Genomic DNA, 56,926 nt, shown 5'->3' with positions numbered 1-56,926 from the left:
AGATACCGAGTTCTTCATCAGAATGGTCACTATAAAAGGAGGTATGAAATTCACCATTCCCAGTTGGTTCATCTACATAATTCACAGGGAAGATCTATGCTGTATCCCTACTTATTTAGCTTGTGTTGGATACTAACTAATTCTGTGAATCTTCCGTTGCTTTTTCTAAAAGACTAAAAAAAGCGTGATCTTTTATCAGTTCAAAGCTTTCATTTGTGTTAAGGAGAACCAATATTTTATTTTTAGAATCAATGAACATCGGGTAGCTTGTATTGAGTGAAATTGTCATTCGGTAATCGTAATCAATAGTTTTTATGGCTGTTTTTTTGAATGTTGCCTGTTGAAAAGACTGTATCAATTCTTGCTGTGTTTCTTTTGATATTTTCATTTCAGAAAAGATATCTTCTGTATCTGTATCTATACGATGTAGCGTAACAGTGGAATTTTCCACATGAAAATTAGCATTTTCTAATAGATCAATAGCAGAATAGCTTTGATCTTTCCATGTAATGAGCATAACACTAATAATTACTGCTAAGAGTAAAGATAAGCCTATTTTAAATTTTTTCATATTACTCCTCTTTCTCAGTACCTAAAACTTGACAAAAAAATGTTTTTATGCTAAAATTTACATTTAAATAAATATTATATATAATAGGATTCTCCTGGCCAGGGGAATCCTATTTTTTGTTAAGGAGTGTTGGTATGAATCAACAGGAATCTAGTATCACTTCATTAGTTGCTGCCTTTAGTAGAGCCTACCATAGCCAATTTGATACGCCGAAAATTTTTGATGATTATATAGCCAAAGAATTGATTTCACAAGAAGAATATCAAAATATCCAAGCTAATTTGATACAAGGCATTGAATTTTTTAATAAAGATATCGCTACAAAATTTAAAGACGATTCAAAGGAATTAATAAAATGGATAACACAAGTTCAACTCTCACCGACTCCTTTGGCACGTGCTGCTTATTGTGAAAGGGTCTTGCATAGCGAAATACAGCTTGGTGTCGAGCAATATGTCATCTTAGGTGCTGGCTTTGATACTTTTCCCTATCGTCAGGAGCAAGGACAAACCATGCTGGAAATTTTTGAGGTGGATTATCCCACAACACAGGAATCAAAAATGAAAAGATTACAGGAAGCTTCTCTCCCCCTCTTGAATCATCTGCATTTTGTACCGATGGATTTTACAAAGCAATTTCAATCTCAATTATTTTCAGAGCAAGGCTTTCAATCTAAAAAAACATTTTTTAGTCTGTTAGGTGTGTCCTATTATTTAACAAAAGATGAATTAGCAAGTTTACTCAATCATCTATTTGCCTTAGTTCCATCAGGTAGTTCCATTGTTTTGGATTATGGTGATGAAACACTCTTCACGGAAAAAGGACTCTCCAATAGAGTAGAAAACATGGTCAAAATGGCCGCAGTTGGTGGTGAACCAATGAAATCATGCTATGCTTATGAGGACATGGAGAGGATGCTAGATCGATTAGGTTTGCTTATATATGAACATCTATCTCCTACAGCGATTCAAGAGCTGTATTTTCAAAATCGAACAGATTACTTATGTGCTTTTGAAACTATCCATTACATGCATATTGTTAAAAAATAGGTCCATCCCATTTGATTTTATAAAATTCTAAATTTTCTTTTTATTACCCAGGCAATTAACTATTTCAATATAGAGAATTAGTATACTATAGTAGTGTAAAGCTAATTAGCCTTACACCTCCTAGATTTGTTACTAGGGTCACTGTTAACGCAGTGACCCGCTTATAATGATTGACAAACACCTAAAGGATTCCCATCAGGGTCATAGAAGGTAAAAAATTTGGTGTCCCCTTCTCCTTCTAAAGCCTCGACTTGAACATGATGATCCACTAGAAATAAATAGGTCTCTTCAATATTTCGAGAGAGGAAGTTCACATATTTTCCCACACCAAAGTGATTGTCTGGAAAATGACATGGCTGATGCTCCTTAGCTTTTACTAAGCAAATGACCGTGGGGGATTGTTCAGTGATTTTCATAACTGCTGCGCCCTCTTCTATATATTGAAGCTTAAATCCGAGTATTTCCTCATACCATTTAGCCGATAATTTAGGATCTTTTATTGGAATAAAAATGGCCTCTACACCTTTAAATAAGGATTGTTTCATTTTTCTTACTTCCATTTCACAGTTTGTTTTCTTCATTTTATTCTCCTTCAAAAAGATTCATTGAGATTTTCATTATTGATTATTTTGCCTGTCTTTTGCTTATCCTTAATAGTATCCGAAATGTCTTCTTTTCCTGGAGGAGGTGTCCACCATTAAACACAAGGTATCATTCATCCTATTGCTGTCAGTACTTCTTTTACTAGGTGGATGCTGGAATAAGCGGGAGTTAAACGAACTAGCTATTGTTACGGCTGTTGGTGTGGATAAATCGGACGAGCAATTCGAAATTTCTGTTCAGATTGTTAATCCAAGTCAAGTGGCTTCGAACAAAGCATCTGGCATTCAAGTCCCTGTTTTTACCCACCATGCAAAAGGTAAATCATTATTTGATGCCATTCGAAAATTAACAGCGCTAACACCTAGAAAGCCTTATTATGCGCATGCCCAAATTATTATTATTGGTGAAGAAATGGCTGAGGAAGGTATGAATAGCATTTTAGATTTATTTCAAAGAGACCCAGAAGGACGAAGTGATTTTAATTTTATTGTTTCTCATGATTCGACTGCACAAGAAATATTAAGTGTTTTAACCCCTTTAGAGGATGTGCCTGCTAGCAAAATGTTTAAATCATTAAAGGTTTCTGAAGCAGTATTGGGCACAACAGAATCTGTTATTCTTGATGATTTAATTCAATCGTTAGGCAGTATTGATCATAGTGCCGTCTTACCCTCTATTCATATATACGGTGATGCAGATGCTGGAGATTTTAACTCGAATATAGAAAAAATTGATAGCCCTGCACAATTAAAATATGGTGGACTGGCTATTTTTAAAAATTATAAGCTCATCGGCTATTTATCAGAACAAGAAAGCAGAGACTATAATTTTTTAAATAATAATATAAAAAGTACATTTGAAATTATTGCTTGTCCTGAAGAAGGGAAAATCTCAACAGAAATTATTAATTCTTCTACTAAAATGACGGGTCATTTTCAAAATGATGTACCCTCAATTTCCATTAAACTTGATATTGAGCAAAACGTTGCAGAGGTAAGTTGTTCTTTGGATTTAACAAAATCAAAAACCATCGATGCTTTAAATAAAGAAACGAGCAGACTAATCAAGGAACGATTAGAACGTACACTGCAAACAATTCAACAAACCTATCAAGCCGATTTATTAAAATTTAGTAATGTATTACACCGAGAGGACTATCAAGCATGGAATCGAATTAAAAAGAACTGGCAAACCCTCTACCCTAATCTTGAAGTTCAAATTGAAGTCGATGTGCATACAAAAGGAGTAGGAACTGCAACAAAATTAAAGCTTGACTAATTCGTAAAAATGACCAGTACTCTTTTAAGGAATACTGGTCATTTTAATTAACGTACCGCTTCAAACGTTATGAGTGACGTTTCTTCAGTTGGTTGTTGAAGGAACTTATAATTCGCAGAACAAGTTATTGCAGAAAAGCCAATACTTTGTAATAGAAGCTTAAATTCTTCAATTCCATACCAGCGTAATAAAAACTTTTGTAGTTCTGTATCACTTAATGTGCCTTGTTGCCACTTCTCATATTTTAAAACCATCAGCGTATATTGCTCCACCCAATTCATGGCAATCGATTTTCTTTCAAGGGCAATTCCTTCATCTTGTGAAATTTGATGGTAAGATGTCGTAATTTCTCCTGTTTTCCAGTCTGTAGGAAGTAATAAATCTACTAGGAGTCTCCCACCAGGGACAAGGTGCTGATACATAGAGGTTAAAGCTGATAGTGCTTCTTGATGATTTTCAATTAAACAAAATGAGCCTGTAGGCATAACAATGGCTTCGTATTGTTGACCTAAGGTGAATTGGCAAACATTTCCTTCATACAGCACTGGCGTCAATCCTCGTTCTTGGCATCTTTTTCGACAGGATGCTAGCATTTCTGGGGAATGATCAATTCCCTCTATTTCAAAGCCTTTTTCCATAAAAGGAATATAGAAACGTCCAGAACCAACCCCTGCTTCTAGAATCTTCCCCTTTACACCTTGCAGTCGTTCTAGATAATATTCAATATCTCCATCAAGCGAGTATCCAACTGGTTTCGTAAAATCATAAAGTGCTGTGCTTAACGGTCCGTAATTTTTGTACATATATTCTCCTCCGATTGTTTGCGGAAGAAATCAACTAATCTATTTATTCTCCCGCACCTTAATTATATTCAATGGGAAAACAGAGCTGACTATCATCATCTATCACTCACTTTCTTGTAAATTTAGTTAAATTATACATTTAATTGTTGTTTTAATCAATGTTTCTATTGATTTCCTATACATTACAATTTAATGTACAAATTAGCACAAATTATCAAAAAACCCTTCCCATTAAACGGTACCATTGAGTTAAGAAAGGATGATGGTATGGATTATTTTGAAAGAATTCAAAACGCCATAGAGTTTATTGAGAAAAACCTACGTGAAAAGTTAACGATTACAGATATTTCTTCTCAGTCTTACTTTTCAGCATTTCATTTCCAACGACTTTTCCAAGCCATTACAGGTTTTTCTGTGCAGCAGTATATTCGCAACAGGAGGCTTTCTGAAGCAGCTTCCTTATTAGCAACAACAACGCAGAATATACTTGAGATTGCAATCAACTTTCAATATGGTTCTCAGGAGGCATTTACACGGGCATTTGTTCAGTATTTTGGTGTCACACCTGCTAAATACCGAAAAGGAGCCAACTCCATACCATTTCAAACCAAAATAAACTTTTTGGATTATAAACTGGAAGGAGAACTCCCTATGCAGCGACCGGAAATACTTCACTTATCTAAAAAACGTATTACAGGCTATGAATACAAAACGTCCTTACAAGACGAACAATACTATGCAGAAATCCCTGGCTTTTATTTGGATTTTGGTCAGCAGCAATATTATGAACGAATCTCCCATAAGGTAGCCCCTAATATGGCGTATGGCATTTCTACAAACTTTCAGGAGGATGGCCGGTTTTCTTTTATTGTAGGAGAGGAAGTCGAAATCTTTGAGGAGCAATTAGAGAAAGGCTTCACCCACCTTGAAATTCCTGCTGGTAAATATGCAGAATTTACATTGAATGGTACTGCGGAAGGAATTCAAAATACAAGACGTTTCATTTACGGAGTATGGTTGCCGAATTCTAATTATGAGCGCGATACAGGTCCTGATTTTGAAATAACGGATGTCATGCAATCGATCTATCCACAGGAGATGAAAATGAAAATCTACATTCCCATTAAAGAATAATAAAGGAGCAAGGTCGATGATTATTGAGAAAGTATTTAAGCAGTTCCCTACCCTACATTCAGCTAATTTACAATTTAAAAAAATTGAAGACTCACATATACAAGAGCTATTTGCTATTTATGATAATGACAAGGTATTTGAGTATTGTGGCATCATCCCAAAACATAACCTTCAAACTGTTCAAAAAATGATTGGCCATTTTGAACGTGATTATACGAAGAAAAGCAGGATTAAATGGGGGATCTTCGAAATATCACAGCGTGAAAAACTAGTAGGGATTATCGAAGCGATGGACTTTAATCAAAAAGTAGATATGGTAACAATCGGTTACTATTTAGCTGAAGCATCCTGGGGAAAAGGCATTGCATCAGAGGCAGTTGCAACAATCGTAAAATTTTTATTGGAAGAGGTAAATGTTAATCGAATACAGGCAGAAGTCATGCCTTTAAATGAACCCTCGAAAAAGGTTCTGTTAAAAAATGGATTTTTAAAAGAAGGTCTTCTGAGACAAGCTTCATTATGGTCTGGTAAGGGTGTTGTTGATTTAGAGATATATGGCTTATTGAAAGGCGATTACAACTTGAAAGACTAAACTCTACTAATGAGTTTAGTCTTTTCTTATATTGTACAGATAAATGGACATTTTACCATCTCCTAAAGGGCTTTTTAACATAGACTAGAAATAGATGACTCATGCTAGCATGACATTGTAATCATAAAGGAGCGTTTTAGAAATGGATGGAAACAGATATTTAACACGAATGAATTGGGAATTTAACAATTATCATAAATTTTCTAAATGCTATTGTGACTCAAAGAATGTTTACTTTGGTCACTCTCCCAGCGTAGATCATCCTATTATTGAGGAAGATTCTTATAAAATAAAATATTATAATAGTCCCCAATTTGAAAAAAAATATCAGAAACAAAATCAAATTGAAAAGCATTGTCAAAGCTGTATTTGTAGTCACTTAGAATGTTTTGAACCAGGGACTTTAGTAGATGTATACCTCTCAGATGGCAGCCAATTTCTAGGAATATACTTTATTTATCTTATTCCGCAAAGCTGCTGCGGGTACTTCCTTCAAATCGATGATATGGCACGGCCTGTCATTATGGACTGTCAAAACATTGATGCAATACGTAAAACTTGTTGAGGTAGTTGATACTTTGGCTTTTCTCTTTTTATTATTAAAATAGGCTGGTTAATTGCTATACAAGCATAACCAGCCATTCGACTACCTCTCGTTTATCCATTGAATTAGTTGTTCATTAAAAAATACAGGCTCTTCAAACATAGGATTATGACCACTTTTTTCAAAAATGACTTTCTTTACATAGGGAATATGATCTACTGCATCCCATAATGAAATAGGGGCTACTAAATAATCATACCTGCCTAGACCTAGAAAAATTGGCTTGTTAACTTGTAGCATTTGTTGTAAAAGGTTCTGCTCCGCAAAAGCTACTCCCCATAGATAATCAATAATTTCCATATTCGGATGAACGTTATCCCACATAGAGGTAGCATTGAACATAAAATCATAAAAACTATGCGCCCCCATACGAATACACATATGAACAAAGCGTCGTTCAGGCTCCTTCTTTAGATCCTGTTCCAATAAGGCTATTTCGTGCGCAAATTGATGTTTACGCTCCATACTTGCATGTGCCTCAAAATAAGACAAGCTTTGTTGCTGTCTTTCTTGACTATTCGATGTTGCTGTATTTAAGAGTACGAGTTTTTGAACATGCTGGGGATAGGCTTTGGCATACGCCATTGCCATAAATGCATGTCCTGAATGTCCTAAAACTATTAAATTATCTAGCTGTAGGATTTGTCTCGCACACTCCATATCCTTCACTATTTTGTTTAATGTGTAATCTTCTTGCGTAAATGCTTGAGCTGGCTTACCAAAACCTCGATGATCTAAAAAAATCACCTGGAAATGTTGATAAAAGTCTTCTGAGAACAGACGTGGATAATAAACACTACTCCCCACCACTAAAATTGGTTGGCCTTGCCCCTTTATACAATAGTTTAATTCAAATCCATCACACATAAGTTTTTGATATGTCATTTTCTTCATCCTCTTTTCTATTTTTGTATCATCACTCCCTTCCCTCTTGGTTTTCCCGTGTTTTTTTCATTGAACGCTCTAGCATTCTATCACCCCAGTAGATGTTATTATTTACAATAACAATATCATTTCCTCAGATTCCTAGCAATGAAGGATCGTGTATACTGAATAAAAGGAGAATGTCTATGAGGGAAGATCTAATAAAGCGTTTGCGGTTATTTTTATTTAATGAGAAGCATCAAACGTTAGTGGGTAAACCTGCAAGTCAAAGGGAAATCATAGAGGCACAGCAACAACTTCATGTACAATTTCACAGCGACTACGTAGCGTTCATTAAAACGTTTGGTGGGGCATATGCAGGTATAGCAATCCATGCTTTTTCTAACGGCTCAAGTCTAGGAAACGAAACCGTTGTCGATTTAACACTGGATTTCCGTCAACAATATAAAGAGTTCCTATCTCCAAATGTTTTAGAAACGAGCTATGTTATTTCAATGGATGGTGGGGGTAATCCCATTTTCATCGATCCATCAGGCCATGTTTTTATTTGCGATCATGGTTGTGGAGAAATTAAGCGAATAGCTGATTCATTTGAGTTGCTGATAGAAGATTGTTTTTATGAATGGTAAGTTACTTAAGTAAAGAAGAGGTTAAATATAATGGACAAACAATTAGAACACATACTTACATTAAGAAAAAACGGACAGCTTGAGGAAGCAAATCAATGTATGGTGGCACTGGTCAAGGAACAGCCTCAAAATGCTTATTATCACTTTCAATGTGCTTGGACATTTGATTCTTTAGGGCAGGAAAAAGAGGCTGTTCCGCACTACGAAGAAGCGATAAAGTTGGGGCTAGAACCAGAAGTTTTAGTGGATGCCTATCTTGGTTTAGGGAGCACCTATCGGACTATAGGACAATACGAGCAAGCAAAACGGATCTTTGAACAAGCCATTCAAGAGTTCCCCAAGGCTGAGCATATCAAGGTCTTCTATGCCATGACACTCTATAATCTTGGCGAACATGCAAAATCAATGGAAACATTATTGAACACGATATTACGCACAGCCAATCATCAAGGCATTCAAGATTATAAAAAAGCTATTCAGTACTACAGTGATAAGCTAGATCAAACATGGTTATAAAAAACAGGCCCTATTTAGAGCCTGTTTTTAGCATTATTATATGGAAGTTTGCTTTTTGAATGTAGAAGATAACGCCATAATCAAGAATGTAAGTATACCGCTAAAGAAAAATAAATAGCTCAATGGAATTAAAAAGAAGTTTTTCTCCACTATCGTACCATCTGCTAGTATCTCATCTCCTATAAGGCCTTTTATAAATAAACATACGATCCCCACGATCATCGGAATTGTGGCAAGTAAATATTTCCCCATTATTTCTTCCTCCATTTGTTAAATCCTTGTTGTAATTGATGATAGCGTTATTTTTATTGCAAGTCAATTATTTTTTATCGAAAAACAATAAATGGTTATTGATTAACACTCCTGCCTAAAAGAACAAACGTTCCCTCCTCTTTTAATTTCTTGTACGTGATTTATTATGTTTTTTGAGTAAATTTTGTGCGAGTTAGTATGAATAATTATATAAATTAATGTCGGATAATCTGTTATAATAGGCTTTAAAAAACAGCTACTTTATTAAAAGTAACCGTTTTTCCATAAAATCATATTGATTGAGAAGCTTGTTGTATGAGGGCAGCGACCATTTTATCCATCTGAGCAAAGCGATCATCCTGCGTTTGTCCTTGAACATAGCGATAATAGATTTGCTGACAAATAACGGCTAATTTAAAATAAGCAAATGTACAGTAATAATGAATAGCTGACACATCTCGCCCACTTTTCTCTGCATAACGATCAATAAATTGCTGTCGGGTATAAAAGCCTGGTAATACAGTTACTGGTGGTTCACCAAGTGCATATAATAGCATTTTCGGGTCATCCGCTTGCATCCAATAACTCATTGCTACACCAATATCAGCAAGTGGGTCCCCTACTGTTGCCATCTCCCAATCAAAAAGGCCAATCATTTCGGTATAGTCCTCAGAGAACATTGCATTATTCAATTTATAATCATAATGAATAATGGTTGCCTCATGATTGGACGGAAGATTGTTTTTTAACCACTCTGTTAACATCGCTACTTCTGCATGTTCTGCTGTTTTCGCATTTTCATAACGCTCAATCCAGCCATACACTTGTCTTTCAAGAAATCCGTCAGGCTTCACGATATCCTTTAACGGAGTGTCCTGATAAGGAATAGCATGTAATGCAACTAAAGAATCAACCATCAGTTCGGACAATTGACGTGCTAGCTCCTCTGTTGGTTCTTTGCCTTTTGGAAAATGTGTATCAAGGACGATTCCTTTTTTGCGCTCCATTAAAAAGAAATCACTACCGATAATGTCTCGATCCTCTACATAGACATATGGTTTTGGAACCGATGGTAAAAATGGATGCAGTGCCGATAAAATCGTAAATTCCCGCTTCATATCATGCGCTTTTTTGGCAACTGGTCCAAGCGGAGGACGACGTAGAACAGCTTCAAAATCAGCTATTTTTAAACAATACGTCAAATTGGAATGCCCTGCACTAAATTGTGCTATTTCAAGCTTCCCCTGTGGAAGCTCAGTGAAATAACTCTCTAAAAAGGCATGTAGTTTATCAACATCCAAACGTTCACTTGACCTTACTTGCATCGTATCCATTCTATTTCCCTCCTTAAATAATGGAGCTCATGCCCCCATCTACTACAATGACATCCCCTGTTACATAGTCCGAAGCTGGTGCTGCTAAAAATAAAGCTACGCCCTTCAAATCATTTTCGGAGCCTAAGCGTTTCAACGGTGTAACACCCATCAAATAGTCTTGTCCACGTTCGATTAAGACATTGGACATTTTCGTAGGGAAAAAACCTGGTGCAATAGCGTTGACATTGACTCCATGTGGCCCCCATTTGACGGCTAAATCCTTCGTTAAAGTAATGACAGCCCCTTTACTCGCGTTATAGGCAATCGTATCCATAAAGGCTGGTAGCGTCCCACCTAGTCCAGCAATAGAAGCAATATTAATGATTTTGCCGCTTTTCTGCTCTAGCATAATTTTGCCAACGGCTTGGCTGAATAAAAATGTCCCGTTGACATTGACATCAAATACTTTTTGCCAGGCTTCGTAGGGCATATCAATGGCAGGTGTTCCCCATGATGCGCCACTGTTATTGACTAAAATATCAATTCTACCAAATGTTGTAATCGTTTGGGCTACCACATTGGCAATATCCTCAGGCTTTGTGACATCACAGGCTAGAGCTAATGCTTGAACACCAAGCTTTTCGAGTCCTGCGGCAACCTCCTCACATGCCTCCACCTTTCGTGAGCATAAGACCACATTGGCTCCAGCCTCTGCAAATCCTTGAGCAATTTGCGCACCGAGTCCACGTCCTCCACCTGTCACAATCGCTGTTTTACCTTTTAAGCTAAATAACTCTAGGACCGTCATTTCACCAGCTCCTCTTGTTTGTTGGCATGCTTTTTCAATTCTAGTTTAGCAATGGTATTACGATGCACCTCATCTGGTCCATCCGCTAAACGTAATGTACGAGAATTTGCCCATTGTGCAGCAAGCGTAGTATCGGGACCTACCCCAGCAGCACCAAATGCTTGGATAGCTCGATCAATGACTCTGAGTGCCATATTTGGAGCAACTACCTTAATCATAGCAATTTCAGCTTTTGCCTCTTTGTTGCCTACTGTGTCCATCATATAAGCAGCCTTCAATGTTAAAAGTCTTGCTTGCTCAATATCCATCCGAGATTCTGCAATGCGCTCCCGCATTACCCCTTGATCTGCTAGTGGTCGATGAAATGCCTGCCGCGCTTGTACACGTACACACATTTCCTCTAATGCACGCTCTGCGGCACCAATAAGACGCATACAATGATGAATTCTACCTGGTCCTAGTCTGCCTTGCGCAATGGCAAAGCCTTTACCTTCACCCCATAAAATATTTTCCACCGGTACACGCACATTGGTAAATGTAACCTCACCATGTCCTTCTGGCGCATGGTCGTAGCCAAAAGCCGTTAGCATACGCTCCACTTTTACTCCTGGTGTATCCATCGGTACAAGAATCATAGACTGCTGCTCATGGATAGGAGCCGTTGTATCTTTATGCTTGCCCATAAAAATAGCCACCCTACAGCGAGGATCCCCAGCACCAGTTGTCCACCATTTATGGCCATTTAAAATGTATTCATCTCCATCGCGTTCAATGCTTGCCTCAATATTTGTAGCATCACTGGATGCAACGGCTGGCTCCGTCATCGCAAAGCAGGACCGTATTTCACCTCGTAATAACGGTTCTAGCCACTGTTTTTTTTGCTGTGCCGTTCCATAGCGTACAAGTACTTCCATATTGCCTGTGTCAGGTGCATTACAGTTAAACACTTCGGGGGCAAGAAGTGAGCGGCCCATGATTTCACATAAAGGTGCGTATTCTAAGTTGGTTAAGCCTGCCCCATATTCACTATCTGGTAAAAATAAATTCCACAAACCTGCCTGTTGTGCCTTCTGCTTCAGCTCCTCCATAATCGGTGGAATCGCTCCCCAACGATCCTCCATTGCCTCAACCTGTGCAGCATAAACGGCCTCATTTGGATAAATGTATTGCGCCATAAAATTCTTCAGCTTGTCCTGTAACTTCTCAACTTTTTCACTATAGGAAAAATTCATTAGAAGATACCCCCTTTGCTTGAACTTCGCAAAATGAATGAATGTTCATTTTCATTCTTACAATAAATGTTACCGCTATTTTTCTAGTAAAGCAATGTTCTATTTTTGAATTTTCTAATAAAAGCGAGAATTCATTACTATGGACTTACATCATTTATTTTCAAAAAACTGTACTATATCCTTCAGTAATTGTCGGATGGCTAATGGTAAATGACGGTTTTTTAAGTACACTAGATAGACATTGCGACTTAAATTCAGACCCTCTATTTCTTTTTTTACAATTGTTTTGGCAGTCGGTCCTTGCAAGTAATTTTCAGGTAATATGGTCACTCCTAAATGTTCTCGTACAAGCGATACAGCGGTTTCAAAACGCTCAATTTCAAATTGAATATTAATGTTTTTACCAGCCTGTTCAAATGACGTTAAGATATCTCGTCTTGTTTGAAAGCCCTCGGTACTAATAATAAATGGTTCTTCACAAATATCTGAGATGGTTAAAGTATCCTTTTGAGCTAACGGATGATGTAAAGGTAATACTGCGACCAACCGTTCTTCATATAAAGTTTGAACTTCCAACTCTGGATCATCCATTAGCTGATTGGTGATGATTAAATGAGTTTTATAGCTTTTCAAGGATTTTTTCACCCGCTTACTACCTAAAATATCGACTAAGTGAATTTTCATGTGAGGATAGTCTTTTTTATAGTTGGCGATTACCTTTGGCAGCCAATGCTTAATAGATTCCATGACACCAATGGTAATGTCCCTCGTGCCATGAACAATCACTTCATCCATTTCGATTTTTAGCACTTCCATATTTTTTACAATAACTTTTGCTCGTTCAAAAAGTAACTCTCCAGCTTCTGTTAATTGCAGATTTCTAGTATTTCTCTCTAATAAAGGGGAGCCAATCTCTTGTTCTAATTTTTTGATCGCATTACTTAAGGAAGGCTGCGAAATATGCAGTCTTTCTGCGGCTTTTGAGAAATTCATCTGTTCTGAAACAGCGATAAAATAGTGTAATTGTTTTATGTCCACCTATAGATACCTCCCAGATTTATAGTTAAAAGCTATAGATTAATATTAATTATATATTAGTAATTATAATTATGTGAATATATAATGAATTACAACAATACTTTTTCTACAATAATATTCACAATGGGGTTGATAAGTTTATGTACACAATGACAGATCAAAAACAATGGAAAGGCCGAATAGATTCAACGACAAATACAAGCAGCTTTCGTTTACATCAACAAGTAAAAAGAGTTGCGATTAATGATGTAAGCGCTTCAGATAAGAAAAGTGCTGCTCTCGTTGGCTTTATCTGCGATGAAGGGGTACGTCGAAATCAAGGCCGTGTAGGGGCAGCAAATGGTCCAAACGCCCTACGAGAAGGCTTAGCCAGCTTACCGTGGACATTTGAGGACGATCAGCAAATTATTGATGTTGGCAATATCGTTTGTCTAAACCATGCTTTAGAGGAGGCGCAACGTGAGCTTGGTGAAGTCGTAGCAACAGTACTACAAAAAAACATATCATGTGTGGTGCTAGGTGGCGGGCATGAAACGCTGTATGGCCATTATTTAGGCGTTCGTTCTGCTCTACCAAAGGAAGCTAAAATCGGCATCATCAATATAGATGCTCACTTTGATTTACGACCATATGATGAACAACCTTCGTCAGGTACGATGTTCCGTCAAATTTTAGAGCAGGATCCACACGCTGACTATTTTGTTGTTGGTATTCAACGCTACGGCAATACAAGAGAACTTTTCGAAAAAGCTGATGAATTAAACGTGAAGTATGTTTATGAGGATCAAATGACGGTAGCCTACCAACAACAATTAACGGATGCATTACAACATTTTATGGATAAGCATGATTATATTCTTTTAACATTATGTATGGATGTATTGAATGCAGCATTTGCTCCAGGTGTAAGTGCTCCATCACCGTTTGGGCTTGACCCATCGACTGTGCGCTCCATTTTGCAACAAGTCACTTCACACCCTCACACCCATTCATTTGATATTTGTGAGGTCAATCCGTTATTAGATGAAAATGGACGTACAGTGAAATTAGGTGCCTATTTTGTATATGAGGCACTGAACAACTTACTTAGGGGGCAAGGTTCATGATCGAAATTAATCAAATTACAACGGTATTCCTAGCTGTTGCACTCTTTGCATTAGGAAGCTTTCTTATCAATAAAATAGGCTTTTTAAAGCGTTTCTGTATCCCAGCACCAGTGGTTGGTGGTTTATTGTTCGCTGCTCTTGCCACTATCTTAAAAACAACGGGTATTTTAGAAATATCACTTGATACTTCTTTACAAAGCTTATTTATGATTACTTTCTTTACGACAATTGGCTTAGGTGCAAGCTTTAAACTTGTAAAGCTCGGTGGTAAATTACTGATTATCTACTGGCTAGCATGTGGCTTCCTAGCGTTAATGCAAAATGTCATTGGGGTATCTCTGGCCTCACTTATGGGGATCCATCCTTTAATCGGTATGATGGCGGGTGCCGTTTCTATGGAGGGTGGTCATGGCGCTGCAGCTGCATTTGGCCAAACCTTAGAAGATTTAGGGATTTCTTCAGCTATGACAATTGGTGCTGCTGCCGCAACATGTGGTCTAGTTGCTGGTGGCTTAATTGGTGGTCCAATTGTCAAATATTTAGTAGGTAAATATAATTTAACACCAGATGAACAAGAATCGGAAGAAGTCCAATATGAAAATAAACATGAGCAAATTACATCGGATTCGTTCTTTACACAAGTCTTATTAATTACTTTCTGTATGGCTGTTGGTACGTACGTCGGCACACTATTCTCAGAAGCAACAGGTTTCGTTCTACCTGGCTATGTAGGAGCAATGTTTGTGGCTGTATTAGTGCGCAATATTATGGATAAATTCAAACCTGAAGCCATTAATATGAAAAGCATCTCATTAATTGGAGATGTCACATTAGGTGTATTCCTTTCCATGGCTCTCATGAGTATTAAATTATGGGAAATTGCTGATTTGGCACTACCATTATTCATCATTGTTTTTGCGCAAGTATTCTTTATTGTTGTATTTAGTATTTTTGTGTTATTTAAATTACTTGGCAAAAACTACGATGCTGCTGTTATGGTAGCAGGTTTTGCAGGACATGGTCTAGGCGCAACACCAAATGCCATGGCCAATATGTCAGCCGTTGTGCAACGCTTCGGTCCTTCTAAAAAAGCCTTTCTTGTCGTACCGATTGTCGGCGCATTTTTAATTGACGTATTTGGGATTCCTATTATTATTACGACTATCAATTTATTTAAATAAAAAAGAGCTTTGCATTCGTTCTGAGTAGACGATTGCAAAGCTTTTCTATTATTGTAATATCTCACTTACTGTAACAAATTCATAGCCTTGTTTTTGTAAATAAAGAATAACATTTTCTAAACCATTGGCTGTCGTTTGATGGATATCGTGCATTAGAATAATACTCCCATCTTTTACAGAGGCTTTGACATACGCTAAAATTTTATCTGGATTGTGATGTTTCCAATCCAGTGTATCAATCGACCACAAAATCGAGGGTATTGTCATGACAGAACGTACTTGGTCATTGGTCGCCCCATAGGGTGGGCGGAAAACAGTTGGATACTGCCCGATGGCTGCATAAATAGCATTACTTGTGCCATTGACTTCTTGTTTAACGCCTGCTATTGATAAGGTCGTTAATTTTTTATGGCTCAAGGTATGGTTGCCGATTTCATGTCCTGCTTCATAGACTTGTTTAACGATTGCAGCATTTCTTGACACATTTTTACCTACCATAAAGAATGTAGCCTTGGCATCGTATTTCTTTAACGTTGCCAAAATTTGTGGTGTCACCTTAGCATCTGGCCCATCATCAAATGTTAAGGCTACCCGTTTTTTTGCGCCTTTCGCTACTGGCACACCTTTATTATAAACTTTATTATCTATTAACTGAATATCGGCTAGCTCAGAAGCTTTGACATACCCTTTTTGGTCGCCTGCTTCTACATAAGCCCAACCAGCAAGTGTTATGTAATACTGGACAGTTGTTTTATTGGGAAGTGTACCAAGAACTTCTCCGTTTGGACTAGCTGTTAATCGTAATTCAGCACCAGCAACAGCATTAATTTTTTTCTTCGTTGGAGCTGGTTTTTTTAATGCGTTTGTCGCTACATATCCTATCTCCTCGCCATATTGAACGAAAGACCAACCACCAGGTGCTGTGCCATATACATAAATTATTCGTCCTTCATAGAGCTGTCCTACATGCTGGGCATGTTGACTTGGGGCTGTAAATAATGTTGTACTGCCCTTTTGAATCACTAGGTATCCCTCAGACTTCAACTTGACTAAAGCATCAGATGTGACATAGCCCTCCTGCTCTGGCGTTTGAATATGTGTCCAACCTTTACTTACTTTTGTTACTGAAACAAAGCTACCTTTCGAAAGTTCCCCGATCTCCGCACTATTCGTAGAAGCTTCTTCAAAAATAACCGTATCTTTGACTACCTTGTGAATCACCACTGACCCTTCAGCATTTACTGAAAGTTGCCCTGCCAAGATGCACATCATAAACGTAAAAACGATGGCAAAGGGTAAAAATTTTTTCATTGTTCTACACCGCCCTTAGATGTCTTCCATGTCTGTTTGCTAAAAAATTGCTAAGATTTAACTTTTATTATAGAGTAAACAACCCTGCCATAAAATAGTAATAATCAACTAGATTCCCTTTTACGATGCTGCTAAAATTCATATTTTAGTAAATACTTATACATCCCTCCTTCCCTTTTTACTGAGAAACTATGCATAGGTTATGATAATTAAATGATGGTGGCTTATTTTGTAGATTTTGTGTTAGCTCCTTTATCTCATGCTGCTAAACGGCCTACGGACTTAAGTGAGTGACTTTCTCCTTACTGGGAGAGGGCTCTCACCTCTTTGAGAAGCAGCTCTCCCCGTATTTGATGGTTCCTATAAAAAGCTGGTTATCCACCACCAAACCTCAGCTATATAATTCCCCTTTCTATTAAGACGTTAAAAACCATGAAAAAGTTGAGGTTTTTTCATTATTTTTCCTGCTATAAAGCTTCGAAGGCCGTTAGGGCATCTTCAATATGTGGGGGTGGGTTCCATATATAGCTAGGAGCATTGGTTGTAATGAATAAAAAAGATTTCCCTTCTTTCTCGATTATGGTCGCCAGACACAGTCCTGCTTCTGGGGTATAGCCTGTTTTTCCACCTATTATCGGACTGTCTAGACCAGGTAATTTTGTAAATAATGAGTTTGTGATGATTAATTGATTGGGAACATAGGTTGTGTAGTTTTTTGAGGTAAATATTTGATAAAAGGTATGATTTTCTAATGCATATCGCAGAAGCTTGCTGATATCCCGCACGCTGGATACATGTGCCTCATCATGTAGGCCACTGGTATTAACAAAATGTGTGTCATGCATGCCTAATTCTTGCGCCTTGTTATTCATCAACGTGACAAATTTGTCCTCACTGCCAGCGACAGCATCTGCAAGTGTTCCTGTTGCATCGGCACCTGAGGCAAGGAGTGTACCATACAATAAATCCTCCATCGTGACAAAATCTCCTGCTTGAAAGCCTGCCATCGAAGCATTTTGTGCCGTATAGTTCGCAATCGTTTGGGGCTCTACAATGGTTTGTGTTTGTAAATTATCTGTCATCTCTATGGCAACGATGGCTGTCATGATCTTTGTTAAAGATGCAGGATAAATAATAGCATCCGCATTTTTTTCGTATAATACATCGCCCTGTTCATTGAGTAACAAAGCATTTTGACTATGTAATGATGGCAGTTCTAGATGCGTGAATTCATATGTTTTGCTTGTATAATAAAATAAGAAAACCATGATACAAATACAGCCTACTAACATCCATTTTTTCATAAAAAACGCCTCCTACACATTATAAGAGGCGGCATTTCTGAATATTCCTTGAGAAAAATGGGATGCGCTCAAATATTTTCACAGGTAAAAATCATCATCGAAATTTGAACTAATTCTTGTAATCTCTTTATTTTTCAATTTGAACATTACATCTTGAGAAACCTCTAACTTGAGCGTCTCTTCTTTGCTTAGACTTGCATAGACGCCGCGTAAAATACGACCAGTTAAGCCATGCGAGACAATAATCACTTTTGAAAGTGGTTGAATCGTTTCAAGCAAAGCAGTTAATCTGCTTACAACAGCTTCATAGGTTTCCCCATCTGGTGCACGAAAATACCAATTGAAGGCATCTGTGTTCGTTAACAAGGCAGGCCATTGTTGCTGTATTTCCGCCATGGTTAATCCAGCCCATTGTCCCACAGCAACCTCTGTTAAACGTGGATCCTGCCTCACCTTGTTGCTGTCATAGCCCAGTGTTTCACAAAGTATGGCTGTGCTTTGCATGGCTCTTCCCATTGGACTTGATAGGATGGTCCATTCATCTGCATCGCCAATGAGTGATTTCAGCATGCGCGCATTTTGCTGAACCTGCTCCCGACCACGCTCAGTGAGTGGTGAATCAAGCTGTCCTTGATATCTCCCTTGTGTATTATAATTTGTCTCACCATGGCGAAGTAAGTAGATCATTTGCTCCATTTTATATCCCCCATTCTGCTCCCCTTATTAAAGTAAAATTGGCTGTTAAACTAACACCAGCACATAAACAAAGCTAAGAAACAAGCATAAAGGACTATACCATTTTGAATCATTTTGAGCAAATGTGGAATGCTTAATCGTTTTAAAAATACCAACATACTTAAAATCACCAATTGCTCGTAGCAAAAATACTAGCGCACAAACGATACTTCCTACTTTTGAAAAAATAGAGGCTTGAAAAAATGGCATGAAGCCTCCTTGAACAAGGATGATACCACTTGCTAGCATCAACAGCATTGCAACAAAGAGCGTTCCCCATTTTCTAGGCGTAAAAACGGCTTGTTGGCTGCCTTCTTTCATAGGAATAACAGCTTCTGTACCCCATCGACCACCAAAGGCCCAATAAATATGTAGGATACTAATGAGCCCTAATAGTCCCACTGCGACAATTGATAAAATAAACATGTTCTACCTCCTCTTCATTTACATACGCTACCGTATGTTCTGGCGTTAAATATAGTCCCTCAAAGCCCATGTTAGCTCTGAGAGACCTTCTTACTGTATTAACAGCTTAATCATTTTTTCGAGATCGAAATGAGGATTGGCTTCAAATCGTGTCATCCAGCCTATATAGGTTAAATATGCTAATCTTGCACGATCAGTGGATTCGTCTATGCTGATACCACTTTTTTGATAGAGTGTCGCCACACAGGCTATTCGCTGCTCCTCTATTTGAACGATACGCTTTGCGACATCTGAATCATATTTGGCCCAAGCATAAATGCCTATCTCCATCTTTTTATTTTTGTGAAAACTTATCCGTAAAAGCTGCTCTAGATTAGCATCAACTTGCTCCATATTTTGAATAATGGCCTTTGTTGCGTGGTTTTCCCAATAGTCTAGCATGGCATCTAATAGTTGTTGACGATCACGAAAATAATGATAAAAGCTACCTTTACTAATGTTTAATGATCGAGCAAGTGCTTCAATACGTACTTTATGAATCCCCGCTTCTGCTAATTGCTCTAGACCCGCTCTAATCCAATCCTCTTTCGTTACTTGCATAATTGCCCTCCAAAAAATACGTTAGCGTATGTTTTGTCTTATATTACCACTTTATACATCACTCATCAACTTTTATCGTTTTTATGGCGTACATTAATATGATTATTCACTGTAACATGAACTGTTACTAGTCGTGGTAAAATACATGCACACACTAAAATAAACACTAATAGCTTTTTCATGCGTCTACTCCTTGTCTTAAAAAGTATTGTCAAACAACTTTTCTGCAATGCCCTGTAAAATATCCTGCTCCTCAAATGTCATGAGTTCTTCTCTCGAGATTGTTGCCTGTTGAATCAATCGGTTTGATTGGATTGTCACTAGTTTCTCAAACAAGTTTCGAATATAACGACCATTCGAGAAATTAGGGATGGTTTCAATCGGCATATGACGTAGCTGTGTTTTCATATGTTGGGCAAATGCTTCGCCAAATTGATAATCGTTCGTTTGACAAAGCATCGCAAAAATATCATAGAGTTCATCCGTGCTAAAATTATCAAATTGTACAAAATGATTAAAGCGAGATTTAAAGCCTGGATTAGATTGTAAAAAATCTTCTATTAGCTCTGTATAGCCCGCAACAATAATTACCAAGTCATCACGTAGATCCTCCATTGCCTTTAATAAACTATCAATAGCTTCCTTCCCAAATGCATCCTGTTTATCATTTATTAATGAATAGGCTTCATCAATAAAAAGTACCCCGCCCTTTGCTTTGTTAACGACTTCCTGAACCTTTAACGCTGTTTGTCCAACATAGCCAGCGACTAAACCTGCACGATCTGTTTCCACAAAATGCCCACTTGAAAGGACGCCAAGATGCTTGTAGATTTGGCCAATAATGCGTGCCACTGTTGTTTTACCTGTGCCTGGATTGCCCGAGAAGACAAGATGATACGTAATAGGAAAGCTTGTTAAACCATGATCCACACGCAGACTTTGAATTTTAATAAAGTTTATTAAATTATGTAATTCCTTCTTTGCATTCGGAAGACCTACAAGACTATCTAATTGTTTTTGTAGCTTGGCAATCTCTTGCTCGACTTCAGGTGTAATGCGTAACCGCTCATCGTTAATAAATTCACCACTATAGATAATTTTGCCTTCTTCATTATAATAATCGCCTCGTCCATGTTTTTTGCCTTGAACGAGGTCACCAATATAGGAAGCTTGCCCATTGGCATAATAGAGCGTTCCTTGCCCTGTCATCATATCCTCTTTAAATTGCCCTTCCGCTTCTAAAATTCCATCCCTAGAATATACTTTGCCTTTACCATGCTTTAGGTCCTCAAAGAAATGACCTTCATAGTGGAGATTAGTTACACCACGTGCAAGCTCCTCAGCTGTTGGTGATTCCGTAGGGTAATATAGCTTCCCTGCCCCTTGCATATGATGCCAAATAAAATCACCCTCATATTGTAAAAATCCATTTGGATAGTATTGCTTGCCTTTTCCCTTTTTCATGCCATGGACAAAGTCACCCTCATACTGCGGTTGATTTAAATGTGGATACTGTGCTCGTAGTGTTTGATAAGGGCTAATTACTTCTTCTTCATAATATAAAACACCATAGCCATCCATTAAATCATTGCGAAAATGACCTTCATAATGGATATGACCATCCTTATATAAAATGCCATGACCCTGTTTTTTATTTTGTATGAATTCACCCTGATAAATGAGTTGTCCTTTCAAATACATAATGCCATTGCCTTGCTTCATATGATTGACGAATTCACCCTCGAATAATAATTGTCCCTCTTGATCAAATAGCGAGCCTTTGCCGTCATAAATATCGTGACCGAAATCATTCTTCTTGACGCCACCTCGATACATGATGATTCCACTTGGGTAAAATAGTTCTTTTTCTTCATGATTATGTGTCATTTAATTGCCTTCCTTCATCATTTCAGTATATGCTCAATTATAGCGTGGAAAAGAATACATATGTGTGAATTTTTAGAATTTAAGGAGACAAGCATGAAAAAAAGATACAAACTACTTCTAGGCATTTTACTACCACTACTTATTCTGTATATCTCGACAATGCTGTTAACACGAGACACTGATTTTACAACAGAGGTAACAGAACGTCTCGAAATGGAGGAAATTCATGAGATTGAAATTATTCGTTCCTCAGATGAAAAAACAGTAACGATTACTGACGCAGCAGAAATCAATCAAATTATGCAGCCATTCAAGGACCTACCTTTAAAAAAGGTGTGGTTTTCGAATTCTGATGCTCATGAAGCATACTGGCTAACACTCTCAATTAATGACAACAGAGAAATTGGCTTGCGTTTAGATGATGACCAGCATTTATTCGTGTATTTATATGAGGAAAATTACATGAAAGATTATAAGCTCACTAAGGATATCGATACGACATTTATCAAACAATTGTTTCAGTAAGCGTAAAAACCCGTGCATGTACGCACGGGTTTTTATATGTAACGATAATTTTGCTGCATAGCTTGTAAGGTCTCAATGATCTCTTCTCTCAGTTCAATTGGCTCTAATACCTCCATATCGGCTCCTTGACTTAACAACCACTCTTTCACGCCATATTCTAACACTTCTGCCTCAAAAACATATTCATGATTGTTTTGTGAAACTAGGTGGGCTGTTGGGAAACGACTATAGACTATTTGAGGAGAACGGCCTTTATAGAGAAGACGGATATGAGTAAGGTCATTAGTGTCCTCTACTTGTAATGGATGTACAGATGGAAATTCAAAATGGATAGTCATTTCACGAAAATGCTGAATACGATCCATTCTGTAAACAGTTGGGGTTTCTTGATTATCTCCTATTAAATAAAAATAATGTGTTGAAAAGATAACAGCGAGCGGCTTTAAAATTTTTGTAGTTGGAATCGCTTCACCCTCCTGTAAATAATCAATTGTAATGACCTTTCTCTTTTGAATAGCTGTTGAAATTCCCCATATCAAGGACAATAATGACTTGTTTTGATGGATATCTTCATATACAATTTTTTCATTTAATAACAGTTGATCGTCTGCTACACGTGAGAGAAGTTGATTAACGATCTCACCGATATCCGATTTTACGAGAGCTTTTGAGGCAATCAGTATTTTAACGATGACTAGTACCTGTTCTTTAGATAAACGATTGTTTTTTTTATGCATTAATTTATACACTTTTTCTGTACGTACATATTGTAAATGGTAATCTAGCTTAGCCTTTTCCAGATACGTACGAATTTCATCGATATCCCGTTGTATGGTTTTTTCACCAACCTGATGTGTCAATGCTTCTTGCTTCTTGTTGATTCCTTGGCCATCCATCAATCGATCAAACATCGATAGTACGCGATAGCCTTTGCCTTGTTGTGAATCTACCATATATCCCACTCTTTCTTCTATCATGCCCAGCTTGCAGAATATTGGCCATAAATAGCCCTTCTACTGATTGCGTCCAGATTTTTTGCGAGTTGCTCAAAAAGCTCCTCTTCAAAATCTGTGACCTCCGCTTGGGCTTTTATCTTGATTCAGTTGGTGTTTTGACACCTACTCCATTTGTGCATTCATCTCATTATCTATAAACTGAATCAAGATAAAACTTCTACTTTATTGGTATAATTTGTACTATACGCATCCTATAATAAATCACCATTCAAGCAGCACAATAGACTGTATTTTTGACATAATTAACTAAAATTTTACAGCATTTTAGATGAATGTGTCACTTTTTAACCATTGAAAAAGGACTTCCATTGAATGAAAGTCCTTGTACTCTTTTATTTGAATTTTACAGCTGTTCCATATACCAATACTTCGGATGTACCATCCATGACAGATGAAGTAGCATAACGAACGCCTACAACTGCATCTGCACCTAATTGTTTGGCTTCCTCTACCATTGCCTCTGTGGCAATTTCACGAGAGCGCACAAGCATCTCCGCATACTCCTTCATTTCTCCACCGACAATATTGCGAAGACCTGCTATCATGTCACGACCAATATTTCTAGATTGAACAGAATTCCCTTTCACTAGCCCTAATGTTTCCATGATATCTTTTCCTGCCACCATGTCTGATGTAGCTAATAGCATCATGATGCCTCCCCGTTCTGTAGTTTTTGTATGGCTTTCACAGCCTCTTCAATAGAAGCTGTAATCACGCCATTGCGTTTAATTAACCCCACAACAAATAAATTACGATAAACAAACTGATTCTCTAGCCCATCTCGGATCAGTGCCTCTATTTTTTGCATATTGTCCCGCCCTTGCTGACGAACATCTGTTAGCACACCAATAATGGGACGATTCAGCATCGAAAACGCACCTATCTCTGCGGCAACGCCTGAATCAATTTCCACCCCATCTAATACAGCTATCAGAACATCGCTATCCTGTAGCATCTCTAAATCTGCTTGGGCAATCGCTAAGCTATCTGCATAGGCAGATTTATCATTGATGGCCTCATTCTCCTGAGGTACATATAATGCGATGCCTGGTGCTACCTCGCGAATAGCTGCTGCCAATTGTTCATTTACAAAACGATCGCCTAACGAAAATAACCCATTTGCTAAATATGCTTTCATGTATAAAACTCCTTAATCAATTGTTTTTTCAAATATAATTTTATGTCTGCCTTTTTCATCAATAAATGTTGATAATATATCGAAACCATGCTTGAGGTTGGTAATGAGCATGGCTTTGAATGTATTTCTTCCGTATGTACGAACTTTGTGAAAGCCTAAAGTCTTGATATGCTCATGCTGTTGTTTCATTAATTGACTTGCAATTCCCTGACCTCGATGTGCTACATGAACGCCACCCAACCAACTATAAAAAATATTATCTGGATGTGGGTAGCCTAGTTTAAAGCCGATCAATGTGTCACCTTCCACTGCCAATATGCAAAGAAGGCCTTCTTTCTTTTCTAGCTTTTCGAGTGGCAAATTTGCTCCATCAAAAACGTGAGCGTGGATTTCTTGTATTTGTTCAAGCCAAGCATAGGGTATGCCTTCAATCGTCACAATATGCATATTCATCACCTCTGTCTGTCATTATAGCAGTTCTATAGCCTGAAGAAAAAGGTAGACATCTGCTCCAAAAGCAATTATTATCACTGCATAAAAGTAACTATTTTCCATCTAAGCTATTTTCGACACCCACCAAATTCAGTATACTTGACCAAAATACAAAACAATAGCTAGGAGGAAATTCGATTGACACCATTTACTAGTTGGTTAACGAATTCATTGCGCCCCTATTTCGGCCTACATACTTTAGAAGCACATTGGGAAACGATTCCGATTCGAGAGGATTATTTTATTTGCCTTGAAGGCGATCTCATTAAAAAAAGAATTTTCGTGAATGAGCATAGCTACCAAGAAGCGGATGTCGACATTTTAACACGTAATCGTGAAGTCATTTTCCCTCAAACTGCGCGTGGAAAAGAAAAGAAATTGAATTATACCAATATCTCCGCTGTGAAAGCTGCAGGCGTTGTTTTTTCTGTTGGTCTAGGTAATGAAAACCATCCATCTAGCTATATCACAGCTCGTAACACTAAAACATATTACCAGCTACCATTAACAGGCTTTGAGCATTTAACGACTAAGTCGGCTCTCTTGAATTGGTTAGAGCAATTTCCCTCCCAGCTTCCTGCTGATTACTCAGACAAGCTAGAAAAGCTAACCAAGATGAAAAGTCTACGCTATAAGACTGTGCCAGGTGATATTTTTCGTGTAGAAATCGATTTATTTGTAGATGGCTATGTGCTTGTCATTGGCGATTTACGACAAATGCAAAAGGATCATCTATTTGGAGAAGATAGTATTTGGCATAATGTAATGACAATGCCATTGTTTGTACGGCCCTATTTGTTGACAACGACAGAGCGCCTGCCTTCTCTTGAGGAAATCATATCTGCTCCATTGGCCCCTCAAACCCATATTGTGATGGATGACCATTTTATGCGAGGATGCTATGAAAAGATAGGCCATAAAATGTTAACAGAATCCGATATTGTATTTCCAATGGGCTATGGCGTGACACTAAACTATGGGAAAGAGCCTCGATATCGTCTATCCTGGGGGACAGGAACAATTAGTAAACCTGCACCTTCCACCTCCTATCAAACAGCTAGCCGTTTTACCAATCATGGTGTCTATGCAGGCGTTGCCAGTGATTGGTTGAAGCAAGAGGAAGGAATTGTAACAGAGTCGCTAGATCATCCACACTTCCGCGAAGATCGTCAGCGGGCACTCGCTGAATTTAGTTTTCCAGATGATATCTCCTACGATGACTTTAATCGCCAAACGGGTGGATTGACCCGCACCCAATATATTCATTACCTCAATAAAACCTATCATCGTACACACAAAAAATAGAGGGAGCTTCTAGATGCTCCCCCTCCACTTTTTCATCGATGGTTGATTTCATCCAATAATTACTTATAATATAGAGATATCATTAACCAACTTCCATCACTAGAGGTGCATTTTGTATGTATTTTGGCATTATTCCACTGATTCTTTTCGTCGTTTTTCTTATTTCTTACTTCAAAGACCCAAGAAAAATGATCAACGGGCTATTATTTAATCTATTTGTCTGTTCATTTCTGCTATTCTGCGTCATTCTATCTTTAGCATCTGACCATTACTTTTTAAGGCTTATTGTCATTATTCCACTGATTGCTCTTTTCATTTTAATTCCTTTTGGTATTGTTGCTTTAATGTTTGGTTTATTTTTAAATGCGAGAGTATTAATGAAGCGAGAAGGTAGACGTTTAGCCAATTCCTTAACATTACTTGTGGCGATTGGCATTTTACTTTTTATCCTATTACCGATTATCAATCCAGCGAGTTTGTTTTCAGTCCACCTCCAGCCCATTTTTGGTGGAATTTCACTCATTACGTTTTATTTTTTTATCCATTTATCCAATTTTTTATCTGCTTATTTTCTCTACCAATTCAATCGCCCTCGATTGAATCAAGACTTTATTATTGTACTAGGCAGTGGATTAATTAATGATAAGGTGCCTCCACTTTTAGCTAGTAGAATTCAAAAGGCAATTGACTTCTATCATAAGCAAGCAGCAGTGACTACTCCACCTACCATTATTTTCTCTGGTGGACAAGGTCCTGATGAAAATCTACCCGAAGCTGAAGCGATGCAACGATATGCAATAGAAAAAGGCATTCCCATTGAGCATACACTCCAGGAGAACCGCTCTGTGAATACCTATCAAAATATGTTATTTTCTAAGCAGCTCATGGATGATCGGAAACAGGGTAAGGCCTATAACAGTATTTTCACCACGAATAATTTCCATCTTTTTCGTGCGGGTATTTATGCAAGACTTGCGGGCTTAGATAGTCAGGGCATTGGCTCTAAGACAGCCTTTTATTATTGGCCAAATGCGATGATTCGTGAATATGTAGCGATTGTTGTAATGGCACGAAAACGACATATGAAAATGATTGGACCTATTGTAATCATTTCGATTGCGCTATCTCTATTCAGCTTTTTCTTTGTATAGGTTCTAGGAAATGGATTCGTACACTTTTTATAGAAAGTGTTACGAATCCTTTTTGATGCTATCATACCCAAAATTTCTTCAGCTGTTGTTCATATAATGTCTCATAGTAAAGTTTTCGTGGATAGCGTTGTTCTTGTAATACCTGATAGAGAATGGATTGACCTTCCTCATAGCGAATCCCCTCGTCACAATTATCAAATAGTTTTCGTGTCAGCTGTCTTACTAGGTGAACATCTTTTGTGTTCACTCTCCAGCCAAATTGAATTAAATCCAGCTGATCGAGCGGATCTCGATAAGTATCAAGTACCACACAGACATGTGGTTGCTGCTTATTCGCAAATACTAAAACATGTCCTGTATGAATGGATTGACCAAAATAACGTTCGTAAATCTCTACTATCGGTACTTGGATTTCAAGCACATCCATGATCGTCTGTAAAGTTGGATGTGCTATATAGTCATCACTTGTCTCATCTGGATATTCAACCAACTCCATGATGGAAGCCATCATCCAAAAATCATAGGTCATTTCCAATCACTCCATTTATTTTTATTGTGGCAAACGGTTAATCGCTTGTTCCACCGTCTGAATAAGATAGGCTAAGTTGGACTGCCATTCTGGCCAACTCTTGGACTCTTGCCATAATTCTACAATCTCTCTACTACCATGTTGATCAGGTACTTCATCTCTAATGTCCTGTAAATACCGCAATATAAATGTCAAAGAGCTTTCATCTACTACCCATTGTATTTGTCTATCCTTACTTTCTTGACCATAAATGGTTCCCGTATTCAGATATTGACTATAAAGCTCTGCCAAAGCCAGGGCACTCATATCGTAGAAAAAATCTATATCCTCCAATGTTTTACCAAAAAAGCCTTGCTGTTTCATAGCCTGTACAATTTCCGATAATGTTAGCTGATTGGATTCCTTATGCTGTTCCATAAACTCCCGCAAAAACGCCACTACATCTAACCCTTCATCACTTTCCAATGCTTTGTATCCCCAAGCCCCCATCTCACTGCACCTCTCTTTTTTATTTTAGTAAAGCTCTGGTAAAGGTAAAATCTGCACGCATGACCATGATAGCTGTTCATTATAGTAGCCGCTCTTAAAATTCCTTCGCTATATCAATAATCCTCAGCATCCTTTGGTCAGTTTTGTGATCGAATACTGCTCCTTTTTATAGGTAGGAGCCAAAGTAAAACTTCATCTTTTCCTGTGAATAGCCATCCTGTCCTCTCCAAGTCGCCATCGACATAAAATCAGTTCCACGTCCACGCTCCTTGCGATAATCATCCTTTGATACGAGTAGTCCCGCATAACCCCAGATTTCCATGACCACATCTCGTTCATGTTGATTGGACTTGAAAACATCTTTCCAGCGCTTTTCAAGCTGTCTAGCTGCATCTGTGTCGTTACAGGATTCTATTGCTACTACCATCTGTTGTAAGATGGCTACGTCATCCTCACTTACATTCAATGCTTCTTGTTCTTTCACTAGGCATTCTAAGTCTAGTAAACAATAGATGAGCCAATTGAGGCGAACCCCTCCCCACTTGATGCGTTCAAAATTAAGCACATTTAAATCTTCATTGGCATACGTAGCATTGGACATGATTTTCCGCTCATTACAGTAGCCACAGCCACTATAGGAGACCAATGCCACAGGTTGTTCATCATACGTATGCATTGGTAAATCATGCGTAAGAGCCCAGCTCGATAAGGCACTGCGTAAATGTACTTTACGCGTCGATAAGCTATGCAAAAATGCCTTTACCACAAGCTCCTTTGTTAAGAATTTCTCATGAAGCTGTCGCAATCTTTGTACACATTCATCATGGGAAATCGTTAATTGATCAAACATCAAGCCCTTACTTTTAGCATATTGAAAATCTTCTTCTGTATAGGTATAACCACCTGAACGCCATCCACCAGATTGCCAATAGGTTTGCATTAATATTTTCCTTGCTTTTTGGTCCATTATTCTCTCCTCGCTAGCTAGCACTTTAATTTTTCTTGTAAGGTTAGTGCCATCTCTTTCCATGGTCGCTTCCAATCGGAACTCGCTATCTCTTCCTCTGTTAGTGCTAGCCAATATTCTCCTTCCATTAGCTCAAACATGTCTATCATGGTAATAGGGGCACAAACTGGATTAGCTAATGCTGCGAGCATGGGCTCGGGGCCATCATCCCAGTTATAGCTATTGACAATGGCATGTAAAATAACAGCTGATAATACCTTGCTTATGCGCTGGCACATTGTATTGAGAGAATCCTCGTATAAAATGGCATCAACTTGCTGTTGTTCTTGTGCATTCAAAGTTAGACGGATTGCACCTGGTGTATCTACCAATATATCAGCAATTCTTGCATGCTCCCTTGCCGCAAACCAAGCTGTAGCGGTAATCCCCTCTGGCTCAGATAAATTTACACCCTTTGCAAGTAGTAAAGAAATCACTTCTTTCTGCTTAAACTTTACCGCTTTTTTCAGTGCTGTATCACCAAGCTTATCTCGTGCCTCCAAGTCTATATGCTGTGCCAAAAGAAGCTTGATTCCTTCATGTGGCATTCGATTTGTTATAAAAAGCATCAATGGTGTTCTCCCTCGTGCATCTCGCTCATTTACATCTAATTTAGTAAGGGCCTCCCGAACGACCTCTAAATCCTTGGATTTACTCACTTCCGTCCATTCCATTCGTCTACCCCCTTCAGGAATCCATCCATTGCAGTAATTTCTCAAGTTCATCCCTTATTGGTGCTGATTCTTGCTTTAGTCGCTGAGCAAGCTTCTTGGAACTACCGAATATTCGATATAAAACAAATGGGCGCTGATAATCTGCTTTCTTTTCAAGTTCTTGTCCGAGTGCCACGAGCAAATCTAAATCCATGATGTCAATGTTCTTTATTGGCTTAGCTGATTCACTTGCACCAAGTAAAATAGCTACAAACACAGGCATCATCTCTACTGATAAGCCATGCGCTTCAAGAAAGGCTTCCGCATAAGCATCTTGCACGGATTGATGCTCTGTATCAACGAGTAACATATATCGTTGAACAAGTGGAAAATAATCCTTGCTATAAAGTCCTAATCCAAAAACCGCATAGGTGCTGGGCATAGCTGATTTTTCACTCGGCTCAACATCCTGATACCAAGCAAATTCCTCCATAGCAAGCTGGGCATAGTCCGCTAATAAAGGGAAAAGATTTGGATATTGTAGGCAATTGGCGAAAAATTGATGAAGCTTTGATTTAGCTAACTTTTTAATAGGAAGATAATTTTTCGCTTTACTCTTTAAAGTCAGCTTATAGCCCTTTGGAAAACCTTCTTGTAGCAGTTGAATGATATAGTAAAGGGCTTCACGATAAGCGTTTTCCTCTTCTACCATCACTCGTATATCAATCGTTTGTAAAATATCATTTGCCTGTCCTTCGAATACATCCCGCTTTCTTATACTTTCAAAACGACCGCTTCCTTTTTCCAAATAATTAGCTGCCTGCAGCGAGCCAAGCTGCTTCGCAAGTTCCAAGTATTCTAATCGAGTGGCTGGCTCTTTTTGACCAATCTTCAACGCGACATAAAGAAAGAAATCTAGTTTTTCCTGCTCTAGTTGTTGTACCGAGTCCTCTGTTTTCAATACCCACTCTTTCCTATAATCGCCTGCTTGTTCAAAATAGTGCGTTAAAAAATGCTCCTCTGCCCACTGCTTAAAGGCCATTGTATAATAATAAATCCATTTGTCTAAACGTTCTTTATTCGCCCGATGCTTTTCTTGAAGCCGATGAATAAGTGGTTCGACTTCCTCAGCTGTTTGATGGAAAAAATGTGGATTGACCAAATGCTTCGCAAGGAAAAATTCATCATTGTCACTTGGTCTTACTGGTAGCTCTGCCATCACCTTTGTTTCTATAAAGCTTGCCAGCACTTGTTTCGTTGACGCTAGTTTACGATTATTCAACAGCTCCTTTTGATAATGAAGCACCGTTTTATCATGTTCAAATTCCAGCACAACCTCAAAGCGGTAATCAAAAAATCGGGGACCGTATTGCTCAGATTGAAATACTTCCTCTGTTTTAGTACATAAAGCACTAAAAAGCTCTTCAATATGCTGGACATCTGTAAATTCTTGTATGTATGAACCCGCTTCCACCTTATAGGAGCTATCACTCCAACTAAATGGCTCATAAACATCTATAAAGATTGTGCCATTAGGACTTTTTCCTTTTTTCCAGGCAACTTTCAAATATTGAAGGATGCCTGCTTGTAACCTACTTTGCTCTTTCAGCCCTGTTATTCGTTTACTCTCTTCTTGATAAACAGCCGTGATTTGCTCCCACACAGCCGCTAGAAAATGCTCTACACACTGCTTCACTGTACATCCTCCCTTTCTATTGTTAGAGAAAAATCTCCCGCTAAAGCCTTAGCGAGAGATCCATCTTATCCGATTGTTTTCACAACCGCTCCTTCTTGATTTTTAATATGTGTCTTCAAAATTTGAAAACTTACACCAGCTAAAGAAGAAATAGTGAATTGACTTTCTTGCGGTATCAGCCTCTGACTTAATTCTCCTACCGCTGCCTTGTTCAATGTGATCGTAATCTCTTGACCATTCTCTGAATAACCTACCTGAGGGCCTGCTTTAAATATTATCGTTATTTGTTGACCGACTAAAGTAAGATCTTTATCTTTCAGAATACGTCCACGTAATAATTTACTAATGACAGCTGCTTGCTTTGCTCCAAGTTGAACAACATTAGACGGTTTGTTAAACCAGCTCTTTTTTTCTACTTCCCAAGCAAGTTGATCTACGAAAAGAAACCCCGTATTAGAGCCATCTTCCTCCATTCCTCGCACAACTGCCTCGGCAACTTCAGGATTTTGCAGGAGAGAAGTTCTTGTTAAATCCGTAGTATAGCTTGGTATTTGCTTCATGCCAGCCTGTAGTACACCAAGTGTATTCCATGTCTGCATCGCTTCTAACTCATCCTCTGAAATACCGACCATTTGGATAAACTCCATCTTGCCATTTGGTGTATCGATTTCAGCAAGCTCTGGATCATGTGTAAAGGCTAGTGCCGTTAATTGTGTGTCGGCATCGAGGCAAATCGGACCATTTGCATCCAAATAATCTCCCGCTCTAAATACATTACCACTATTAAACACATATCTGCCCATATTCTGTAGTAAATTCAATGCCCAAGCAGGTGGCTCGTCCTCATCTAGTTGACGTACTAGTCGAAATGTTAATTCAAATCCATATCCACTATAGTCCTTGTTTTCAAATTCCTTTTCATATAGTTCCGAGAAGCCATATGTAACAAAATGCCAATGCGGAATGGATGTTTCGCTTTTATAAACACTAATTCCATCTAAAGGATCTTGTCCTCCTAGTGAATAGGGAATCAAAGTTCCATAATGCTTTGGCTCCTGCTCACCATATACCTGTGCTAATGCCTGATCAATCGCATCCCAGCCAACTGCTGCTATTTCATCACTCATTTCCATATCCTCCTTGCTGATATCACTCGTAGAACGTACGTATCTATTATTTATGATAGCAATTTTATGGTGACTCTTTTAACAGGAATAGGACTCATTTTCCAGTTTCCAGCAACTAGGTTTATTGACATTCTATATGGGGTAAATATGACTAATATTGATGACGCCTTAGCGTAATTGCGTTCATTTTTTTCGAGCTTGCTCGAAAAGTATTGGGACACCATTGAAGCAAAAAGTACAATTTGTACATTTATCGCACCACCGATAAAGAGGTGTTTTTCGCTGAAAGATAAAAAGACAATCCTCTTACAAAATAGAAGATTGTCGCATGAGTGTCTATTTTACTATTTAAACGTCAGGTAGTGCATCTTAACCATATAGCATAGCTGGCTCACGAACCGTTTGTAAATAATCTGCCAATTTCCCTGCAAATACTTTCTCTAAATACGGTAATTGCGCTAGGCAATGAGGCGTCATTAATGCTGGGTTTTGATATATTTTTAGCCCTCCCACCTTTAGTAGCGTCGCTACAAACTGGGAACAAAAATAAGCACGCTCACGTCTCACTTCCTTTTGCATCACCACACCAAAAAGTCCGATAAAATTATATTTATAGCGATCTCGATTCCAGTACATATAACGGACAATTTTCATCATGTCTAAATATTGATAATGTGATATACGACAGCGATAAATAACACAATCCGCACACTCAAATAGCCCTCTTTCTGCATCCTCTCGTAAAAAGCCCCCACTTAACGGATTGTTCAATTGCCTTCGACCAAAGCTATACATTTCAAATAGCCCCTCATCAAAGGCTATGGATGCATGATTCATCTCCTTACCCGTATACATGCCGATCGCTTTTGATAATAACGTCCCTGTTTTGGTTAATACTATGTAAATCGTATGTGCCATATCTTCACCTACTTCAATATTCTCTCTCCTACTACCAATACGTTTTAAATCTTCAAATGGTTTCGTGAATTTCCTTTTTTTATAATTATACACAGCGAATCTTAAATATTTCCTAGTAGAACCTGAAGATTTTCTTAAGATTTGATAGGCTGAAAGTGTTTTTAGAATTGGATTATGACGATGAAAGGATGTTGATTTTTTTACTACCTTTATTTATATGAGCCTAATTGTAGTGTTATGTGTGAAGGGGTCGTGAAAATTTTTTCTAAGGCACGGAATCTATTTGTCCTTTTTATTAAAAGACGCTACTCAATATTGAGTAGCGTTCACTGAGTAATCATGCATTTAAATCCGTTATGGCTGGGACATTAATTTCTTTTACACAGGAGACTGCTGATAGATTAATTACACATTGCACAAGAGAGACAATATCTTGTACGGGGATTCGTGTACCTTCATATAAATGAATGGCTTTTTCCGCTCCTTCTTCATAGGGTACTTCTGCTGCCAGTTCACCAGGATTAATGCATGTGACAGAAATTTTATCTTTCCTTAAATGTTCACGCAGTGCATTTGTAATGCCCCTTACGCCGAATTTAGATGTGACAAATGAAACTTGTGCATTGTTTGTGTGATCTAAGCCTGCTGTAGATCCAATTAAAATAACCTTTCCCTGCTTCGCTTGTCTTAAGTTGGGTAAAAGTGCCTGAATATATGTAATAGTAGAAGTTAGATTGATATTGATTAATTTCGAAATATCCTCTACTTCATCCTTATCAAATGTATAATCATCTTCAAAACCACGCTTTTCCCATACACCCACATTATAAATTAATACATCGAGCGGAATGCCTTGTAACACTTCTTTTAAAGTGGAAATTTGTTGTTGACTAGACAGATCAATGGATAACCAGTGACGATTTACTCCATCATTTAGCTCTAAACTATTGGGTCTCGTTCGTGCTACCATCCATACTGTATCTCCTTTGACAGGTAACCCCTTAACAAATGCATCTCCCAATCCTTGGCTAGCTCCAAAGATAATAAAATTCCTACTCATATTACCATCCTTTCTCATGACAAAATGTAATGAAAACCTGTAGCTTGTTGCCGATCAATATATTCTTAAGTGAAAGGAATTTCTGCCTTTCAAAATTATCGCTACTAACTGAAAAGAATGAATAACTTTCACCTTATTTGATCTTAACGTATTTAATGCTATTAATCTCTTTTTATCACTTGAACTTGCCACTGCAAATTATTGTGAAGAGAACCTAAAGTAGTTGCAATTACACAGCCTTCTGCAAAATAAATCTAGTTAGCTCTGGGTCACTTTATATTTGTTATTCATTACCAATAGAATTTATCTGTTTAAACATGCTATCATTTTGTGGATATTGGTTAAAGCAGGTGAAAGATGAAAAGAAAGCTTATTTATACAATAATGTTCGTTTTATTCTGTTTCGTTTTTTTAATGAATCACATTTCTGTCTCTGCAAGTGGCTTTGATGATATAAAAAAACTGCCGAATCAAATGCAACAAGAAGTACAGGATCTAACAAAAAGAAATATTATTAAGGGAACAACACCGACAACTTTTTCCCCAAACACGACGATTACTCGTGGTCAAGTTGTCGTAATGATGGGACGATATATCGAACAGAACGGCATAGCGAAGGTTGATAAAAATTGGGAGGAAATGGATCGTTTTATGGATATGCCCCTTCGTGTGAAGGATCGTGAATTGCTAAAGTATTCAACTTTACTTTACGATAATGGCATCTTTAAAGGAGAAAATGGACGTCTAAATCCATATAATCACATGACACGAGAACAAATGGCACTAACGTTAAACCGACTTATGGTATTAGCCCGAAACTATTCATTGATTGACTATGCCTATGATTTGCAAAGTGATGTAGTGGATATACAGAAAGCAAATAAAGAAGCTAGACCCTATATAGAGGCACTTAATGCTTTAGGCATTTCCAATGTAGATACTTTCAATCCCAAAAACAGTGTGACACGTGTGCAGTTTGCTTCTTTTTTATCAAGAACAATCAAATTAATTGAGCGCAATCACCATGTTATTCATTTTGAAAAAACAGCTGAAGAGCTAGGATTTCAAAAAATTTCAAATGTAACAACGATCAATAAATCCCATTTACAAGTGTCCTTTTCTAATTCTCTTCTTCATATTTATGCACGCTATGATGGTAACTTTGCCATCGACGAAGAAGTGCTAATTGAAGGGACTAGCCTTTTTGGTCGCCCTCACGAATCACGATTACAGCTAAGAAATCAATTTATGCAATCAAATGCTTTCTCCATTGTAAAAAAATACATTCCAGGTCAACATGGATATATCAATATGAACCTTTTCTTAATGCATAGTTTTACAGATGCGCATTACAAATTATTAGATACAGGAAAAGAATATGGATCAGAAGCAGGATATTTAGATAAACAAGGTATATCTATGTATTTCATAAACAGTGATTCTGGCATAATAGAGCATACAATCAATGGAAATGTATTATCTATGAAAAATGAAGAAATTATAAGAACACCCAAGACGGTGCATTACCGATATTATTTCGACTATCAAGGTGTGATGGTATCTGATACAGATGCCATGAATCATATCGGTGATAAGCGTTACACAGTAACAAATAATGGAGATGTTCTATTGGAAGGAAAAGTACTAAAAGACCGTACATTTTATTATTTACCTATCATTCGGCCGGTACCTTTTCATACCTATAATGATGATTTCGGTGGATTTACGTATACCGATGATGTGACATTGCAACAAATTTTAGCATTCCACAAAACGGACGGACAAAAATCAAGTATTCCCAGACAATACATGCATCCAAAGGTGCTAGTGATTGATGGGAAGAAAAATATATATGGTACAATTAATCTACGGGATGCAACGTTCGGGACTTTCGAAGAGATTAAAAATTATTAATATTCTTATAAATAAAGAAGCCATCTGGTGTTGTTTTTTCAGCATCAGATGGCTTCTTCGTTTACAGTTTATTCATTGTCCCAAATCGGATAATATGACTCGTAGATTGGGTAGCTATAATAAGGTGGTCTTACGCCAATGGTTGGTGTTAACCAGGTGTCATTCAAATAATGGATCTCAAGTGTAGACGCTTCATTTTCTAATAATCGCGTAACTTTTGGGAAAAATTCAACCTCCATTTTCAGTCCTCCTGTTTCCTTCACGGCTTGTTTGGATGTTTAACACAAAAAGCTAAGCTTTCATAGTATATGTTGAAAAGGAGGGATTGGTTATTACTAATCCGAATGACAAGGACTATCGTGAATTATTAGCACAAATCCACTTTTATCAAAAGTGGTTTGAGGACAATAAAAAGGAAGATCCATACCCGCAATATCCTGTCTATGGGAAGATTACGCAATATAAAGAAGTGCCACTTACTCAACCTGAACAAAGACAATTACGCCAACCGGGATTGGAAAGCTTAATGGTTCCTAAGCCCATCATAGAAAATCCTCATTATAAAGGGAGTGGTAAATTAAAGGGAAAAGTTGCGCTTATTACTGGGGGTGATAGCGGGATGGGTGCAGCTGCTGCCATTGCCTTTGCGAAAGAAGAGGCCGATGTGGCCATTGCTTATCTAGATGAGCATGAAGATGCGCTAAGAACGAAAAAAAGAGTTGAAGAATTAGGACAAAAATGTCTGCTGCTTCCTGGAGATCTTCGCTTTAAAAAACAATGTGTAGACATTGTTTCCGAAACGATGAACACTTTTGGTCAATTGGATATTTTATGTAACCATGTTGGGATTCAATTTCAGCAAAATGAGCTGACAGACATCACGGATGAACAGTTTGATGAAACCTTTAAATTAAATGTATATGCTCACTTCTATACGACAAAAGCCGCTCTCCCTTATTTACGAGCAGGAAGCTCCATTATTGGCACTGCCTCCGTTGTGGCTTATGCTGGAGAACCTTTACTCATCGATTATTCTGCTACAAAGGCGGCTATCGTAGGCTGGACTCGTTCCCTAGCTAAAAGCGTTGCCAAAAAACAGATTCGTGTCAACGCGATAGCCCCTGGCCGTATTTGGACACCACTTATTCCTTCTAGCTTTTCCTCTGATGAAAACGCCTTACATGGAACTAATTTATTTAACCGAATGGCTCAGCCCTTTGAAGTCGCCCCTACTTTTGTCTATTTAGCATCAGATGATTCGAGGCATGTTACAGGGCAAGTCTTGCATGTAGATGGTGGCGAATCAACCAATTCATAATCGACATTATATTTAAAATATGTACTAAAAATTTTCTATTAAATGAAAATATAAATTCATCCATAGCAGACAAGGAAAAACCACCTTTTTTATCCATGATGCCTAGGATTATACCTATAATAAAAGCTTTACACCCTTATTTCAATTACTTTTCAATTTACTTACAGTGGTAATGTTTATAAGTTCTTTCACATACATTAATGTCGGGATAGCACCTTTAACATCGCCCCCAAGATGTTTTTGTACAATGCTATCCCTTTTTACATACTCTGTTTAGTTAGAGATTTCCCCAAGTTTTAATTCATTAAAAGCCGTTGCATTGTTCTTGGGAAGGTTCTCCTCATTCCAATCATCCTAATAGGACTGTGCGGCATTACATAAGCCACTGCGATTTAAAACCGTAGTGACTTATTGTTTGTTTTTTTGATTGAGAAAGTCCTATCATTATGCTGCATGTTTTACTAGTCCATGTTGTAATCAGTAAAAGTGCTCTTTAATTTTGTACTCTCACAAATAAGTGTCATAAAATAGTTATTGATAGTGTTCCAAGTATTTTCCTTCTTCGAAAATTTCTTGTGCACTTAAGGCTGTCCAATCCTCTGGTGTTTGTTCAGGATGCAAGTCAAGATAGTTTTTAACCATCTTATAGCCTTCACTGTAACCATAATTTTTCGGTAACCCTTTTCCACCATATAAGATGTCTGAGGTACGATTACTGTCGTACTTATGTAAATCAGGTTCTACTTTAGACCATAATTCCTTGTTGTAAGTTACATTCTTTGCTGTATAGCCGTAGTCAGGATAAACGTTTTTTTCAAACATGACCGCTTTTCCTTCAAAGACGATACTATCCAATACCGAAGCTCCGACATCTTTATTTAAATATTTTTCCGCCCAAACGCTGTGATGGTATTCGTGAGCAACAGTTGACTTTATACCATCATCCAAAACATTTAGATAAAGCGGGAGGATGATTTTGCCCGCTCCTACTGCGAAGGGTATTCTATTATTGGTTGCTGAAGGGAATACACAAACGGCTACATCGCTTTGAGAGGGTAAGAGGTCTGCGGATTTCAATAGCGATTCTTGAATGAGTTTATTGATTTCTGCTTTATGTGTTTCCATTTTTTCACTCACCATTTGTATTTCTGTTAGCCTGCTAGGAACCGTATTAAGCAGAGTTTCTGCCATATGATAATATTCCCCATTTTCAAAACAATCCTGGTAGATCGGTTGAATAACTTCCTTTTTATACAAATCCAGAGTTTCCGAGCTTGAAAGATTCGGATTCTCTTTGACCTTTTCCATATACGGATAAAACAGTTGATTGGCATGAATGATTTTGTATTTTTGTTTGGTTTGAGGGTGCTCAAATGAGAACACCATCTCTTCATCATCTGTTATTTGCTTTTTCTCATGAAGTTGGCTCTCACTTTTTTCTGTTGGTGTACAGGCAGCAAGCATAAGTAGTAAGAGACCTAGAATAAAGGTGATTCCCTTTTTAAATTTCATCCATTCTCCTCCCAATCGTTAATAACTAAAAATTCTTTATAACCCCATATATAACTTATATTACCATAAAAATAGTAATGAAAGAATGATTGATTTGTCAGTATTTAGTTAGCATCTCCACAAACAGAGTGTATGATTTTGTGAAGGTAAGAACCTCTAGCCACGCCTTTCATATATTATAGTGAAAGGAGTGGCTATTGTGCCTTGGCAACATAAAATTCCGTATTTAATCGGTCAGCCTGTTGGTGTTTCTTTTACAAATGGTCAAGGAACTTCTGGTGTCCTCTGTGGCGTATCAGGAGGAAAACTGCTTGTTCTTGAATATTTGTATCAAAGTCAATTTGCCTTAAAGCAATACGACCTTCATATGATTCATGATGTGAACGGCTTCCCCCCTTGTCATACGCAGCAGCCGTTATACTAAAAAAACATCCTAGAACGGATGTTTTTTTACATCGTGTTGAATACCAAAACAATTAGTAGTATTTGTTTCATTATTCTTGATGCTATACAGGCTAACAACTAACTCAAGCTACTATTCCATCATAATAATAAAGTAAAGCTTGCACCGCTTTATTCCCGAATGAAGGGACAACTCATTTTTTCTCTACTCGCTAATACCCCCCTTTTGTCCAATACATACTTTAAAAGAAAGAAAGGAGGTGTGTTTCATGAGTTACTGTAATTTCAATAATTACTGTGGCGGGGACAATGGAAACGGCAATAGCTCTACATTCGTGCTTATTGTTGTACTATTCATCCTTCTTATTATCGTTGGTGCTAGCTTCATGTGTTAATTGATCGTCTCAGGCTTTAGCCTCTGTTCCATTACAGAAGCTAAAGCCTTTTTACCATGAATCGCTACCACAGCTATTCAAATCTCCTCCCCTTTTCGTTTTTTTCTAGCTCATTTATTTTTACTCACAATTAAAAGTTAGTAATTTAGATAGATAACTATCTTAAACCGCTAGCTTCACATAATAATAGTAGTGTAAAGTTCTTGTAACTTTACTTTACACTCCTTTTGGTACTTGGGGTCACTTTCGTCCGAGTGACCCTGTTCTAGCAGCACACATTTAGTTTCTCCTTTTCCCTATCAAGCGGAATCATCGGAACATTCCTACAACAAATTCGTTTTTATAGGAAGGAGGAAAACAATGGGAATTAATTTAAATCTCTGGTCATTTATCTTATCTTTGGGCTGTATTCTATTATTTTTTCTATCAGGTTCAATGAAAGACTTCTTTGACACCTATCTTCATTTCCATCCATTACTGTTGACACTACTCTTGTCTATTGCCTGTTTCTACCTAAGCCTGGTCGGTATGAAAAATGTTAAAAATTTAACGACCTTGCTTCGAGGAATTTTAACAATGGTCATTACACTTATTGTGATGATTAGTATTTCTTTTATTTTACTTTTTGGTACCCTTTTAAGTTAAAATGACCTACCCCCACATTATTTTAATACAAGCCTCCTTGACGAACGTTTGTTCTATGTTTAAACTATTAGAAAAGGAGGCTTTTTTATGCAAGAAACAACGAATATTGAGTTAGTACATTTCTCTGAAAGCTATGTAGAGCAGTTAAATCGTTTTGAATTACCTGAAGAACAACACCAATTTACGGCACTTCCTCAAGAGATTTCAATCGAGAAGGTCGGACAGTATCCAATTGTGATTTTAAGTGGTGGCGTACCTGTCGGCTTTTTTGTGCTTCATGCAACGGACAGAGTCCAACAATATTCTAGTAATCCTCAGGCAATGTTACTAACTGCCCTGTCCATCGACCATCAGCAGCAAGGTAGGGGCTATGCTAAAAAGGCTATGTCTGCACTTGCTGATTTTGTGAAGCAGGAGTTTAAAGAATGTAATGAAGTAGTGTTAGTCGTCAATCATAAAAATATAGCTGCACAGAATTTATATGTCAAAGTGGGCTTTATGGATCATGGAGAAAGAAGAATGGGACCTATTGGTGAGCAAATCGTTATGAATTTGCCATTGTAAAGAAATCGTCACTCATTTGCTTTTCAAAATCGAGACGTACCTTACAAACAACGAAATTCTATTTTCCCCTACCATCTCTAAGAATTTCATTGTTACACCTCCACTCCCTGGCATATAAGCTTTTCCTTCACGAATTCAACTGCTATGGGGCATGTTTGTACAGTATAATAAAGTCAATTAGCTATAGAAAAGGTGGAACTAGACATTGAAAAAAGAGATGTGGCTATGGTTATTAGGAATTTCTCTACTAGCTGGATGTAGTGTTACTGTTCCAAACGAGACAGTAAACACCCCTGCTGAACAGGTCTCATCACAGTTGGAGATACAGCATGAGGCTCCATTGATCGCCGTTTCCGATGATGAGAAGGTGAGATTATTTGCACGAAATGAAGCACAAAATGAAATTACAGAGGTAACTTTAGATATTGATGGTAAGCGGAAAAATTTTGACTGGACAATCCCTGATACAGGAACTAAACCTCAGTTATTCTATACAGATCTGACAAATGATCATAAGGAAGAGGCTGCTATTATTATCCAAACTGGACGAGGGACAGGCCTCAATCACTATGAGATTCATGTGGTAAATGGAGAGGATTTATCGGAGATGAATGTCCAACATTATGAAGACATCGTTGCACATACTATTGAATCAACGATTACGAAAAAAGATGATGGCACATTAGCGATTACGATGAAAGCACAGGGAAAAGAATCTACATTTGATTATGACTTTGATCCAGCACCAGATATCAAGCAAGCGCAACTTGCTTTCGGTGGTGTGGTCATTTATACAGTAGAAAATCAAAAAATAATGTTAAACATCCCTGGATCGATTGGCATCTCACCTATTTATGTAGCCGATGTTCGTATTACCTATCAATTTAATCGTACTAACAATGAGTTTCTTGTTGAGCAAATTGATGTGAAACCTATCGAGAAATAAAGCCGCCAAAAGCTGACCACTCCTGTCATCAGCTTTTGGCTTTTTCGTCGTAGATGTAAGCCTAGGCATTGTGTAAATGTTTATTCATTAGCTCTTCGACTTGTGTTTTTAACGCTTGATTGGCATAGCGTAGTACCTCATCATTGCCTGCGGTAGCCACCTGCACATCACTAAAATAATCATCAATTCGATGCCAGCCAACTAATCGTATTTTTTGTTGGGCGAGCTGACGTTTTAATTGAAAATAATCTTTGTGTAGCTGCTTTAATAAAGCATCCATAGCAGGTAAAAATACACGCTTCATCTTAAAATGCTCCGCCACTGTTAGATCGTGCTGTAAGGATTTCACAGCTAAATCAAGCAGCAAATATTGATGTAATAATCGTCGTTGCTCTCCATTAATCACATCCATCATCTTCTATACGAGCAGCATAAATGTATCTTAACGGGATGTGCTTCGTTGTGGTAATGGTTTCTAGTAGCAGCTGGTCCTCGTTCATCGCTTGAATGGTACCTCCCCATTGCACATAGTTACCATGTTCCCATATAGTTAACATAATATAGTTATGCTGTGTGAATGCTTGTGTGATTATTTGCTGTAATTCTTCAAGCTCCCATTCAGCATGTTCCCGAGGCAACTCTGTCAACACCTCTTGTTTCCATGCCTTCAAAAGCATTAAATGCTCTGGTAGCATCATCGCTGTCCATTTCATCGTTCCTCTATCTCTTATCATTTTTTCCACTCCTTATGCTAAATGCCCGCCCACTAAGCGATTCCGTGAAATAGCTGTACCAGCGCTGGTATAGGAGGCTGCGCGTAATAAGGCCACCACTCCATATTTTCTACGAATCGCATCCATGACATGACCAATGACCTGTCGCTGGTCCTTACGCTCATCAAATAAATCAAGCTGAATGCTACGCTCTGCCTCTAAATTTGTCAGTCTAACAGATAATTGACGCGCTGGCTCACCCGCAAAATGCTCATCTAGTAAGTCCAGACAAGTCTGATACATAACAAGGGTCTCATTGGTTGGACTTTCGATGGTTCTTGAGCGATGGAACCCCTTCGTCATCGCATTGCGACTGTAAGAGAGCCCCAAGCTAACAGTCCGCCCGACATAGCCTGCTTCCCGTGTACGTCGCATCACATCCTCACACATTTCTAGGAGTACAACTGCAATATCCTTTCGTGTGTGATAATCCTTCCTGAGCATTTGACCCTTCCCAAAGCTTAATGCCGCATTGTTCACCAATGGCTCACCTAATGTGGATAGATCAATGCCCCATGCATGGTAATAGTATTGATTACCCATAATACCAAAGCGCTTTTCTAATTCGGCTAAATCGGCATGGGCTAATCCACCGACTGTTTGAATGCCCATCGCATTTAAATTGGCTGCCATCTGTTTCCCAATCCCCCACATATCAGATAAAGGACGCACTGGCCAAAGCTTTGTTGGGACATCGGCATAGGTCCATTTGGCAAAGCCTGTTTTTTTTGCCTCTAAATCTAATGCTAATTTAGCCATCAACATGTTTGGTCCCATGCCAATGGCGGACGGAATGCGAAACTTTTCATAGATGTCTTCCTGAATCAATTTGGCTACCTGCTCAGGCGAACCCCAAAGTTGCTCCGTGCCTGTTAGATCTATAAAGCTTTCATCCACACTATAAACATGGATCGCCTCTGGAGGGACATATTGTGCAATCAGACGCGTAATGGCCATGGACATCTCTAGAAAAAAGGACATTTTTGGTTCAAACAACTTAATATCTGGATGTTTGGGAATTTCATAACGCCGATTCCCTGTTTTAATGTTAAATTTTTCTTTCATCACTGGTGATGCAGCCAGCACAATACTACCAGGTTGTTCAAAATTACCGATGATAGCAATTGGATCTGTCAGCACATCTAGCCCTTCTAGCATGGCAATACAGCTTGCATAAAAGCACTTCATATCAATACAAAAAATATCTTTCTGTGGGAAGTCGTTGTAATTCATATCACCTCAGACTCCCGTTGGAGAATGGGCAGAAGTGCTAGAACATTGTTAATATGAAACGTACGCTTCGCTAGCCTTGTAAAACAAAAGGCGGTAAAGGAATCACCTTTAATGTGGATAATTTTCACGCGCCTTTTCGTAATGGCACCTGATTTCGCTATATACATCATGTGAACGATTTGGTGACGATGCATGGCTTTTATCAACTGTTCTTTCATGTTGAATGCTCCTTTACTGACTCTGTTTGCGTTCATGTTGAACAGAGTTTTTGATAACTAAGAACAAACGTTTGTGTTTTTATTATACGCACGTATGTTCTGAAATAGAAGTGGTAATTTTAGCTAATTTTTTTCCAGACAGAGGCTGACTGTAGCTAGGCATTTGTGTAAGTCTAGAAGTACCTAAAACATAATCTATGATGATGAATAGCTCAATTTATATGAGAAAGGATGTAAGTATCAGCTCAAATATCGATTATAACTCCCCTTCTGCAGCGTTCACTTTTGATGTCAATAAAAGTACGCTTTTTAAAAAAGACTCCCGAAATTACATTAATATTCTCGGTGTGGAACAATTAAATACATTAGAAAATACATCTTTGCTTGATATTTTTTTAAGTAAAGACAATGTCATCGAGCCACATTACCATCAAAATGCTGCAGAGCTTGTCTATTGTATTGCAGGAGCAGCAACGGTTTCTATATTGAATCCCTTTACCAAGAAAATTCAAAACTATCCTATCAAGCCTGGGCAGGTTGCGAATGTACCACAGGGCTGGTGGCATTATGAAGTAGCCACAGAAGATGACACGCATCTACTTGCTATTTTTGATGCGCCAACGCCAGAGGTCATTTTAGGCTCTGATATCTTAAAATTCACACCAGCCAATATTATGGCCCATACGTATTGTTTAGATGAAGAACAATGGAAGAAAACGATTGCACCGATTGTTCCTACGACTTATATCGGACCAGCAAAAGGCTGCAATCGTGTCCAATCAGCAACCGATCAAGCCCCTTATAAACCAACCATGCCACAGCAATATATGAAACCATGTCCATACCCTTATCCCTATCGTTACCCTCCTATGTACCCTTATGGCACCTACTATTAGCGACCTCTTATACATTTTTTATTGTAAAAGATGAATAGAATGTCATTTACTGCTACATCCTAATCTTAAATCAACCTAAGAGTTAGGAAGTGTCAGGATGACAATGATAAATGAAAATCTAGCATCGCTACGATTTAAGGAGGTTTTCAAGCTTTGGTCACAGCTTGGGATCAATCAAGGCTATATTGCTTCCAGTCATGCTTTTTTTAAGCATACGCGTGATAAAAACTTAAAAATCCTTACATTGGAATTTATTCAATGTTTAAAAGAGGAAAATAAACAGCTAACACTGCTATTAAAGGAAAACGGTGTGCTGGCACCAACAGCATCAATAGAATACAGTAAAATGAAAATAACGGATATTCGTGGGAAATCTTTCATTAATGATGGCGAAATAAGTGCTATTTTATCGATGAATATTGCCTCTTCTTTGATTGCCGTAAGCCAAGCTTTAGAGCTGGCAGTAAAGAAAACACATCTAACCAAATATAGTGAACTCCATATGCGTTATGCGCTACTTGGAGCGAGATTGATTGACCTAAGTAAGAGTAAAGGCTGGTTATTAGCCTCTACACACTAAAAAGAAGCCTCCGTTTTAATAACTAACGGAAGCTTCTTTTTTTTAATCTTTATCGATTTCTCACGAACAGTAGCTTATACCATTGATTGACTAGGAATGGTAACACCGATAGGCTATAAATAAAGCCTAGCTGTGCTGGTGTTAATGGAGCTACCTCAAAGACCGTTGTAAGCATCGGCATAAATAAGACCATGTGTAAACTTAGCACACCAATGATAAAGGCGAACCACGTATATTTATTCGAAAATACACCAATCGCAAAGATGGATTGTTTGGATCGAGAATTAAAGCCATGCACTAACCTTGACAAGCATAGTGTTGTAAAGGCCATCGTGCTTGCTGTTAACGTATCGCCTGTCGATAAACCGATTTGAAACGCAATAATGGTGGAGATGGCGATTAATATCCCTTCAAGCACAACTTGTGTGGTAAATTTTTTATTTAATAAAGGAGTATGAATGTTTCTAGGCTTGTCCTTCATTGTTTTCTTATTATTTGGCTCTAAACCGATGGCAATAGCAGGCAGACTATCTGTTAATAAGTTGATGAATAGAAGATGGACAGGTGCGAAAGGAACAGGTAAGCCCAGAACCGTTGCATATAACACGACAAAAATAGCGCCTGCATTTCCAGATAATAAGAACAGAATGGCATTTTTAATATTTGTATAGATGCTACGGCCATTGGCGATTGCTTTAACAATTGTTGAAAAATTGTCATCCGTTAAAATCATGGATGAGGCATCTTTTGCAACCTCTGTGCCTGTTACGCCCATAGCCACCCCAATATCTGCTTGCTTCAAAGCAGGTCCATCATTGACACCGTCTCCTGTCATGGCAACCACATGTCCTTTATCCTGCCATGCTTTAACAATTCGAATTTTTTGGGCTGGTGTAACACGGGCATAAACAGAATAATCCTGTACTTTCTCTTGCAGCTCTTGATCAGTTAAGCCTTCGAGCGCATGTCCCTCTATAGCTTCAGCTGGATTTTGCAAAATACCAATTTGTTCGGCAATCGCGGTTGCTGTAATTTTATGGTCTCCTGTAATCATGACGGGTTTAATACCTGCCTTTATACAGCTTTCCACAGCCTCTTTCGACTCTTTTCTTGGAGGGTCCATCATCGCTACTAAGCCGACAAAGATTAAATCTCGTTCCGCTCGTGGATCGACTTTTTGTAGAGGCAATACCTCCTTATAAGCAATGGCTAACACCCTTAAACCATTCATAGAAAAATCACGATTCACCGCCTCGATTTTCTGGCGATGCTGCGGGGTTATCTCAAAAATACCTGTTGATGTTTTGATTCGTGTCACTTTTGGTAAGAGTACATCCAGAGCCCCTTTGGTAATCATGATGGGCTGCTTGTCCATCTGATTGACAGTGCTCATAAGCTTCCTCGTCGAATCAAATGGAATTTCAGCCAATCGTGGATATTGCTCACGTATCTTCAATTCATCTAACCCATACTGTTTCCCCAATTTCACGAGCGCAATTTCTGTAGGATCACCAATTTCTTTGTGGTCACGCTCGACAGCGTCACTACATAAAAGCGCTTTTACCATTAGTTCTTTTTCCACTGGATTTATTGGATTGAGCCAATCATGAGGAATTTTCTTCTGGTCCACAAAAACTTCCTGTACCACCATTTTATTTTCTGTTAAAGTACCTGTTTTATCAGAACAGATGACCGATACACTCCCCAAGCTTTCCACAGCATAAAGCTTGCGAATGATCGCATTTTCCTTTGCCATCTTTTGGGTGCCAAAAGCTAATACGATGGTCACGATAGAACTTAAAGCCTCAGGGATAGCCGCCACAGCAAGAGATACAGCAAACATAAAGGATTCCACTAAGGCTCGTCCTCGGATAAGATCAATCGTAAAGATTGCTAAACAAATCAGCGTAATCCCTAAGGCTAATTTTTCACCGAATTGATCGAGACTAATTTGTAATGGCGTTTTCTTTTCCTTGGCTGTATCGAGTAAATTCGCAATTTTTCCGATTTCCGTCTGCATCCCAATTGCCGTAACCATCACGATGCCACGTCCATTGGTCACAAAGCTTCCTGAATACACCATATTTTTCTTATCCGCAATGGTGATATTCTGCTTCCGAATAGGGTCTGTACTTTTTGCCACAGCAATTGATTCGCCTGTAAGAGAGCTTTCGTTGATGTGTAAATTATGGCTTTCTAGTAGTCTTCCATCCGCATTAATATAATCTCCAGCCTCCAACATCAGAAGGTCCCCTACTACAATTTCTTCAGAAGGAATTTCTACTAGTTGATTATGACGCATGACCTTGGCAATGGGAGAGGTCAATGCTTTTAGATTATCTAATGATTGTTCAGCCTTCACATGCTGCACTGTACCTAAAATGGCATTTAAAATAACCACGATCATGATCACAATGGTGCTTTCTACTTCTCCTAGTAGAAAGGAAACGAAGGCAGCAACGAGTAAAATGATGACCAATAAATCTTTGAATTGGCCCATAAAAACAGCCAACGTACTTGTCTTTTTCCCTTCCTCTAATACATTATAGCCATAGACCTGTTGCCTCTTTTGGACGTCATCATCAGTCAAACCTTGCGTGGTGACGTTCAATATCTTCATGACTTCAGCAGTTGATTGTTGATGATATTCAGTCATTGAGTTCTCCTTCCATTTACAAGATTTGAAAGCCTCCTACTATTTTTCTTAAAAATAATATTCGTTCTTAAAATCTCAAACTTCTCAAATCTGTAAATTCATTAACTACAACAATCTATTCCATAGGTAATTAGAGTATGCTAAGAAACCATAGAGAATTTAATTTTGGGAAGTGTACGAAAATAGATTCATGCAAACCAATTAAAAAGGTATTGGGATGGCTTTCCCAATACCTTTCAGGGCTATCGTTCGATTATGAATGATGATGTGCTGACTGATAATCTACGTGCTGCTCCTGTCCAAGAGGTGCCCTTTTAATAGAAAAGATCGCGCAGCCTAATGCACAAAGAACTAGAATCGTACCAAAGCTAGCTAGGTGCATAACGGACCCTGTCCAAGCAAACATTGCGCCACCAACTGCTGATCCGATAGAAATACCAATTTGCAGGGCAGCTGTATTTAAGCTTTGCTGAATATCCGATGATTGAGGATCCGCCTGAATTAAGTAATTTTGTAATGGCGGTGTCAGTGCCCAGCTCAACGCACCCCATAAAACCGTAAATACTAAAAACAGTGGAAGGGCAATAATTGTATAAGGAATACTAAATAAGACAATGGCAAAGGCTGAGACAATTAAGATTATGGCTTTACTTGTGCCAATTTTATCACTCACCCATCCACCTACAGCATTCCCACTAACAGAGGCAATACCAAAGATTAAGTAACAGATACTAATCCATGAAGCATTCATATCAAATGCCTCTACTAAAAATGGTGTTAAATAGGCGTAGAGCATGTAATGGCCCGCTAGCATAAATAGGGTAGTTAACTGTGCTGTCAGGATTTTCAAATTCGCCAGCGATTTAATTTGCGCCTTGGATGGCACTACTTCTCCAATTGGCATTTTTTCAAGTAATAAAGCAATTAATATCATTGAAATCGTTGATAGGATACTAATACCTAAAAATACAGCTCGCCAGCCAAACGCTTCTGTAATAAAAATACCCATTGGCACACCGATCACCAGCGCAGAACTTACCCCCATAAAAACAAGCCCCAGTGCTTTAGCACGATGGCGAGGCTCTACGATTTTAGTTGTAATCGTTAATGATAAAACAATCACTAACGCTGTACTCATAGCTGTGAAAATACGTGCGATTAGCACAATGATAAACGTTGTACTAAAGAAGGTCATTAGATTTCCTAACGTAAAAATAAATAAAGAAATAAGGAATAAGCGCTTGCGTTCCACCTTGGCTGTCAAGGATAGTAGGACAGGTGCAGAAATCGCATAAACAAGTGCAAAAATAGTAATTAATTGTCCCGCTGTCGCTAAAGACACATCTAAATCCTCTGCAATATTTGGCAGGATTCCACCAACAATTAATTCAACTAACCCTACTGCAAAGGTAGTCACAGCAAGAATATAAACTCTCCAATTCATCGTAATCTCCCCTTCGATACACGTTCATTTTTGTAGGAGATTGTTTTAAAACAAACTAAAAAAATCCTGACTACAAAAATGAAGCAAAGTTTTGTAGTCAGGATTTTATGGTTCCTGGTAGAGACCCTCAATCCATATTATTGAGGTTATACAGATCAAATATTTACTTTAGCTATAGTAGCACATCAAAATTTCATTGACAATAGCTTTTTTCATAGAATTCATTGCCTCTAAAAATCTTTTTGGCAAGAGAAAATTTCGATTTTCTGCTTATATTTCGACGAATTTGACCATATATATAAACATACAATAACTATTTTACGAGGTGATTGTTTGCGTATAGTAGGATTTGTCTGCTATTTTTTAATACTATTTTATGGCGTAGAATTAGTAGAAGAAGCGTTCACAAATGAAGAACCAGCAATGCAATCTCCCATGAAAAGTAAGCCATCGCCCATCAAGGAAACCGTTGAAAATTCAAGGATTTGTGTCTATTATCCCACTTATAAAAGCTGTACCGATTTACCCCAACAATAAAAAAGAGGCTACTCAATGGAGTGACCTCTTTTTTCAATCATTTTGAGCCAATATGAAAATGACTAAATGGATATAGTATTAATTTCGATTCACCATATACAGCATCCTCTGAAATTAAACCATAATGGCGACTGTCACTACTTTTTAGGCGATTGTCACCAAGCACAAAATACATGCCCTCTGGCACTTCTTTTTCATTCACTAATTGTTCCAATGTAAAGTTTTCCGTAATGCGTAATTGATTAGGATCATCCGTTTGACGGTTCACATAATCTTCTTTATATGCTTTGCCATTGACGTACAATACATCATCTTTCATTTCCACTTTATCCCCTGGAAGACCGATGACACGTTTAATATATAACTCATCTTCGACAGGAGATTGGAAAACAATTTGATCAAAACGCTCGATTTTACTTGTTTTGCTTACAATAATAATATCCTTATCGTGATAAGTTGGATACATAGATGCTCCCTGTACTTTAATCGGCGCAAATAAGAATTGCTTACAGCCAAAAACAACAACAGCTGTAATGACAATAATTTTGATGTAGGATAATATTTCTTTTTTAAGATTGGATGTTTTTTCCGCTTGCATGCTCATTCCCCGATACTGTTTTTTTAATAGTATAACATTTTCTCACTATTATTGACGAATGAATCACACAAATTGTTTCCTATTCATAGAAAAATAGACAAGGCTACAAAGTAACATTGTCTAGAAATTGATATTTTACTGTTTCAACGTTATGAATGGTTAGTTTGTGTAGCAGAGTGATGCTGCTCGTTTAATAAATCTACTGCTAATACGATACCCACTGGTAATGCAAATGCTAATAAAATTGTGCCTACAATCATCACAATCACTCCTTTAACCATTTCTAATGTCAGTATACACTTAATTTTCTGATATTTCAAGAAATATCGAAAAATGATGAATAACAGCAAAAAAATCATTCAACTAGGCATGCACCCTACCTGAATGATTTTTTATCCCTTACATAAATAATTTTAAACATAATACTTGTAGGCCTCTAATTGCTGATTGGACTGGATTTTTTCGCACTTTACGTTTAGGTACATAGCTTTGCATGCAATGATTCAGCGCTGTATACCTCAGCACCTGGGTCCTCCCATTCATTCATCTCCCTCCCTTCGTGGCCAAAAAGTTTACAACTAGTATGCGACATTTGTAAGCAACTTGCTTACTTACTTTTGTAAATGGTTTTTTAAATCTGTTTGTATTTTTTGAAGCTCTGCCTCATTCGGAATATAGTACCAAATGCGGTTAATCCTTTCACCGTCTCCCTGTTCGAACGATAACTGCTCAATATCCTTATCCATTTTTTTATAAATACTTTGCAGCTGAATAAGGTCCTTCACCGAAAAGTTCATGCGAACATTGTCGCCTAGTACATTCAACATATCAGTTGCTTTTAATAATGTTGATGGTGTGGAGGCTTTTTTCATCACCGCTTCAATGATTTGACGTTGTCGAATTTGGCGTCCAAAATCACCTCGAGGATCTTCATAACGAATACGAGAAAAAATAAGGGCCTCATTACCATCTAATGTGATTTCTCCCTTTGGATAGTGGTATTCGTCAAAGGTTAAATCCATATCATTATCGATTGTTACGCCACCCAGCGTGTCAATAATTTGTAAAAAGCCCTCCATATTAATAAATACATAATAATCAATGGGTATATCTAAAAAATTTTCGACCGTATCCACAGCCATAGGGACGCCTCCAAAGGCATAGGCATGATTAATCTTATCTACCGTATCATGACCAACGATTTCTGTTCGAGTATCACGGGGTATACTAAGCATTTTCATCGTCTGCTTTTCAGGATTTACAGTGATTACAATCATGGTATCGGAACGTCCACTATCATCTTTACGTTCATCGACCCCAAGCATTAGAACCGAAAAGGGATCTTTTTTAATCACTGTTTTTTCTTCTGGTTGTGCTGCATCTGTTGTTTGAATAAGTGGTGTATTTATTTTATTCATAGTTTTTTGGATGGTAAAGTAGGCAGTACCTATAAAAATTAAAAAAATTGCTAATAGGCTACCAACAATCCACAGCCATAATTTTTTCTTGCTCTTTTTCTCTTTTGAGCGTTTCATGTTTTTTTCCATACATAAGTCCTTTCTTGCTTAACAATTTTGCCCCTCTTTTTGACGTATTAAGTTGGAAAAAAGTTTATCTAGTCTACTTATATGCATAATGAACGAAAAAAAGACGTACACTAGTATTTACTAAATTTACAACATACTATTCCCTCATTTGTCAATTATCTTCCTTTTACATTCATTGCCCTCTATCAAAATGGTGCTATCTTAATTTATTGAAAATTCATTATTGTTGATATATACTATTTTTCAGATACAACGTCTCTATAATAGAAACGTTTTTAGGAGGAATCACTCAATGTTTCAAAAAAGAAGAGAGCAGCTCGTTTCCCGTATGCAGCAACAGTCAATTGATGTAGCAGTGCTAGTGCCAGGGTCAAACATGTATTATTTTACAGGTCTTCAGTTAAAGCAAAGTGAACGCCTAACAGTAGTCGCTATTACTGCTCATCATCAATTATACTTTCTCGTTCCACAAGTAGAATTAACAAAAGTTGACTTGGGTAATGGAGGGACAATCCTATCCTATTCGGATGAGGAAGGACCGTCACAGGCCATCCAGCAACTAAAAAAAGAGCTAGGAACAGCGCAGACACTTGCCGTTGAGTTTGACACCATGCGCGTGAAGGAACAGAAAGCTATCGAAAACCTTACATATGACACTTTATGTAATATCGGTGAAACCATTCGTGATATACGTATGGAAAAAGATGAACACGAAATAGCCCTCATGCGTCAGGCTGTACAGATCGTCGAAGAAAGTCTTGCAGCCACATTACCGATTATTCAAGCTGGTATTTCAGAGATGGAAGTCGCAGCCCAATTAGAATATGAAATGAGACGACGTGGATCAGAGGGAACACCTTTTGGAACCATTGTTGCTTCTGGTTATCGAGGTGCACTTCCTCATGGTAGAGCGAGCACAAAGAAAATAGAGACAGGTGAATTAATCGTCATAGATTTTGGCGCGATTTATAAGGGCTATGTGGCGGATATGACTAGAACAGTTGCTTTAGGAGAAGTTTCTCCAACGCTCAAAACAATTTATAGCATTGTGAAGCAAGCAAATGAAACAGCCATAGCAGCCATAAAACCAGGTATGACAGCTCATGCCATTGATGATCTAGCCAGAGACATTATTCGCGATGCCGGCTATGGCAATTCTTTCACACACCGACTTGGCCATGGCATTGGTTTAAGTGCACATGAAGAGCCTTATATGATGCAGCGTAATCAGCTAGTGTTAAAGCCAGGCATGGCCTTTACCGTGGAGCCAGGTATCTATGTGCAAGATGTTGGTGGTGTTCGTATCGAGGATAATTTAATCGTCACAGAAAATGGTTACGAAAATTTAATGACCTATTCGAAAGAATTAATCATTTTATAAGGTTGGTGTGTACAATGATCGATATGAGGAAAATACAACAGGATATGCCGCTACTTGAACACTATATTTATCTAAACACAGCTGCTGCATCTGCCATGCCACAGCCAGTAGTGGATGAAATGACTAGCTATCTCCAAAAACAAGCAAGTATTGGTCCCTACTTGCCCTCTTTTCGTCAAGAAACGTATGCGCAAGTAGAGCGTATTCGAGAAAAAGCAGCATTGTTCATCGGCGCAACAAAAGAGGAAATTGCCTTTGTGCCAAACGGTTCAGTGGCGATTAATTATGTCGCAGGGGGCTTGCAATGGAAACAGGGAGATGAGGTCATAGTGCTCGACACAGAAATGTTGAGTAACTATGTGCCTTGGCTTGCCCTTCAGCAGCAAGGGGTTCAGCTGAAGGTGTTAAAAACCAATGATGAATATATGGTAGATTTATATGCACTTGAGCAACTCATCACACCACAAACAAAATTGATTGCCTTTGCCCATATGTCCAATGCTGCTGGGGCACTCCAGCCTGCCAAAGAAATATGTCAGCTCGCCCAGCAACACCATGTACTAACATTGATGAATGCCAATCAAACACTTGGTTTAACACCAATGAATGTTGCAGAGCTTGGCTGTGACTTTCTAGTTGCATGTGGACGAAAATGGCTACGCGGCCCTGAAGGATCAGGTATTTTATACGTACGAGAAGCACTCATTCCAACATTGACACCTATTATGATTGGCTGGGGCAGCACCCAGTGGGATTATCAAAACAATGCCTATTCTTTTGTAGAAACCGCTAAACGTTTTGAACCAGGTTGTCCAATTATTCCAAGTATTTTCGGCTTAGGGGCAGCTATTGATTATGCGAACAATATCGGTATCCATCACATATATAATCGTGTAAAGCAGCTAACAAACTATTTAATTGAACAGCTTGCCACCATTCCAGGCATTGTCTTATATGGTCCTCAAAATAGTGCCCATCGATTATCGATTACGCCATTTAACATTGAAGGGCTGTCACCAGATGAGCTAACCAATGCTTTAGCAGAACATGGGGTCATCATTGAAGCTGGAACATTTATGGCGAATACCATTATGGAACGCAATCAAATTTCTAAAATGGCCCGTTTTTCACCACACTATTTTAATACGTTTGAAGAAATTGACAAGGCCGTATCCATCATGAAAAAAATCCAAGCAAAGGCTCAGGATAGTTAATGTCTATCTTGAGCCTCTTTTTCATGCTTATTCATGATATAATTTAAAGCTGTATTGATCGAAATACCGTTGAATATTCATCGCTCCATATTGAAGAACATTCACCATATCAGGTAACTTCTCCTCTGTTGGCTTACGATAAATAGGGCCAGCAATTGTTAAAGAGGCAATGACTTCTTTTTTACTATTAAAAAGAGGTACACCTAGCCCAAATACTGAATGAGAGTACTCTCCTGTTGAAAAGCACCAGCCTTGCTGTTGTATTTTTTCTAAATCGGTTAACATTTCATCAGGGTCAGTAATGGTTTCAGGCGTTAATCTTTTCATCCCATGCTCCATGATCTCCTTTTTTCTCTCTTCAGGTAGATACGCCATGATGACTTTACAAGATGCCCCGATATGTAGTGGTGTCCGCGTGCCAATCGACACTGAAAACTTAATGGTTTGAGAGCTCTCAGCTATTTCTACTGTGACACCATCTGTTCCATCCAGCCATGTTAAAAATACGGATTCTTTGATGGTATCTGCAAGGTTGATCATAATTGGTAAAACAAAGTCAGAAAGATTTAATTTATCTTTAACCATCTGGCCATATTCTAGAAAGCGAAGCCCTAATTCATATTTTTTTGTCTCAGGATTTTGAATAAGAAAGCCTTGTTTTTCGAAGGTTGCTAAAATCCGATAAATAATGGAGTGACTAATATCCATCTCTTTTGCTAGCTCACGAACACCCCATGTAGGATTTTCCTTATTAAAATATTTCAGTACCTCCAATGAGTTATCTAATGTTTTTAATGTCATTTCACACCTCAAATGTCTCTATAATAGAACCGTATTTTGATTATAAAATGAAGACGGACAATTTTCAATAAATTCAACTATTTTACAATTAGATTTTAAATGAACTATTTCATTTCAAGCAGTTCATATGGACATTCGGATTGTGCTGAGCATGGCTATCACCTAAAAAAGGAAAGCTATCCGCTGGAATCCTCTTTTTATCCGTCACATTTTGAGTTTTATCCGCCAGTTTGGACATTCTATCCACTTAGAGCCATTCTATCACCCAAAAAACGAAGGCTATCCGCTAGATTCCTCTTTTTATCCGTCACATTTCGAATTTTATCCGCCAGTTTGGACATTCTATCCACTTAGAGCCATTCTATCAAGATTAAGTCCATATAATTG

Annotated in this window: 63 protein-coding genes and 1 riboswitch; of the genes, 24 read left to right on the top strand and 39 right to left on the bottom strand. The window is 38.1% G+C overall.

Annotated features, from left to right (window positions below; all coding sequences use genetic code 11):
* Positions 1 to 136: 136 nt before the first annotated feature.
* Positions 137 to 571, bottom strand: coding sequence for a hypothetical protein (locus BFM98_RS10265; RefSeq protein WP_066037272.1), 435 nt, complete (start codon positions 569 to 571; stop codon positions 137 to 139).
* Positions 572 to 705: 134 nt separating this feature from the next.
* On the opposite strand from BFM98_RS10265, the gene BFM98_RS10260 reads away from it, so the two are divergent.
* The gene (locus tag BFM98_RS10260; protein ID WP_066037271.1) at positions 706 to 1,620 is read left to right on the top strand and encodes a class I SAM-dependent methyltransferase; all 915 of its coding nucleotides are present in this window, start codon (positions 706 to 708) and stop codon (positions 1,618 to 1,620) included.
* Between the two features lie 161 nt (positions 1,621 to 1,781).
* Here BFM98_RS10260 and BFM98_RS10255 read toward each other — a convergent pair whose 3' ends face one another.
* Positions 1,782 to 2,165, bottom strand: a complete 384-nt coding sequence (locus BFM98_RS10255) for a VOC family protein (protein WP_066037387.1) — start codon at positions 2,163 to 2,165, stop codon at positions 1,782 to 1,784.
* A gap of 142 nt (positions 2,166 to 2,307) precedes the next feature.
* Between BFM98_RS10255 and BFM98_RS10250 the strand changes: the two genes are divergently transcribed.
* Positions 2,308 to 3,501, top strand: coding sequence for a Ger(x)C family spore germination protein (locus BFM98_RS10250; protein ID WP_083225348.1), 1,194 nt, complete (start codon positions 2,308 to 2,310; stop codon positions 3,499 to 3,501).
* A 47-nt stretch (positions 3,502 to 3,548) separates the two neighbouring features.
* Here the strand turns inward: BFM98_RS10250 and BFM98_RS10245 are convergent, their stop codons facing one another.
* On the bottom strand, positions 3,549 to 4,304 hold the full coding sequence (locus BFM98_RS10245) for a class I SAM-dependent methyltransferase (protein WP_066037270.1): 756 nt from the start codon (positions 4,302 to 4,304) through the stop codon (positions 3,549 to 3,551).
* 267 nt (positions 4,305 to 4,571) lie between these two features.
* On the opposite strand from BFM98_RS10245, the gene BFM98_RS10240 reads away from it, so the two are divergent.
* The 3 genes from BFM98_RS10240 (at position 4,572) to BFM98_RS10230 (ending at position 6,595) form a co-directional block, all read left to right on the top strand.
* The gene (locus BFM98_RS10240) at positions 4,572 to 5,438 is read left to right on the top strand and encodes an AraC family transcriptional regulator (protein ID WP_066037269.1); all 867 of its coding nucleotides are present in this window, start codon (positions 4,572 to 4,574) and stop codon (positions 5,436 to 5,438) included.
* Positions 5,439 to 5,454: 16 nt separating this feature from the next.
* Entirely contained in the window at positions 5,455 to 6,030 is a 576-nt protein-coding gene (locus BFM98_RS10235) for a GNAT family N-acetyltransferase (RefSeq protein WP_048392543.1), read from the top strand.
* A 142-nt stretch (positions 6,031 to 6,172) separates the two neighbouring features.
* On the top strand, positions 6,173 to 6,595 hold the full coding sequence (locus tag BFM98_RS10230; protein ID WP_066037268.1) for a hypothetical protein: 423 nt from the start codon (positions 6,173 to 6,175) through the stop codon (positions 6,593 to 6,595).
* An 81-nt stretch (positions 6,596 to 6,676) separates the two neighbouring features.
* On the opposite strand, the gene BFM98_RS10225 is transcribed toward BFM98_RS10230, so the two are convergent.
* The gene (locus tag BFM98_RS10225) at positions 6,677 to 7,519 is read right to left on the bottom strand and encodes an alpha/beta fold hydrolase (protein ID WP_066037267.1); all 843 of its coding nucleotides are present in this window, start codon (positions 7,517 to 7,519) and stop codon (positions 6,677 to 6,679) included.
* 185 nt (positions 7,520 to 7,704) lie between these two features.
* Here BFM98_RS10225 and BFM98_RS10220 point away from each other — a divergent pair, with 185 nt between their 5' ends.
* Positions 7,705 to 8,148, top strand: coding sequence for an SMI1/KNR4 family protein (locus BFM98_RS10220; RefSeq protein WP_066037266.1), 444 nt, complete (start codon positions 7,705 to 7,707; stop codon positions 8,146 to 8,148).
* A gap of 30 nt (positions 8,149 to 8,178) precedes the next feature.
* Entirely contained in the window at positions 8,179 to 8,664 is a 486-nt protein-coding gene (locus tag BFM98_RS10215; RefSeq protein WP_066037265.1) for a tetratricopeptide repeat protein, read from the top strand.
* 36 nt (positions 8,665 to 8,700) lie between these two features.
* Here BFM98_RS10215 and BFM98_RS10210 read toward each other — a convergent pair whose 3' ends face one another.
* From BFM98_RS10210 to BFM98_RS10190, 5 genes are all read right to left on the bottom strand, one after another.
* Entirely contained in the window at positions 8,701 to 8,916 is a 216-nt protein-coding gene (locus BFM98_RS10210) for a DUF3955 domain-containing protein (protein WP_066037264.1), read from the bottom strand.
* A gap of 290 nt (positions 8,917 to 9,206) precedes the next feature.
* Complete coding sequence (locus BFM98_RS10205; RefSeq protein WP_066037263.1) at positions 9,207 to 10,250, bottom strand: phosphotransferase family protein; 1,044 nt, start codon at positions 10,248 to 10,250, stop codon at positions 9,207 to 9,209.
* Between the two features lie 13 nt (positions 10,251 to 10,263).
* Entirely contained in the window at positions 10,264 to 11,040 is a 777-nt protein-coding gene (locus BFM98_RS10200) for an SDR family oxidoreductase (protein WP_048392531.1), read from the bottom strand.
* Positions 11,037 to 12,272 (bottom strand): acyl-CoA dehydrogenase family protein, encoded by a 1,236-nt coding sequence (locus BFM98_RS10195; RefSeq protein WP_054550382.1) that lies wholly within the window; start codon positions 12,270 to 12,272, stop codon positions 11,037 to 11,039. The genes BFM98_RS10200 and BFM98_RS10195 overlap by 4 nt, the downstream gene beginning before the upstream one ends.
* A gap of 150 nt (positions 12,273 to 12,422) precedes the next feature.
* The gene (locus tag BFM98_RS10190) at positions 12,423 to 13,310 is read right to left on the bottom strand and encodes a LysR family transcriptional regulator (RefSeq protein WP_048392528.1); all 888 of its coding nucleotides are present in this window, start codon (positions 13,308 to 13,310) and stop codon (positions 12,423 to 12,425) included.
* Between the two features lie 140 nt (positions 13,311 to 13,450).
* On the opposite strand from BFM98_RS10190, the gene hutG reads away from it, so the two are divergent.
* Positions 13,451 to 14,416, top strand: a complete 966-nt coding sequence (hutG, locus tag BFM98_RS10185) for a formimidoylglutamase (RefSeq protein WP_054550383.1) — start codon at positions 13,451 to 13,453, stop codon at positions 14,414 to 14,416.
* Positions 14,413 to 15,597, top strand: coding sequence for a sodium/glutamate symporter (gene gltS / locus BFM98_RS10180; RefSeq protein WP_016993292.1), 1,185 nt, complete (start codon positions 14,413 to 14,415; stop codon positions 15,595 to 15,597). Before hutG ends, gltS begins: the two co-directional genes overlap by 4 nt.
* 48 nt (positions 15,598 to 15,645) lie before the next feature.
* Here the strand turns inward: gltS and BFM98_RS10175 are convergent, their stop codons facing one another.
* From BFM98_RS10175 to BFM98_RS10150, 6 genes are all read right to left on the bottom strand, one after another.
* Positions 15,646 to 16,908 (bottom strand): polysaccharide deacetylase family protein, encoded by a 1,263-nt coding sequence (locus BFM98_RS10175; protein ID WP_054550385.1) that lies wholly within the window; start codon positions 16,906 to 16,908, stop codon positions 15,646 to 15,648.
* A gap of 467 nt (positions 16,909 to 17,375) precedes the next feature.
* Positions 17,376 to 18,212 carry a D-alanyl-D-alanine carboxypeptidase family protein gene (locus BFM98_RS10170; RefSeq protein ID WP_066037262.1) on the bottom strand — a complete coding sequence of 279 codons (837 nt, stop codon included), beginning with the start codon at positions 18,210 to 18,212 and terminating at the stop codon, positions 17,376 to 17,378.
* Positions 18,213 to 18,290: 78 nt separating this feature from the next.
* Positions 18,291 to 18,908, bottom strand: coding sequence for a histidine phosphatase family protein (locus tag BFM98_RS10165; protein ID WP_016993289.1), 618 nt, complete (start codon positions 18,906 to 18,908; stop codon positions 18,291 to 18,293).
* 45 nt (positions 18,909 to 18,953) lie between these two features.
* Positions 18,954 to 19,373, bottom strand: coding sequence for a DUF3995 domain-containing protein (locus tag BFM98_RS10160; protein ID WP_054550386.1), 420 nt, complete (start codon positions 19,371 to 19,373; stop codon positions 18,954 to 18,956).
* A gap of 90 nt (positions 19,374 to 19,463) precedes the next feature.
* Entirely contained in the window at positions 19,464 to 19,973 is a 510-nt protein-coding gene (locus tag BFM98_RS10155; protein ID WP_066037261.1) for a TetR/AcrR family transcriptional regulator, read from the bottom strand.
* Between the two features lie 198 nt (positions 19,974 to 20,171).
* Positions 20,172 to 21,860, bottom strand: coding sequence for an AAA family ATPase (locus BFM98_RS10150; RefSeq protein WP_066037260.1), 1,689 nt, complete (start codon positions 21,858 to 21,860; stop codon positions 20,172 to 20,174).
* Between the two features lie 93 nt (positions 21,861 to 21,953).
* On the opposite strand from BFM98_RS10150, the gene BFM98_RS10145 reads away from it, so the two are divergent.
* Complete coding sequence (locus BFM98_RS10145) at positions 21,954 to 22,385, top strand: hypothetical protein (protein WP_054550389.1); 432 nt, start codon at positions 21,954 to 21,956, stop codon at positions 22,383 to 22,385.
* Between the two features lie 32 nt (positions 22,386 to 22,417).
* Here BFM98_RS10145 and BFM98_RS10140 read toward each other — a convergent pair whose 3' ends face one another.
* From BFM98_RS10140 to BFM98_RS10125, 4 genes are all read right to left on the bottom strand, one after another.
* Positions 22,418 to 23,362, bottom strand: a complete 945-nt coding sequence (locus BFM98_RS10140; protein ID WP_254660021.1) for a helix-turn-helix transcriptional regulator — start codon at positions 23,360 to 23,362, stop codon at positions 22,418 to 22,420.
* 371 nt (positions 23,363 to 23,733) lie between these two features.
* On the bottom strand, positions 23,734 to 24,048 hold the full coding sequence (locus BFM98_RS10135; RefSeq protein WP_004225046.1) for a YbjQ family protein: 315 nt from the start codon (positions 24,046 to 24,048) through the stop codon (positions 23,734 to 23,736).
* Positions 24,048 to 24,539, bottom strand: a complete 492-nt coding sequence (locus tag BFM98_RS10130) for a nucleoside 2-deoxyribosyltransferase (RefSeq protein WP_066037258.1) — start codon at positions 24,537 to 24,539, stop codon at positions 24,048 to 24,050. Before BFM98_RS10130 ends, BFM98_RS10135 begins: the two co-directional genes overlap by 1 nt.
* 12 nt (positions 24,540 to 24,551) lie before the next feature.
* Positions 24,552 to 24,992, bottom strand: coding sequence for a GNAT family N-acetyltransferase (locus tag BFM98_RS10125; protein ID WP_254660020.1), 441 nt, complete (start codon positions 24,990 to 24,992; stop codon positions 24,552 to 24,554).
* 177 nt (positions 24,993 to 25,169) lie between these two features.
* On the opposite strand from BFM98_RS10125, the gene BFM98_RS10120 reads away from it, so the two are divergent.
* Entirely contained in the window at positions 25,170 to 26,336 is a 1,167-nt protein-coding gene (locus BFM98_RS10120; RefSeq protein WP_066037256.1) for an immunity 26/phosphotriesterase HocA family protein, read from the top strand.
* A gap of 116 nt (positions 26,337 to 26,452) precedes the next feature.
* The gene (locus tag BFM98_RS10115; RefSeq protein WP_066037255.1) at positions 26,453 to 27,487 is read left to right on the top strand and encodes a YdcF family protein; all 1,035 of its coding nucleotides are present in this window, start codon (positions 26,453 to 26,455) and stop codon (positions 27,485 to 27,487) included.
* Positions 27,488 to 27,548: 61 nt separating this feature from the next.
* Here BFM98_RS10115 and BFM98_RS10110 read toward each other — a convergent pair whose 3' ends face one another.
* The 8 genes from BFM98_RS10110 to BFM98_RS10075 form a co-directional block, all read right to left on the bottom strand.
* Entirely contained in the window at positions 27,549 to 28,016 is a 468-nt protein-coding gene (locus BFM98_RS10110) for a hypothetical protein (RefSeq protein ID WP_066037254.1), read from the bottom strand.
* A gap of 21 nt (positions 28,017 to 28,037) precedes the next feature.
* Positions 28,038 to 28,505, bottom strand: coding sequence for a DUF4259 domain-containing protein (locus BFM98_RS10105; RefSeq protein ID WP_066037253.1), 468 nt, complete (start codon positions 28,503 to 28,505; stop codon positions 28,038 to 28,040).
* Between the two features lie 166 nt (positions 28,506 to 28,671).
* Positions 28,672 to 29,472: a hypothetical protein gene (locus tag BFM98_RS10100; RefSeq protein ID WP_066037252.1), complete on the bottom strand. Its 801-nt coding sequence runs from the start codon at positions 29,470 to 29,472 to the stop codon at positions 28,672 to 28,674.
* A gap of 17 nt (positions 29,473 to 29,489) precedes the next feature.
* On the bottom strand, positions 29,490 to 30,185 hold the full coding sequence (locus BFM98_RS10095) for a DUF4274 domain-containing protein (protein ID WP_066037251.1): 696 nt from the start codon (positions 30,183 to 30,185) through the stop codon (positions 29,490 to 29,492).
* Between the two features lie 13 nt (positions 30,186 to 30,198).
* On the bottom strand, positions 30,199 to 31,860 hold the full coding sequence (locus tag BFM98_RS10090) for a DUF6138 family protein (protein WP_066037250.1): 1,662 nt from the start codon (positions 31,858 to 31,860) through the stop codon (positions 30,199 to 30,201).
* Positions 31,861 to 31,925: 65 nt separating this feature from the next.
* Positions 31,926 to 32,987 carry a suppressor of fused domain protein gene (locus tag BFM98_RS10085; protein ID WP_054550400.1) on the bottom strand — a complete coding sequence of 354 codons (1,062 nt, stop codon included), beginning with the start codon at positions 32,985 to 32,987 and terminating at the stop codon, positions 31,926 to 31,928.
* 369 nt (positions 32,988 to 33,356) lie between these two features.
* On the bottom strand, positions 33,357 to 33,905 hold the full coding sequence (locus BFM98_RS10080) for a hypothetical protein (protein WP_036076496.1): 549 nt from the start codon (positions 33,903 to 33,905) through the stop codon (positions 33,357 to 33,359).
* 337 nt (positions 33,906 to 34,242) lie between these two features.
* The gene (locus tag BFM98_RS10075; protein ID WP_066037249.1) at positions 34,243 to 34,965 is read right to left on the bottom strand and encodes an SDR family NAD(P)-dependent oxidoreductase; all 723 of its coding nucleotides are present in this window, start codon (positions 34,963 to 34,965) and stop codon (positions 34,243 to 34,245) included.
* A gap of 357 nt (positions 34,966 to 35,322) precedes the next feature.
* Between BFM98_RS10075 and BFM98_RS10070 the strand changes: the two genes are divergently transcribed.
* Positions 35,323 to 36,879, top strand: a complete 1,557-nt coding sequence (locus BFM98_RS10070; RefSeq protein WP_066037248.1) for an S-layer homology domain-containing protein — start codon at positions 35,323 to 35,325, stop codon at positions 36,877 to 36,879.
* 68 nt (positions 36,880 to 36,947) lie between these two features.
* Here the strand turns inward: BFM98_RS10070 and BFM98_RS23905 are convergent, their stop codons facing one another.
* On the bottom strand, positions 36,948 to 37,118 hold the full coding sequence (locus BFM98_RS23905; protein WP_175400738.1) for a hypothetical protein: 171 nt from the start codon (positions 37,116 to 37,118) through the stop codon (positions 36,948 to 36,950).
* Positions 37,119 to 37,210: 92 nt separating this feature from the next.
* Between BFM98_RS23905 and BFM98_RS10065 the strand changes: the two genes are divergently transcribed.
* Complete coding sequence (locus BFM98_RS10065; RefSeq protein ID WP_036076497.1) at positions 37,211 to 38,197, top strand: SDR family oxidoreductase; 987 nt, start codon at positions 37,211 to 37,213, stop codon at positions 38,195 to 38,197.
* 531 nt (positions 38,198 to 38,728) lie between these two features.
* Here BFM98_RS10065 and BFM98_RS10060 read toward each other — a convergent pair.
* Entirely contained in the window at positions 38,729 to 39,709 is a 981-nt protein-coding gene (locus BFM98_RS10060; RefSeq protein WP_066037247.1) for a DUF2268 domain-containing putative Zn-dependent protease, read from the bottom strand.
* Positions 39,710 to 39,908: 199 nt separating this feature from the next.
* Between BFM98_RS10060 and BFM98_RS10055 the strand changes: the two genes are divergently transcribed.
* The 5 genes from BFM98_RS10055 (at position 39,909) to BFM98_RS10040 (ending at position 42,661) form a co-directional block, all read left to right on the top strand.
* The gene (locus BFM98_RS10055) at positions 39,909 to 40,133 is read left to right on the top strand and encodes a hypothetical protein (protein ID WP_004224247.1); all 225 of its coding nucleotides are present in this window, start codon (positions 39,909 to 39,911) and stop codon (positions 40,131 to 40,133) included.
* A gap of 247 nt (positions 40,134 to 40,380) precedes the next feature.
* Complete coding sequence (locus BFM98_RS23400; RefSeq protein WP_083225346.1) at positions 40,381 to 40,506, top strand: YjcZ family sporulation protein; 126 nt, start codon at positions 40,381 to 40,383, stop codon at positions 40,504 to 40,506.
* Between the two features lie 360 nt (positions 40,507 to 40,866).
* Positions 40,867 to 41,151 (top strand): hypothetical protein, encoded by a 285-nt coding sequence (locus BFM98_RS10050; RefSeq protein WP_036076476.1) that lies wholly within the window; start codon positions 40,867 to 40,869, stop codon positions 41,149 to 41,151.
* Positions 41,152 to 41,238: 87 nt separating this feature from the next.
* Positions 41,239 to 41,715 carry a GNAT family N-acetyltransferase gene (locus BFM98_RS10045; protein ID WP_048392488.1) on the top strand — a complete coding sequence of 159 codons (477 nt, stop codon included), beginning with the start codon at positions 41,239 to 41,241 and terminating at the stop codon, positions 41,713 to 41,715.
* A gap of 205 nt (positions 41,716 to 41,920) precedes the next feature.
* The gene (locus BFM98_RS10040; RefSeq protein ID WP_066037246.1) at positions 41,921 to 42,661 is read left to right on the top strand and encodes a hypothetical protein; all 741 of its coding nucleotides are present in this window, start codon (positions 41,921 to 41,923) and stop codon (positions 42,659 to 42,661) included.
* Positions 42,662 to 42,722: 61 nt separating this feature from the next.
* On the opposite strand, the gene BFM98_RS10035 is transcribed toward BFM98_RS10040, so the two are convergent.
* The 4 genes from BFM98_RS10035 to BFM98_RS10020 are packed head-to-tail and all read right to left on the bottom strand — an operon-like array spanning position 42,723 to position 44,885.
* Positions 42,723 to 43,076 carry a YhjD family protein gene (locus BFM98_RS10035; RefSeq protein ID WP_009370358.1) on the bottom strand — a complete coding sequence of 118 codons (354 nt, stop codon included), beginning with the start codon at positions 43,074 to 43,076 and terminating at the stop codon, positions 42,723 to 42,725.
* Positions 43,060 to 43,395: a YolD-like family protein gene (locus tag BFM98_RS10030; protein WP_009370357.1), complete on the bottom strand. Its 336-nt coding sequence runs from the start codon at positions 43,393 to 43,395 to the stop codon at positions 43,060 to 43,062. Before BFM98_RS10030 ends, BFM98_RS10035 begins: the two co-directional genes overlap by 17 nt.
* A gap of 12 nt (positions 43,396 to 43,407) precedes the next feature.
* Positions 43,408 to 44,667, bottom strand: a complete 1,260-nt coding sequence (locus tag BFM98_RS10025; RefSeq protein WP_066037245.1) for a Y-family DNA polymerase — start codon at positions 44,665 to 44,667, stop codon at positions 43,408 to 43,410.
* Positions 44,664 to 44,885, bottom strand: coding sequence for a transcriptional regulator (locus tag BFM98_RS10020; protein ID WP_048392481.1), 222 nt, complete (start codon positions 44,883 to 44,885; stop codon positions 44,664 to 44,666). The genes BFM98_RS10025 and BFM98_RS10020 overlap by 4 nt, the downstream gene beginning before the upstream one ends.
* Positions 44,886 to 45,124: 239 nt before the next feature.
* On the opposite strand from BFM98_RS10020, the gene BFM98_RS10015 reads away from it, so the two are divergent.
* Positions 45,125 to 45,781: a cupin domain-containing protein gene (locus BFM98_RS10015; protein WP_349679724.1), complete on the top strand. Its 657-nt coding sequence runs from the start codon at positions 45,125 to 45,127 to the stop codon at positions 45,779 to 45,781.
* A 97-nt stretch (positions 45,782 to 45,878) separates the two neighbouring features.
* Positions 45,879 to 46,361: a DUF3231 family protein gene (locus BFM98_RS10010; protein WP_048392480.1), complete on the top strand. Its 483-nt coding sequence runs from the start codon at positions 45,879 to 45,881 to the stop codon at positions 46,359 to 46,361.
* Between the two features lie 49 nt (positions 46,362 to 46,410).
* Here the strand turns inward: BFM98_RS10010 and BFM98_RS10005 are convergent, their stop codons facing one another.
* Both BFM98_RS10005 and BFM98_RS10000 read right to left on the bottom strand, forming a co-directional pair.
* Entirely contained in the window at positions 46,411 to 49,017 is a 2,607-nt protein-coding gene (locus BFM98_RS10005) for a cation-translocating P-type ATPase (protein ID WP_048392479.1), read from the bottom strand.
* Between the two features lie 253 nt (positions 49,018 to 49,270).
* Positions 49,271 to 50,461: an MFS transporter gene (locus BFM98_RS10000; RefSeq protein ID WP_066037244.1), complete on the bottom strand. Its 1,191-nt coding sequence runs from the start codon at positions 50,459 to 50,461 to the stop codon at positions 49,271 to 49,273.
* A 74-nt stretch (positions 50,462 to 50,535) separates the two neighbouring features.
* A riboswitch (purine riboswitch) is annotated at positions 50,536 to 50,635 on the bottom strand.
* Positions 50,636 to 50,794: 159 nt separating this feature from the next.
* Between BFM98_RS10000 and BFM98_RS23630 the strand changes: the two genes are divergently transcribed.
* On the top strand, positions 50,795 to 50,998 hold the full coding sequence (locus tag BFM98_RS23630) for a hypothetical protein (RefSeq protein ID WP_036218669.1): 204 nt from the start codon (positions 50,795 to 50,797) through the stop codon (positions 50,996 to 50,998).
* Between the two features lie 37 nt (positions 50,999 to 51,035).
* Here the strand turns inward: BFM98_RS23630 and lepB are convergent, their stop codons facing one another.
* The 3 genes from lepB to BFM98_RS09985 form a co-directional block, all read right to left on the bottom strand.
* Positions 51,036 to 51,596 carry a signal peptidase I gene (gene lepB / locus BFM98_RS09995; RefSeq protein WP_048392477.1) on the bottom strand — a complete coding sequence of 187 codons (561 nt, stop codon included), beginning with the start codon at positions 51,594 to 51,596 and terminating at the stop codon, positions 51,036 to 51,038.
* Positions 51,597 to 51,745: 149 nt separating this feature from the next.
* Entirely contained in the window at positions 51,746 to 51,856 is a 111-nt protein-coding gene (locus BFM98_RS09990; protein ID WP_004230560.1) for a hypothetical protein, read from the bottom strand.
* A gap of 351 nt (positions 51,857 to 52,207) precedes the next feature.
* Complete coding sequence (locus tag BFM98_RS09985; protein ID WP_054550408.1) at positions 52,208 to 53,143, bottom strand: LCP family glycopolymer transferase; 936 nt, start codon at positions 53,141 to 53,143, stop codon at positions 52,208 to 52,210.
* Between the two features lie 292 nt (positions 53,144 to 53,435).
* On the opposite strand from BFM98_RS09985, the gene BFM98_RS09980 reads away from it, so the two are divergent.
* Complete coding sequence (locus BFM98_RS09980; RefSeq protein ID WP_066037243.1) at positions 53,436 to 54,524, top strand: M24 family metallopeptidase; 1,089 nt, start codon at positions 53,436 to 53,438, stop codon at positions 54,522 to 54,524.
* A 14-nt stretch (positions 54,525 to 54,538) separates the two neighbouring features.
* Entirely contained in the window at positions 54,539 to 55,738 is a 1,200-nt protein-coding gene (locus tag BFM98_RS09975; protein ID WP_066037242.1) for an aminotransferase class V-fold PLP-dependent enzyme, read from the top strand.
* A gap of 27 nt (positions 55,739 to 55,765) precedes the next feature.
* Here BFM98_RS09975 and BFM98_RS09970 read toward each other — a convergent pair whose 3' ends face one another.
* Positions 55,766 to 56,539, bottom strand: a complete 774-nt coding sequence (locus tag BFM98_RS09970) for an IclR family transcriptional regulator (protein WP_066037241.1) — start codon at positions 56,537 to 56,539, stop codon at positions 55,766 to 55,768.
* Between the last annotated feature and the right edge of the window lie 387 nt (positions 56,540 to 56,926).

The organism is Lysinibacillus sp. AR18-8 (assembly GCF_001705465.1).
Classification (GTDB): domain Bacteria; phylum Bacillota; class Bacilli; order Bacillales_A; family Planococcaceae; genus Lysinibacillus; species Lysinibacillus capsici.
This window is presented reverse-complemented; position numbering and strand designations above follow the sequence as displayed.

What these genes read in the sequence shown, in the direction of transcription:
- BFM98_RS10265 (WP_066037272.1), bottom strand. Translation starts at nt 571, where the DNA reads ATGAAAAAATTTAAAATAGGCTTATCTTTACTCTTAGCAGTAATTATT.
- BFM98_RS10260 (WP_066037271.1), top strand. Translation starts at nt 706, where the DNA reads ATGAATCAACAGGAATCTAGTATCACTTCATTAGTTGCTGCCTTTAGT.
- BFM98_RS10255 (WP_066037387.1), bottom strand. Translation starts at nt 2,165, where the DNA reads ATGAAACAATCCTTATTTAAAGGTGTAGAGGCCATTTTTATTCCAATA.
- BFM98_RS10245 (WP_066037270.1), bottom strand. Translation starts at nt 4,304, where the DNA reads ATGTACAAAAATTACGGACCGTTAAGCACAGCACTTTATGATTTTACG.
- BFM98_RS10240 (WP_066037269.1), top strand. Translation starts at nt 4,572, where the DNA reads ATGGATTATTTTGAAAGAATTCAAAACGCCATAGAGTTTATTGAGAAA.
- BFM98_RS10235 (WP_048392543.1), top strand. Translation starts at nt 5,455, where the DNA reads ATGATTATTGAGAAAGTATTTAAGCAGTTCCCTACCCTACATTCAGCT.
- BFM98_RS10230 (WP_066037268.1), top strand. Translation starts at nt 6,173, where the DNA reads ATGGATGGAAACAGATATTTAACACGAATGAATTGGGAATTTAACAAT.
- BFM98_RS10225 (WP_066037267.1), bottom strand. Translation starts at nt 7,519, where the DNA reads ATGACATATCAAAAACTTATGTGTGATGGATTTGAATTAAACTATTGT.
- BFM98_RS10220 (WP_066037266.1), top strand. Translation starts at nt 7,705, where the DNA reads ATGAGGGAAGATCTAATAAAGCGTTTGCGGTTATTTTTATTTAATGAG.
- BFM98_RS10215 (WP_066037265.1), top strand. Translation starts at nt 8,179, where the DNA reads ATGGACAAACAATTAGAACACATACTTACATTAAGAAAAAACGGACAG.
- BFM98_RS10210 (WP_066037264.1), bottom strand. Translation starts at nt 8,916, where the DNA reads ATGGGGAAATATTTACTTGCCACAATTCCGATGATCGTGGGGATCGTA.
- BFM98_RS10205 (WP_066037263.1), bottom strand. Translation starts at nt 10,250, where the DNA reads ATGGATACGATGCAAGTAAGGTCAAGTGAACGTTTGGATGTTGATAAA.
- BFM98_RS10200 (WP_048392531.1), bottom strand. Translation starts at nt 11,040, where the DNA reads ATGACGGTCCTAGAGTTATTTAGCTTAAAAGGTAAAACAGCGATTGTG.
- BFM98_RS10195 (WP_054550382.1), bottom strand. Translation starts at nt 12,272, where the DNA reads ATGAATTTTTCCTATAGTGAAAAAGTTGAGAAGTTACAGGACAAGCTG.
- hutG (WP_054550383.1), top strand. Translation starts at nt 13,451, where the DNA reads ATGTACACAATGACAGATCAAAAACAATGGAAAGGCCGAATAGATTCA.
- gltS (WP_016993292.1), top strand. Translation starts at nt 14,413, where the DNA reads ATGATCGAAATTAATCAAATTACAACGGTATTCCTAGCTGTTGCACTC.
- BFM98_RS10175 (WP_054550385.1), bottom strand. Translation starts at nt 16,908, where the DNA reads ATGAAAAAATTTTTACCCTTTGCCATCGTTTTTACGTTTATGATGTGC.
- BFM98_RS10170 (WP_066037262.1), bottom strand. Translation starts at nt 18,212, where the DNA reads ATGAAAAAATGGATGTTAGTAGGCTGTATTTGTATCATGGTTTTCTTA.
- BFM98_RS10165 (WP_016993289.1), bottom strand. Translation starts at nt 18,908, where the DNA reads ATGGAGCAAATGATCTACTTACTTCGCCATGGTGAGACAAATTATAAT.
- BFM98_RS10160 (WP_054550386.1), bottom strand. Translation starts at nt 19,373, where the DNA reads ATGTTTATTTTATCAATTGTCGCAGTGGGACTATTAGGGCTCATTAGT.
- BFM98_RS10155 (WP_066037261.1), bottom strand. Translation starts at nt 19,973, where the DNA reads ATGCAAGTAACGAAAGAGGATTGGATTAGAGCGGGTCTAGAGCAATTA.
- BFM98_RS10150 (WP_066037260.1), bottom strand. Translation starts at nt 21,860, where the DNA reads ATGACACATAATCATGAAGAAAAAGAACTATTTTACCCAAGTGGAATC.
- BFM98_RS10145 (WP_054550389.1), top strand. Translation starts at nt 21,954, where the DNA reads ATGAAAAAAAGATACAAACTACTTCTAGGCATTTTACTACCACTACTT.
- BFM98_RS10140 (WP_254660021.1), bottom strand. Translation starts at nt 23,362, where the DNA reads ATGATAGAAGAAAGAGTGGGATATATGGTAGATTCACAACAAGGCAAA.
- BFM98_RS10135 (WP_004225046.1), bottom strand. Translation starts at nt 24,048, where the DNA reads ATGCTATTAGCTACATCAGACATGGTGGCAGGAAAAGATATCATGGAA.
- BFM98_RS10130 (WP_066037258.1), bottom strand. Translation starts at nt 24,539, where the DNA reads ATGAAAGCATATTTAGCAAATGGGTTATTTTCGTTAGGCGATCGTTTT.
- BFM98_RS10125 (WP_254660020.1), bottom strand. Translation starts at nt 24,992, where the DNA reads ATGAATATGCATATTGTGACGATTGAAGGCATACCCTATGCTTGGCTT.
- BFM98_RS10115 (WP_066037255.1), top strand. Translation starts at nt 26,453, where the DNA reads ATGTATTTTGGCATTATTCCACTGATTCTTTTCGTCGTTTTTCTTATT.
- BFM98_RS10110 (WP_066037254.1), bottom strand. Translation starts at nt 28,016, where the DNA reads ATGACCTATGATTTTTGGATGATGGCTTCCATCATGGAGTTGGTTGAA.
- BFM98_RS10105 (WP_066037253.1), bottom strand. Translation starts at nt 28,505, where the DNA reads ATGGGGGCTTGGGGATACAAAGCATTGGAAAGTGATGAAGGGTTAGAT.
- BFM98_RS10100 (WP_066037252.1), bottom strand. Translation starts at nt 29,472, where the DNA reads ATGGACCAAAAAGCAAGGAAAATATTAATGCAAACCTATTGGCAATCT.
- BFM98_RS10095 (WP_066037251.1), bottom strand. Translation starts at nt 30,185, where the DNA reads ATGGAATGGACGGAAGTGAGTAAATCCAAGGATTTAGAGGTCGTTCGG.
- BFM98_RS10085 (WP_054550400.1), bottom strand. Translation starts at nt 32,987, where the DNA reads ATGAGTGATGAAATAGCAGCAGTTGGCTGGGATGCGATTGATCAGGCA.
- BFM98_RS10080 (WP_036076496.1), bottom strand. Translation starts at nt 33,905, where the DNA reads ATGGCACATACGATTTACATAGTATTAACCAAAACAGGGACGTTATTA.
- BFM98_RS10075 (WP_066037249.1), bottom strand. Translation starts at nt 34,965, where the DNA reads ATGAGTAGGAATTTTATTATCTTTGGAGCTAGCCAAGGATTGGGAGAT.
- BFM98_RS10070 (WP_066037248.1), top strand. Translation starts at nt 35,323, where the DNA reads ATGAAAAGAAAGCTTATTTATACAATAATGTTCGTTTTATTCTGTTTC.
- BFM98_RS23905 (WP_175400738.1), bottom strand. Translation starts at nt 37,118, where the DNA reads ATGGAGGTTGAATTTTTCCCAAAAGTTACGCGATTATTAGAAAATGAA.
- BFM98_RS10060 (WP_066037247.1), bottom strand. Translation starts at nt 39,709, where the DNA reads ATGAAATTTAAAAAGGGAATCACCTTTATTCTAGGTCTCTTACTACTT.
- BFM98_RS23400 (WP_083225346.1), top strand. Translation starts at nt 40,381, where the DNA reads ATGAGTTACTGTAATTTCAATAATTACTGTGGCGGGGACAATGGAAAC.
- BFM98_RS10050 (WP_036076476.1), top strand. Translation starts at nt 40,867, where the DNA reads ATGGGAATTAATTTAAATCTCTGGTCATTTATCTTATCTTTGGGCTGT.
- BFM98_RS10045 (WP_048392488.1), top strand. Translation starts at nt 41,239, where the DNA reads ATGCAAGAAACAACGAATATTGAGTTAGTACATTTCTCTGAAAGCTAT.
- BFM98_RS10035 (WP_009370358.1), bottom strand. Translation starts at nt 43,076, where the DNA reads ATGATGGATGTGATTAATGGAGAGCAACGACGATTATTACATCAATAT.
- BFM98_RS10030 (WP_009370357.1), bottom strand. Translation starts at nt 43,395, where the DNA reads ATGATAAGAGATAGAGGAACGATGAAATGGACAGCGATGATGCTACCA.
- BFM98_RS10025 (WP_066037245.1), bottom strand. Translation starts at nt 44,667, where the DNA reads ATGAATTACAACGACTTCCCACAGAAAGATATTTTTTGTATTGATATG.
- BFM98_RS10020 (WP_048392481.1), bottom strand. Translation starts at nt 44,885, where the DNA reads ATGAAAGAACAGTTGATAAAAGCCATGCATCGTCACCAAATCGTTCAC.
- BFM98_RS10010 (WP_048392480.1), top strand. Translation starts at nt 45,879, where the DNA reads ATGACAATGATAAATGAAAATCTAGCATCGCTACGATTTAAGGAGGTT.
- BFM98_RS10005 (WP_048392479.1), bottom strand. Translation starts at nt 49,017, where the DNA reads ATGACTGAATATCATCAACAATCAACTGCTGAAGTCATGAAGATATTG.
- BFM98_RS10000 (WP_066037244.1), bottom strand. Translation starts at nt 50,461, where the DNA reads ATGAATTGGAGAGTTTATATTCTTGCTGTGACTACCTTTGCAGTAGGG.
- lepB (WP_048392477.1), bottom strand. Translation starts at nt 51,596, where the DNA reads ATGCAAGCGGAAAAAACATCCAATCTTAAAAAAGAAATATTATCCTAC.
- BFM98_RS09990 (WP_004230560.1), bottom strand. Translation starts at nt 51,856, where the DNA reads ATGATTGTAGGCACAATTTTATTAGCATTTGCATTACCAGTGGGTATC.
- BFM98_RS09985 (WP_054550408.1), bottom strand. Translation starts at nt 53,143, where the DNA reads ATGGAAAAAAACATGAAACGCTCAAAAGAGAAAAAGAGCAAGAAAAAA.
- BFM98_RS09980 (WP_066037243.1), top strand. Translation starts at nt 53,436, where the DNA reads ATGTTTCAAAAAAGAAGAGAGCAGCTCGTTTCCCGTATGCAGCAACAG.
- BFM98_RS09975 (WP_066037242.1), top strand. Translation starts at nt 54,539, where the DNA reads ATGATCGATATGAGGAAAATACAACAGGATATGCCGCTACTTGAACAC.
- BFM98_RS09970 (WP_066037241.1), bottom strand. Translation starts at nt 56,539, where the DNA reads ATGACATTAAAAACATTAGATAACTCATTGGAGGTACTGAAATATTTT.